We start from the raw sequence: 56,205 nt of genomic DNA, 5'->3' as shown, positions 1-56,205 counted from the left end.
GAGCGCGCTGGTGGCGGCGGAGGCGACGGCGGACCGGCCGCTGGTGCTGAAGCCGCTGTTCGGCTCGCAGGGCAAGGCGCTCCGGCTCGTGACCGGGGCCGACGACCTGCCTCCGCCGGAGGCAGTCTCCGGCGTCTACTATCTGCAGCGCTTCATCGGGCCGGCGTCCGGCACGGCAGGCTTCCACGACCACCGCGTCCTCGTCGCCGGCGGCCGCTCGCTCGCCGGCATGATCCGCCGCGGCACCGGCTGGATCACCAACATCAAGCAGGGTGCCAGGGCCGAAGGGTGGGCGCCCGACGCCGAGGCGGAGCGCCTGGCGGTCGCCGCCGCCGCCGCGGTCGGCGCCGACTATGCCGGCGTCGATCTCATCGCCGACGGCGCGGGCGGCTATCTGGTGCTCGAGGTGAATTCCATGCCGGCCTGGTCGGGCCTGCAGACCGTCACCGGCTTCGACCTCACCGGGGCGATGGTGGATGCGTTCCTCGCCGACGTCGCCGCCCGCACCGGCCTCGGTCGCGCACCGCTGCGCGCCGTCGGCCCGTGAGCCCACGCCGATGCGCCGTCCCGCCCTCGCCCCGGAGATCATCGCCGCCGCCTTCGTCGCGGCCTGCGAGGACGAACTCGCGGCGCTGAAGCCCGGCAACGTCCACCGCTTCGCAGACGGCCACCGCATGACCGTGGCCGACTTCGAGGCCTCGGCCCAGGCGGCAGCACCGGTACTCGCAACTGCGGGCACCTCGGTCGGGACCCGCATCCTCGCCGCCGTCGAGGCGACCCGGGCGGCCGTCGGCACCAACACCAACCTCGGCATCGTGCTGCTGTGCGCGCCGCTCGCCGCCGCGGCGGAAGGCCCCGGCCTGCTGCGCGAGCGGCTGAAGGCGGTGCTCGCCGCCCTGACGGTCGACGATGCCGACGCGGCCTTCCGGGCGATCCGGCTCGCCGCCCCGGCCGGCCTCGGCGAGGTGCCCGGCTACGACGTTGCAGATGCCGCGACCATCGACCTGCGCGCCGCAATGGCGGTGGCGGCGCCGCGCGACCGCATCGCCCACCAGTACGTCACCGGCTTCGCCGACGTGTTCTCCACCGCCCTGCCGTTGTTCCGCACCGCCGTCACCGTCCTGCGCGACCGGGCGGCGGCGACGACGCTCCTGCATCTCGGCCTGCTCGCGGCGATCCCCGACACCCACGTCGCCCGCAAGCACGGTACGGCGGCGGCGGAGGCGCTGAGGGCGGAGGCGGCAGACATACTGCGGGTGATCGGGCGCGATCCGCGGCCGCACGAGGTCGGCCTGCTCGCCTTCGACACCGACCTGAAGCGACGCGGCCTCAATCCCGGCACGACGGCTGATCTGGTGGTGGCGACGCTGTTCGCCGAGCGGCTCGGCGGCTGAAGCGGCGGCGCCGCCCGGCCGCTCAGGCCGCGGCGAGCGCCGCCTCGGCAGCAGCGAGGTCCTCGATCGCCGCACCGACGGACTTGAACAGCGTCACCTCTTCGGCGTGACGCCGGCCCGGGTGGCCACCGCCGCAGAGCTCCGCGAGCTCGGCGGCGATGTCTTCGTGCCGGAACACGCCCCGCTCGATCGGCTGCAACAGGTCGCCCGCCTCGGCGAGCGCCCCGGCGCGGGTGTCGACGAACACCGTCGCCCGCGCCACGGCGGCGTCGTCGGCCTCGCGCATGTCGGGGCGGAAACCGCCGACGAGGTCGAGGTGGACGCCCGGCTTCAGCCAGTCGCCCCGCACCAGCGGTGCGGTGGAGAGGGTGGCGCAGGAGACGAGGTCGGCCTCGCGCACCGCCGCCTCGAGATCGGTGACGGCCTGCACGGTGAGACCGGGCCGGTGGAAGCGCCCCACCAGCGCCTCAGCCGCCGCCGGCGAGCGGTTCCAGATTGCAACCTCGGCGATCGGGCGGACGCTGGCGTGGGCGGCGATCAGGAAAGGCGCGAGCGCGCCGGCGCCGACCATCACCATGCGATAGGCGTCGGCGCGGGCGAGATGGCTCGCGGCGAGCGCCGAGGCGGCGGCGGTGCGCCGCACGGTCAGGGCGAGGCCATCGAACTGCGCGATCGGCTCGCCGGTGGCACCCGACATCAGCATGTAGGTCCCGGCGACGGCGGGTCGGCCGCGGCTCGCATTGTCGGGGACGACGGTGACCACCTTGACGCCGATGACGCCGTCCTCGGCGCTGTCACCGTAGCGCCAGGCCGGCATCAGCAGCAGCGTCGCGGTGGCGGCGCCGGGACGCTCGACGGCGTGATGATGACGCTCGGGTGAAACGGCGCCGGAGCGGAACGCATCGGCGAGCGCCTCCACCAGAACGGTGGGCGGGATCAGGCGGTCTAGATCCGCGGCGGTGAAGAAGCGCACGCGCGGGCCGGTCAGGCGGCGCGGCGGCCGAGGGCGGGCGGCCCGGCAGGAGCCGGCAGCGCCGGCCCGGCGGGTGTGGATGCCGGCGCCGCGGCGGCGCGCGCCTCGGCACGCTCGGCCTGGCGCTGCCAGCGCACGGCATCATTGTGCTCGCGGCGGGCGGAGCGGCGATAGCGGCCCTGGTTCAGCCACACCGCGACGCCGCCGAGGATGACACCGATCGCGAGCGCACCGAAGGCGACGAAGAACAGCGGCAGGTCGACCGAGAGCGCGTCGGAGCCGGGGTTGAACGGGTCGATGGACAGGCGCACCGGCGCCCGGTTCGCCACGGCGAGAACGACCAGCAGGATCGCCAGCGGTCCGAAGATGAGGACGGCGAGGAAGCGTTTCATGCCGATCGTCTCTCCCTGCGTTCCGCCGTCGGCGGCACGCGCGGCCGCCGGCACGGGGTCAATCGTCGCGGCCGCCGTTGAGGCGCTCGCGCATTTCCTTGCCGGTCTTGAAGAACGGCACGTACTTCTCCGCCACCGAAACTTGCGTACCGGTGCGGGGGTTCCGCCCGGTGCGCGCCGGCCGGTTCTTCACCGAGAACGCTCCGAAGCCGCGCAGCTCCACCCGGTCGCCGCGCGCCATCGCATTCACCACCTCGTCGAGGATGGCGTTGACGATGTTCTCGACGTCGCGCTGGTAGAGGTGGGGGTTGCGTTCGGCGATCTTCTGGACGAGCTCGGACTTGATCATCGTGTCGCCCCCTCGAAGCGATCGCCTCGCTCCAGGGCCGGAGCCTGCCAAAGCGACCTCAGACCGTCAAGGCGGCCCTCCCCCTCGACGATCGGAAATCCCGCCGATTCCAGCAACGTCCGCGCGAGCGAGCGGCCGAAGCCCTCGCCGAGGGCCGAGAGGAACGGCACGCCCGAGCCTTCCGACGGCAGGCGCCAGTCGCGCACTGGCAGGTCGGCGTTGACGCCACGTTCGCGCTCCATCCAGTCGACCGCCGCGTCCTCGCCACCGAGAGCGTCGACGAGGCCGGCTTCGACCGCCTGGTGGCCGGTGAAGATGCGGCCGTCGGAGAACAGGGTGACATCGGCCGCGTCGAGGCCGCGCCGCTCGACGACGAGGTCCCGGAACCAGACGAAGCTGTCCTCGACGACGCCCTGCAGCACTGCCTTCGCCTCCTCGCTCGCCGGCGCCCACGGGGCGGGCTCGGCCTTCAGGCTGCCGCTCTTGGCGGCGTCGAGGCGGATGCCGAGGGTGTCGAGCAGGCCGGCGGCGTCGCCGTACTGGAAGAGGACGCCGATCGATCCGGTGATGGCATTGCGGCGAGCGACGATGTGGTCGGCGGCGATCGCGGTGAGGTAGCCGGCGGAGGCGCCGAGGGTGGCGATGTGGGCGACGACCGGCTTCTTCTCAGCCAGTTTGCGCAGCGCCTCGTAGAGCACCTCGCCGCCGACCGTGGTGCCGCCGGGACTGTTGATCGAGACGATGACGCCGGCAACCGAGGGGCTCTCGGCCATCCGCTCGATGAGCCGGACCTGGCGGCGATCGTCGGTGATGACGCCGGAAATGGTGAGGCGGGCGATGTGCGGCTCGTGCCGCGCCAGCCAGTCGCTGCCGCCGAAGGCGAAGGCGGCGACGCCGATCGCGGCGGCGACGAGCAGGATGGCGAGGGTCCGCCAGAGGGTCAGCGAGCGCCGCAGGCGCCGCCGGTCGACGATCGCATCGGCGTCGAGGGCCATCGGGCGCTAGCTCCGCAATAACTCAGGGGAAAGCAGCGGCGGCCGGGGTGCCCGGCCGCCGCCTTGTCGTCGGATCTTACTTCTCGCCTTCCTGGCGGGCCTTCAGGGCAGCACCCAGGATGTCGCCGAGCGAGGCGCCCGAGTCGGACGAACCGAACTGCGCGACGGCCTCCTTCTCCTCGGCGATCTCCAGCGCCTTGATCGACACCTGCACCTTGCGGGCGCGGCGGTCGAACTGGATGACGCGGGCGTCGACCTTCTCGCCGGCGGCGAACCGCTCCGGCCGCTGGTCGCCACGATCACGGGCGAGATCGGAGCGACGGATGAAGGTGGAGAGATCGGTCCCGATCAGCTTCACCTCGATGCCGCCTTCCTTCACGTCGGTGATCTCGCAGGTGACGATCTGGCCCTTCTTGATCTCGCCGGCGTCGGCGAAGGGGTCCCCGGCGAGCTGCTTGATGCCCAGCGAGATGCGCTCCTTCTCGACGTCGACGTCGAGGACCTGCGCCTTGACCATCTCGCCCTTGCGGAACTCCTCGATGACCTGCTCGCCCGGACGGTTCCAGTCGAGGTCGGAGAGGTGCACCATGCCGTCGACGTCGCCGTCGAGGCCCAGGAACAGGCCGAACTCGGTCTTGTTCTTGACCTCGCCCTCGACCACCGTGCCCGGCGGGTACTTCTCGATGAAGACCTCCCACGGGTTGTGCAGGGTCTGCTTCAGGCCGAGCGAGATGCGGCGCTTCACCGGATCCACCTCGAGGATCATCACCTCGACCTCCTGGGAGGTGGAGACGATCTTGCCGGGGTGGACGTTCTTCTTCGTCCAGCTCATCTCGGAGACGTGGATGAGGCCCTCGATCCCCGGCTCCAGCTCGACGAACGCGCCGTAGTCGGTGATGTTGGTGACGCGGCCCTTGAAGCGCGCATCCACCGGATACTTCGCCTCGATGCCGTCCCACGGATCGGCCATCAGCTGCTTCATGCCGAGCGAGATGCGGTGCGTCTCGTGGTTGACGCGGATGATCTGCACCCGGACCGTCTGGCCGATCGTCAGGATCTCGGACGGATGGTTGACGCGGCGCCAGGCCATGTCGGTGACATGCAGCAGGCCGTCGATGCCGCCGAGGTCGACGAACGCACCGTAGTCGGTGATGTTCTTGACGACGCCCTCGATGATCTGGCCTTCCTCGAGGCTCTGGACGAGCTCCGAGCGCTGCTCGGCGCGGGTCTCTTCCAGCACGACGCGGCGGGAGACGACGATGTTGCCGCGCCGCTTGTCCATCTTGAGGATCTGGAAGGGCTGCGGCGTGTTCATCAGCGGGCCGACGTCGCGCACCGGGCGGATGTCGACCTGGGAGCGCGGCAGGAACGCCACGGCGCCGTCGAGGTCGACGGTGAAGCCGCCCTTGACCTGGTTGAAGATCTGGCCGGTGACCTTCTCGCCCTTGTTGAAGAACTCCTCGAGGCGGACCCAGCTCTCCTCGCGCCGCGCCTTCTCGCGCGACAGCACGGCCTCGCCGAGCGCATTCTCGACGCGCTCCAGGTAGACCTCGACCTCGTCGCCGACGTTGAGCAGGCCGTCGCGGGCCTTCGTTCCGAATTCCTTGAGGGCGACGCGGCCCTCGACCTTCAGGCCGACGTCGATGACGGCGAGGTCCTTCTCGATCGCGACGACGATGCCCTTGACCACCGAGCCTTCGTGCATCTCGTTGCGGGTGAAGGACTCGTCGAGCAGGGCCGCGAAATCGTCGCGGGAGGGGTTCATGGTGGAAAGAGCGGGCATTCGGTCTCCGTAGGCCACTGTCGGCCAGGCGCCGGCTGGGTTCGCGTTGATGGGGCCGTCCGTCGAACCGGCCCGGCGCCCGCCGTCCCTTGACGGGACGCGGCGGCCGCGGGGCAGCCGCCGGTTCTCCCGGCGGCCCGGCGCGTGCGATCTGACGAGGCGGCGCTCAGTCTCGTCGCGACCGGCGGCAACGGACGGCCCGGCCGTCCCACCACCCGCGCGGCACCGCGGCCCGCTCCGCCTTGGCGAAGACCACCGCAACGCCGCATCCGCCGCCGATGGCTCGGCAGCGGGTCGCGACGCGGCTCTCTTAACTTCTTCCCCGGCCGGGGGCAAGCGAAAGGCCGGAACCGGCGCGGCCCGGCGGCGTTAACGGGGCTCTGACGGCGCACCTCGCGCCGACCCGGTGCATGGAGATCATCATGGGGATCGAAGTCGGAGGCCTGCTCGGCCTCATCATTCTGGCGTTCGACATCTACGCCATCATCAAGATCATCAACTCCGGCGCGTCGACGATGGCCAAGGTCATCTGGGTGCTCGTCATTCTGGTGCTGCCGGTTCTCGGCCTGCTGCTCTGGCTGCTGTTCGGGCCGAAGTAGTCCGGGCGCAGGCAAACGGGGTCGAGGGACCCCATATGGGCGGAGAGCATCGGCCTCCGCCCGCCGCAACGAAAGTCTCTTCCCATGGCCAAGCGCCTCACCGTCCGCCACCGGACCACCTACTCCTACGCGGTGCCCGTCGAGTTCGGCGAGCACCGCATGATGCTGCGCCCGCGCGACAGCCACGACCTGCGCCTCGTCGACGCGCGCATGACGCTGTCGCCGGGCGCCCACGTGCGCTGGGCGCACGACGTCTTCGGCAACTCGGTCGCCTTCATGACCTTCGACGAGCCGGCGACGGAGCTGCTCGTCGAGAGCGTCCTCGTCCTCGACCGCTACGCGCTGGAGGGGCCCCGCCCGCCGATCGACCCGGCGGCCGAGCGCTACCCGTTCATCTACAGCGCCGACGACCGCGCCGATCTCGGCCGGTTGCTCGAGCTGCAGCACTCCGATCCCAAGGGCGAAGTGGCGACGTGGGCGAAGGGGTTCGTGGCGAGCGACGTCACTGACACGCTCGCCCTGCTCGCCGACATCAACTCGGGCATCCACAAGGGCTTCACCTACCAGGCCCGCGCCGACGAGGGCACGCAGGCGCCGCTCGAGACGCTGCACCTCGGCAGTGGCACCTGCCGCGACTTCGCGCTCCTGATGATGGAGGCGCTGCGCTCGCTCGGCTTCGCGACGCGCTTCGTCTCTGGCTATCTCTACGACCCGGCCCTCGATTCCGCCGCCAACAGCGGCATCCAGGGCTCGGGCGCGACGCACGCCTGGCTCGAGGTCTACCTGCCGGGCGCCGGCTGGGTCGAATACGACCCGACGAACGGCCTGATCGGCTCGAACAGCCTGATCCGCGTCGCCGTCACCCGCGACCCGTCGCAGGCGATCCCGATTGCAGGCAGCTACAGCGGCCCGGCCGGCGCCTTCACCGGCATGGAAGTGGTGGTCGAGGTGATGGCAGGCGACTCCGACGACGAGTCGAGCCCGGTGTCGGAAGCGGCCTGAGCGGCGGCGCAAGGCCGCTTGACCGGCCCGACCCGCCTCTCCTCCCGCACGCCCAACCCCGGCGACGACTGCTCTCGCGTCCGCCCTTCCCCTCCTCCCTCTCCGTAGTCATTCCCGGGCTTGTCCCGGGAACCCATCCCTGTCCGCGCGCGCGGCGCTCAACACGAGCGATTGCGCTCGAGAGGGTTGAACGGGGCGAAGACGGCCCGAGCTAAAGCGTCCCCGCCCTCACTCCGCCGGGGCGGGGTGCGGCTCCGCGGGCGCCGCCGGTGTCACGGCATGCTTGCGCCTCCGGCCGACGATCGCCAGCACCGCCGGCACGACGAACAGCGTCAGCAGCGTCCCGAAGGTCATGCCGCCGACGATCACCCAGCCGATCTGCTGGCGGCTCTCGGCACCGGCGCCGGTGGCGAGCGCCAGTGGCACCGCGCCGAGCACCATCGCGCCCGTCGTCATCAGGATCGGGCGCAGGCGCAGCGTCGCCGCCTCGATGATCGCCTCGCGACGCTCCCGGCCCTGCTCCTGCAGCTGGTTGGTGAACTCGACGATCAGGATGCCGTGCTTGGTGATCAGCCCAACGAGTGTGATCAGTCCTATCTGCGAGTAAACGTTCAGCGTCCCGCCCGTGTAGTAGAGCGCCGCGAGCGCCCCCGTCATCGAGAGGGGCACGGTCAACAGGATGATGAACGGGTCGACGAAGCTCTCGAACTGCGCGGCGAGCACGAGATAGATGAACACCAGCGCCAGCACGAAGACGAAGGCGAGGCTCTGGCCGGTGGAGACGAACTCGCGGCTCTGGCCGGAATAGTCGAGCTGGACGGTCTGCGGCAGCTCCTCGCGGGCGACCGTCGTCAGGAACTCCAGTGCCTCGCCCATCGTGTAGCCGGGGGCGAGGTTCGCCTGCACCTCCGCCGAGCGCAGCTGGTTGAAGCGCTTCAGCTCGCGCGGCGACACCGTCTCCTCGATGGTGACGACGTTCGAGAGCTGCACCATCTCGCCGGTCGGCGCCCGCACGTAGATCGTCTCGAGCGCCTGCGGCGTCGTGCGGGCGTCGGCATCGAGCTGCACCATCACGTCGTACTGCTCGCCATCGCGCTCGAAGCGCGTCACCTGGCGGCCGCCGAGCAGCGTCTCGAGCGTCCGCCCGATCACCGAGACGTCGAGGCCGAGGTCGGCGACCTTCTGGCGGTCGATGCCGATGGTGATCTCAGGCGTGTTCAGCTTGAGGTCGGTGTCGAGACCCGTCAGGCCGGGGTTCTCGGCGGCGCGGGCGAACACCCGGTCGACGTACTGGTCGAGCTCCTCGTAGGTGCCCGAGGTCTGGATGACGAGCTGCACGGGCTTGCCGAAGCCGCGCTGGCCGAGCGAGGGCGGGTTCGAGACGAACACCTGCATGCCGGGAATGCGCGACACCTTCGGGAACAGCTCGGCGACGATGTCCTGCTGCTTGCGGTCGCGGTCCTCCCAGTCCTCGAGGTTGGCGTAGGCGATCATGTTGGTCGACTGCGGGAAGCCGATCACCGTCAGATAGCCACGCACCTCCGGCACCTCGGCGAGGATCGCCTCGAGGTCGCGCGCATAGCGCTCGGTGTACTGGATGGTCGAGCCTTCCGGCGCCGTGCCGAAGCCGGAGATGGTGCCACGGTCCTCGATCGGCGCGAGTTCAGAGCGCAGGCTCGTGTAGTAGAACGCCGCCGCACCGGCGACGCCGATGGCGAGCAGCACCACCAGGAAGCGGCCGGCGATGGCGAACTTCACCGCGCCGCGATAGCCGCGCTCGAGGCCGCGGAAGGCGCTCTCCAGCACACGGAAGAACAGGCTCGGCTTCGGATTGTGCTTCAGGAGCTTGGAGCACATCATCGGCGTCAGCGTCAGCGCGACGAAGCCGGAGACGAGCACCGCGCCGGCGAGCGTCAGCGCGAACTCGAGGAACAGGCGCCCCGTTCGCCCCGGCGCGAACGCCACCGGCGCATAGACGGCCGCGAGCGTCAGGGTCATCGCCACGACGGCGAAGCCGATCTCCTTGGCACCGACCATGGCCGCCTTCTTCGGCGGCATGCCCTCCTCGACGTGGCGGTAGATGTTCTCGAGCACGACGATGGCGTCGTCGACGACGAGGCCGATGGCGAGCACCATCGCGAGCAGCGTCAGCGTGTTGATCGAGAAGCCGAGCGCGAACATCAGCGTGAAGGTGGCGATCAGCGACACCGGGATTGTCACGATCGGGATGACCGAGGCGCGCACCGTCCGCAGGAAGAAGAAGATCACCAGCACGACGAGCACGGTCGCCTCGGCGATGGTGATGAACACCGCCTGGATCGAGCGGTCGATGAAGACGGCTTGGTCGTTGCCGATCGTCACGCTGACGCCTTCGGGCAGCAGTTCCTCGATCGCCGGCAGCTCGGCGCGCACCGCCTTCGAGACGTCGAGCGGATTGGCGGTCGCCTGCTTGATGATGCCGACGGCCACCGCCGGCTTGCCCGAGAAGCGGCTGGCGCGGCGCTCGTCATAGGCGCCGAGCGCCACCCGCGCGACATCCTGCAGGCGGACCTGATGACCGCCGTCGGCGAGCTTGACGACGATCGCGCCGAACTCCTCCGGCGTCGTCAGCCCGGTCTTCGACAACACCGAGAATTCGCGGTCGACGCTCTCGATGCGCCCGGACGGCAGTTCGACGTTCTGCGCCCGGATGGCGTTCTCGACCTCCTGGACGGTCATGTTGTAGGCGGCGAGCCGCTCGCGATCGACCCAGATGCGCATGGCGTAGCGCCGCTCGCCGAAGATCTGCACGTCGGCGACGCCGAGCAGCGTCTTCAGGCGATCGAGCACGAAGCGGTCGACGAAGTCGGTGAGCTCGAGCTGGTTCAGCGTCTCGCTGTTGAAGGCGAGGAACATCACCGGCTGGGCGTCGGCCTCGACCTTTGAGATGACCGGCTCGTCGATCTCGTCGGGCAGGCGGCCGCGCACGCGGCTGACGCGGTCGCGCACGTCCGAGGCGGCGACGTCGGGGTCGACGCCGAGCTTGAAGCGCACCGTGATGCGGCTCGTCTCCGAGCGGCTGGTCGACTCGAGGACGTCGATGCCTTCGATGCCGGCGATCGAGCCTTCCAGCACCTGCGTCACCTGGGTCTCGATGATGCGGGCGGAGGCGCCGGGATAGCGCGACACCACCGACACCGTCGGCTCCTCGATCGCCGGGTACTCGCGCACGTTCAGGCGGTCGTAGGAGACGATGCCGACGAGCACGAGGATGAGGCTCATCACCGTCGCGAAGACGGGGCGCTCGATGCAGATCTCGGAGATGCGCATGGCGGGCTCCCTCTCGGCTCAGCCGCCGCTCGCCGCGTCCGTCTGGCGGACGACGATCTCCACCGGGGCGCCGTTCCTCAGGCGGGCGTGGCCGGCGACGACGACGGTGTCGCCGGCGGCAATTCCGGTCGTCAGCTCCACCAGACCCGCGCGACGGCGGCCGAGCTCGACCTTCGCCTCCTCGACCTTGCCGTCGCTGACCTTGTAGACGAAGCTCTCGCCGCCGCGCGGCACGATTGCCCCCTCCGGCACCAGCACCACCTCGCCGCGCGAGGCGCCCTGCACGACGACGCGGGCGAACAGGCCCGGCCGCAGCGACAGGTCCGGGTTCGGCAGCCGCGCGCGCACCTTGAGCGAGCGGCCGTTGACGTCGACCTGCGGGTCGATCGCGTAGATCTCGCCGCGGAAGACGCGGTCGGGATAGGCGTCGACGCGGACCTCGACGGCATAGCCGACGCGCACGTCAGTCAGATTGCGCTCCGGGATGGTGAACTCGACCTTGACGATGTCGATCTTGTCGAGCGTCGCGATGTTGCGGCCGGGCTCGACATAGGCGCCGACCGACACCGACCGCAGCCCCATGATCCCGGGGAACGGCGCCTTGATCGACGTCTTCTCCAGGCGCGACTCGATGAGCAGCAGGAGAGCGTTGGAGGTGAGGCGGTCGGCCAGCGCCTCGTCGAGCGTGCGCTGTGTGCCCGAACCCGTCCGCGACAGCGAGCTCGCGCGGTCGTAGTTCGCCTGTGCGAGTTCGGCGCGCGCCTGCACTTCCTGCGCCTCGGCGGCGAGCAGGGTGTCGTCGAGCTTGACGAGTTCCTCGCCCTCGGCGACGGCCTGGCCCTCTTCGAAGCGGATGGCGGCGACGCGGCCGGCCTGTTCGGGCGCGATCTGCACGGATTCGTCGGCGAGCAGGTTGCCGACTGAGCGGATCTCCTCGAGCGGCTCGGCGGATTCGGCCTGCGCGACCTCGACCGGTGTCGGCCCGCGGCCGCCGGGACGCCCGCCCGCGGCTGGCGCACCGCCCGCTGCCGCCGCCGGAGGCCCGCCAACTGGGGCCTGACCCGCAGGCGCTTGGCCCGTGGAAGCCTGGCCCGCCGGCGGTTGACCGCCGGGTGCACCCGTGCCCGCCGGCCGGGACGCGTCACCGCCACGCAACACCGCCACCTGGGCGAGTGCCGCGTCGATGCGGTCGCTCACCACCGGTGGCAGGTGGTCGTTCATATAGGCATAGGCACCGGCGCCGCACGCGACGAGGATGGCGATCGCGATGACCGACGGACGCATACGGTACTCCGGTTCGGTCGGCGGCCGACGGCGCCGAGGGTGCAGTGCCGGCAGAACGAGAGGCTGCGGGCCGCTGGGACAGGCGGTCCGTACACTCTATCGCACCGCACACACCTTCCCTACGCGAAAACCGCCAATCGGATCAGCCGCTGCGTCAGGCGGCGCAGTGGTCGATCAGCCGGTCGACGAAGGCGTCGCAGCGCGCGAGCTCTCCGACCTCGATGTACTCGTCCGGCTTGTGGGCCTGCTCGATCGAGCCCGGCCCCACCACCACCGTCGGCACGCCGGCGGCGAAGAACAGCCCGGCCTCCGTCCCGTAGGCCACCTTGCCGTGGTCGTTGCGGCCGGCGAGGCGCTTGGCGAGCCCGACCACCTCGGCCTCCGGCGTGGTGTCGAGGCCTGGAAAGCCCGACAGCCACTCGAGGCGGATGCCGGTCGCGGGATCGACCGCCCGCATCTCCGGCTCCAGCACGTCGCGGGCGTAGGCTGCCACCTCGGCCACGAGGGCGTCGACGTCGACATCCGGCAAGGTGCGGAACTCGAACAGGAATTCGCAGTGTTCTGGCACGATGTTGAGCGCCGTGCCACCGGCGATCACGCCGGTGTGGGCGGTCGACACCGGCACGTCGAACAGAGCGTCCGAAGGCCCGGCCGCGAGCCGTCGGCCGATCTCGTTGAGGTGGACAACGAGCCGTGCGGCATAGTCGACGGCATTGACGCCCTGCGGCGCCAGCGCCGAGTGCACCGACTTGCCGGTGACGACGGCGCGGTAGCTCACCTTCGTCTTGTGGGCGACCACCACCTGCATGCTGGTCGGCTCGCCGACGAAGCACGCCGCCGGCGCCAGACCCGCCTCGCCCATCCGCGCGATCAGCCGCGGCACGCCGAGGCAGCCGACCTCCTCGTCATAGGAGAAGGCGATGTGGATGGGGCGCGCCAGCGGCCGTTCCAGCATCCGCGGCACGCCGGCGAGGCAGCTCGCCAGGAAGCCCTTCATGTCGCAGGCGCCGCGTCCGTAGAGGCGATCGCCGCGCCGCGTCAGCCGGAACGGGTCGCTCGTCCACGCCTGGCCGTCCACCGGCACGACGTCGGTGTGGCCGGAGAGCACGAAACCGGGCGCCTCGGTCGGCCCGATGGTGGTGAGGAGGTTCGCCTTGACGCCGGCATCGTCGTAGGTGCGCACCGACGACAGGCCCTGCGCGGCGAGTTCGGCCTCCACCCAGTCGATCAGCTCGAGGTTCGAGTTGCGGCTGGTGGTGTCGAACGAGACGAGCTTCTCGAGGATCGCGATCGTCCGCTCCGTCATCGTCTGCCGCCCCGTTCATGGAATCGCCCCGACCTTCCTCCACCCGCCCGGCCGGCGCAAGCCGGGTGGCAAACGTGATCGCCCCGCGTCCGCCGCTTGACCCGCCGCCATCCGGCGCGCCACCGTCGCACCGCGTACCGGGCGGGGGATGAGGCGCGTGACACTGAGACGAAGGCTCTACGAGATCCTCGAGGGCGACGACACGCGCGACCCCGTCACGCTGGTGACGCGCTTCGTCATCATCGCCACCATCGTCATCAATGTCGGCTTCGCCATCATCGAGACGCTGCCGCAGTTCCAGACCGGCGAGCACGCCCTCATCTTCCGCGGCGTCGAGGCGGTGTCGTTCGTCATCTTCGCCATCGAGTACGCCGTGCGCATCTGGGTCAGCGTCGAGGATCCGCGCTACAGCGAGATGCCGGCGATGCGCGCGCGCTGGCGGTTCCTGCGCTCGCCGAGCGCCCTCATCGACCTCATCGCCATCCTGCCGTTCATCATCGCGCGGCTGTTCTCCGTCGACCTGCGCACACTGGCGCTGCTGCGGCTGCTGCGGATCTTCAAGCTGCTGCGCTACTCGACCGGCATCACGGCGCTGTTCGAGGCGATCTATGCCGAACGCCACACGCTGATCTCGTGCCTGTTCGTGCTGCTCGTCGCCGTGATCACGGCGGCGACGCTGCTCTACATCACCGAGGGCGACAACCAGCCGGCGGCGTTCGGCTCGATCCCGGCGGCGATGTGGTGGGCGATCGTGACGCTGACGACGGTCGGCTACGGCGACGTCGTCCCGCAGACGCCGCTCGGCCGGATGATCGGCGCCATGACGATGGTCGCCGGCCTGATCGTGCTGGCGCTGCCGATCGCCATCGTCGCGACCTCGTTCGCCGAGGTGATCCGCCGCCGCGGCTTCGTGGTGAACTGGGCGACGCTCGCCCGGCTGCCGCTGTTTGCCGGTCTCTCGCCGGCGATCATCGGCGAGGTGCTGGCGGTGGTCCGAGCGCAGTCCTTCGACGCCGGCAACCTGATCCTCCGGCGCGGCGAACCGGCGACCTCGCTCTATGTCACGGCCGCCGGCACGGTCGAGATCGAGAGCCCCGCCGGTCGCGACAATCGCCCGCCCGGCTCGGCTTTCGGCGCCTTCCTGACGCCGGAGGCCGAGCGCAGCGCCCTCCTGGTCAGGGCGACCACGCGCGTGCGGCTACTGATGATCCCGGAGGCCGATCTCAACGTCCTGACCGGCCGCTGGCCGGCGCTCGCCGCCCGTCTGGCGGAAGCCGCCCGGCGCCCCGAGGCGATGGCCGTCCCGGTCGGCGAAGACCCGACCGAGACGACGTAGCCGCCGCCGCTCAGGCCTGGGTGACGCGCCAGATGCAGTCGCCGACGTCGTCGACGACGAGGAGCCCGCCGCGGCGGTCGACGATGACGCCGACCGGCCGGCCGAGCGCCTTCCCGTCCACCCGGAAGTCGCCGAGGATCTCCTCGGGCGGCCCCGCCGGGACACCGTTCTCGAAGGGAATGAAGATCGCGCGGTAGCCCGACGGCGGATTGCGGTTCCACGAGCCGTGCTGGCCGATGAAAGCGCCGTTCCGGAAGCGCGCCCCGAAGCGGTCGTCGTCGACGAAGCAGAGGCCGAGCGAGGCGGTGTGGCAGCCGAGCGCATAGTCCGGCTTCAGGGCCTTTGCGACGAGGTCCGGACGCTGCGGCTTCACCCGCTCGTCGACCACCTGCCCCCAGTAGCTGTAGGGCCAGCCGTAGAAGGCGCCGTCCTTCACCGAGGTCATGTAGTCGGGCACGAGGTCGTCGCCGATCTCGTCGCGCTCGTTGACGCTGGTCCAGAGTTCGCCCGTCACCGGGTTCCAGTCCATGCCGACCGGATTGCGCAGGCCGCCGGCGAAGACGCGCACGGCACCCGAGGCGATGTCCACCTCGAGGATGTTGGCGCGCATCTCCTCCTCCTCCATGCCGAACTCGGCGACGTTGGAGTTGGAGCCGACGCCGACATAGAGCTTCGTGCCGGCCTTGTTGGCGACGAGGCTCTTCGTCCAGTGATGGTTGCGCCCGGCCGGCAGGTCGCAGACCTTCACCGGCGCAGCGGTGATGCGGGTGGTGCCCGCCTCGTAGGGGAAGCGCACGACGGCATCGGCGTTGGCGACGTAGAGCGTGTCGCCGACGAGCGCCATGCCGAACGGCGAGTGCAGGTGCTCGAGGAAGGGGAGCTTCACCTCGGCGACGCCGTCGCCGTCGGCGTCGCGCAGGAGCGTGATGCGGTCGGCGCTCTTCACGCCTGAGCCGGCACGCGTCATCACGAAGCCCTGCGCCCACCAGCGCAGGCTGAAGCCCGTGGCCTTCGAGGGCGGCGCCGCCGTCTCGGCGACGAGGATGTCGCCGTTCGGCAGCTCGTAGACCCAGCGCGGATGCTCGAGCTCGCCGGCGAAGGCCTCGACCGTGAAGCCCGGGGCCGGCTTCGGCTTGCGGCCGGGCGGCCAGCCGACGGCCGGGGCGATCTTCATGATCGGGATCAGCGTCGGCTTCGGCTTCGGCAGGTTCGGCGCCGCGCCGTAGCCCGCCTCCTCGGCGAGCGCCGGGCCCTTGCGCAGGTCGGTGAGGAAGTGCGCCACGCCGGTGATGCACGCGCCCACGAGGCCGCCGAAATTCGCGTAGTTCGCCATCATCGGCTCCGGGTCAGGGTGAAGTCGTCATCTCAGCCCGGAACCCCGCGCCGGCGCAACCCGCCATTGGGCGAAGCGCGCCGGCGGCCGGTGGCGTGCGCGGCTCAGCCGTCGATACGCACCGCGACGAAGCGCACTTCGCCGGAGGCGTTGGAGAGCAGGAACAACGCCGACTTGCGGCCGTCCTTCTTCAGCGCGTCCACCTTGGCGGCGACATCGGCCGGCGTCGTGATCGCCTCCTGGGCGACCTCGACGATGACGTCGCCGGCCTGGATGCGCTTCTCGGCGGCTGCGCTCGCCGGGTCGACCTCGGTGACCACGACGCCCTTGACGGTGTCGGCGAGCTTGAACTGCTCCTTCAGCGCCGGCGTCAGCTCCGACAGCTTCAGCCCGAGCACGGCAGTCGGTGCCGCGGGCTCTGCAGGCGTGGTGGAGGCGGGGCTGGCGGCTGCCGTCTCGCCGTCCTCGAGGCGGCCGAGCTCGACCTTGATCGTCTTGCGCTCGCCCTTGCGCAGCACCTCGACATCGACGGCCTTGCCGATCGCGGTGTCGGCGACCATCCGCGGCAGGTCGTCCATCTCCGGCACCTCGCGGCCGTCGAAGGTGACGATGACGTCGCCCGGCTCGAGCCCGGCGGCTGCGGCGGGTCCGCCCTCGGTGACGCCGGCCACCAGCGCGCCCGACGCCTTCGGCATCGACAGGCTCTCGGCGATGTCGTCGGTGACCTCCTGGATGCGAACGCCGAGCCAGCCGCGGCGGGTCTCGCCGAACTGCCGCAGCTGCGCGATCACGGAGGTCGCGATGTTGGCCGGAATGGCGAAGCCGATGCCGATCGAGCCGCCCGAGGGCGAGATGATCGCCGTGTTGATGCCGACGACACGGCCTTCCATGTCGAACAGCGGGCCTCCGGAATTGCCCCGGTTGATCGCCGCGTCCGTCTGGATGAAGTCGTCATACGGGCCGGCGTTGATGTTGCGGTTACGCGCCGAGACGATGCCGACCGTCACCGTGCCGCCAAGGCCGAACGGGTTGCCGATCGCCATCACCCAGTCGCCGACGCGGATCTCGTTCGAATTGCCGAACGGCACCGCCACGAGCGGCTTCTCGGGGCTGACCTTCAGCACCGCGAGGTCGGTCTTCTTGTCGGTGCCGATCAGCTCGGCCTTGAGCTTGCTGCCGTCCGAGAAGTTGGCGGTGATCTCGTCGGCGCCCTCGATGACGTGGTTGTTGGTGACGATGATGCCGCTCGGGTCAATGACGAAGCCCGAGCCGAGCGACTGCACCCGGCGCGGCTGGTTGTCCTGGCCCTGGTCCTGGCGGTTCAGGAACTCGTCGAAGAATTCCTCGAAGGGCGAGCCTTCCGGCACCTGCGGGATCGGAACCGACCGCCGCCCCTCGACGCGCTGCGAGGTCGAGATGTTGACGACCGCGTCGAGCAGCCCCTCGGCGAGGTCGGCGACCGACTCCGGCCCCTGTACCCCGCGCGGTGTCTGCGACAGCGCCGGCGTCTGCGGCAGTCCCTGGGCAGGCGCCTGATCCTGTGCCATCGCCAGCGGCGTGCCCGCCGTGGCGGACAGCACGAGGGCCAACGCCACCCCTGTCATCGCCCGGGGGCGAAAGAACTGCGTCATCGTCGGTCTCCATTCCTCGTGGCGCGGCGCAGCGCTGCCGCCACCTGCGGCGTCAGCCACGCACGAACCATACCACCAGCACCCCGACAGCCAGCGCCCCTACGCCCGCGACGCGCAGTTGCGCGTCGGGAAGATCGAGCACGGCGCGCATCATCGCCTTCAGCGATTGCGGCGCCAACGCGTAGAGCGTTCCCTCGATCGCCAGCACGAGGCCGATCGCGACCAGAAGGTCGCTCATTGCCCCGCGGCGGTCGCCGTCGGCTCGGCCGGCACCGCCGGCTCGGCAGCCGCAGGCACGGCCGCCGCCGGAGCAGCCGCCGCATCACCCGGCGTCGCCGCCGCGTCACCCGGCGTCGACGGCGCCGACGGAGTGACCGGCGCCGCCGGCTCCGCCATGATCGATCCCGACGGATCGTTCAGGAAGCGGAAGAACTCGGTGTCCGGCGAGATGACGAAGCGCGTGCCGTCGTCGGCGAGCGTCGCGCCATAGGCCTGCATCGAGCGGAAGAACGCGAAGAACTCCGGATCCCGACCATAGGCCTCGGCGAAGATGCGGCCGCGCTGGCTGTCGCCATCGCCTCGGATCGTCTCCGATTCCTGGTTCGCCTCGGCGGTGATGACGATCGCCTGGCGCTCTGCGGTGGCGCGGATGCGGCGGGCCGCCTCCTCGCCCTGGGCGCGGATCTCGGTCGCCTCGCGCTGGCGCTCCGTCTGCATGCGGCGGAAGATCGCCTGGCTGTTCGCCTCCGGCAGGTCGGCGCGGCGAAGCCGCACGTCCACCACCTTGATGCCGATGCCCTCGGCGCGGGCCTCGACGTCCCTGCGGATGCGCTCCATCAGCTGCGGACGGCTGTCGCGCACCACCGAGATGAAGGTGGTATCGGCCAGCACCGCGCGCACCGCCGACTGCACGAACGTCGCGAGCCTCCGGCTGCCTTCCTGGACATTGTTCACGGTCTGGAAGAACAGCACCGGATTGTCGATGCGGTAGCGGGCGAAGGCGTCGACGACGAGGCGCTTCTGGTCGGAGGCGATCGCCTCCAGCGAGTTCACGTCGAGGTCGAGGATGCGCTTGTCGAGATAGACGACGTTCTGGATGAACGGCGCCTTGAAATAGAGGCCGGGCTCGGTGATGGGGCGCTTGACCTCACCGAACTGCAGCACGAGGGCCTGCTGGGTTGGATAGACGATGAACAGCGAGCCGTAGGCGAGCACCGCCAGGACGGCGGCGACGACGATGCCGATGACGCCGAACCTCATGGCTGGCTCCCATTGCGCGGGGCGGCCGGCTGCGCCGTCGGCGCACCGCGGTCCAGCCGGTCGAGCGGCAGGTAGGGCACGACACCGGAGCCGCCCATGCTGCCGTCGATGATGATCTTGTCGGTCTTGCCCAGCACCTGCTCCATCGTCTCCAGATAGATGCGCTCGCGGGTGATCGCCGGCGACTCGGCGTACTGCTCGTAGATCTTGATGAAGCGGTCGGCCTGACCGCGCGCTTCGGCGATGGTCCGGTCACGGTAACCGGCAGCGCCTTCGAGGATGCGCGCCGCCTCGCCTCGCGCTTCCGGGATCACCCGGTTGGCGTAGGCCTGCGCCTCGTTCTGCACGCGCTCCTGGTCGGCGCGGGCCGCCTGCACGTCACGGAATGCGTCGATGACCTGCTGTGGCGGATCTACCGTCAGCATCTGCACCTGCGTGATCTCGATGCCGGCGCCGTAGCCGTCGAGGACGGTCTGCATCAGCGTCTGCACGTCGATCTGGATGCGCTCTCGCTGGTCGGTGAGGACGCGCTGGATGTTGTTGCGGCCGACCACCTCGCGCATCGCGCCCTCGGCCACCGCCTTCACGGTGCCCTCGGGGTTCTGGATGTTGAACAGGAAGTCGGGGGCGTTGTTGATCCGCCAGAACACCTTGAAGTCGACGTCGACGATGTTCTCGTCACCCGTCAGCATCAGGCTCTCTTCGGGAACGTCGCGGGCGGACTGGGTGCCGCGGGCCGCCTCGCTCTCGCGCAGGCCGACCGTGATTTCGCGCACGCGCAGCACGTCCGGCGTCTCGACCGAGCCGATCGGATAGGGCCAGTTGTAATCGAGACCCGGCTGCGTCTGGCCGACGAAGCGGCCGAACACGAGCTCGACGCCCACTTCACCCGGCTGTACGCGGTAGAAGCCGGTCGCCAGCCACAGCACAACGATGGCGACGAAGGCGATCGCCAGGCCCTTGACACCAAGCGAGCCGCCACCACCCGGCAGCGCGCGCTTCAGGCGATCCTGGCTGCGCCGCAGAAGCTCTTCCAGATCGGGGGCGCCGCCACCGGGGCCGGGACGCTGCGGGCCGCTGCCCCAAGGGCCGCCACCACCGCCGCCGCCGCCACCGCCACCGCCACTACCCCACGGGCCACCACCCGCTCCCCATGGGCCGCCGCCACCCTTGCGACCGCCACCGTTCTGATTGCTCCAGGGCATCCCCACTCCTCAACTGTCGGCCGTGCCGTGCCGCACCGCGGCGTCTCTCAGCCTCGACCGCGGCCCGGACAGGGTCCGGAGCAGAGCGCGGTTATAGGGGCTTCCCCCCGGCCTTTCAACGAACGGCGCCGATCTGTTCCCGGCCGCAAATGGGCACGAAGGCCCATCCCGTCAACGGCCGGCCGGCGATTCTCCGACGCGACCGATCGCCCACTCCGCCGCCGCGAGGCCAGACAGATGCGCGCCGTGGGCGGTGGAGTAGAACGGCCCGGCCGAGGCCTCGCCGGCGAGGTGCAGGCGGTCGCCGACGGGAAGCGTCAACAGCTGGCGCGCCGCCGCCTTGCCCGGCCGGGCGCTGGAGTAGGCGCCACCGATGTCCGGGTCCTCCGACCACGTGGTGACGGTGGCGGCAACGATCCGCCGGGCGATGCCGCTTCCGAAGATGTCGGCGAGGGCGGCACGCCCGAGATCGATCATCGCGGCTTCGCCCGCGCGCGAGAGTTCGGCGGAGAACCGGCCGCCGACGTGACCGACCGCGAGCGGACGCCCGAACGGATTGACGACGAAGTTGATCGGCGCGCGCCCGGGCTCGTCCGGCTCGTAGGCCTCGGCGTAGCTCGTCGGCGCGAAGCCCTCGACCGGCCGGTCGAAGCGGAAGACGATCTTCTCGGCGTGGCCGAGGGTACAGGCCTCGATGGCCTCGGCGAGGTCGTCGGGCAGGGCCGGCGTGAAGCGGATGCCGCCGCGCGCCAGTACCGTCGTCGACACCGTGACAATCGCCCGCCGCGCGCGGATATCCCCCGCGTCCGTTGCCACCACGACGCCGGCGCCCGACCAATCGATCGAGCGGACGCGAACCCCGAGCGAGACCGGGACGCCAGCACCGGCGGCGACCACCAGCGCGCCGAAGCCCTCGTCCACCGGCCAGTTCTCGGTGGTGTCGCGGTAGCGGGCGAAGTCGAGCGTCGAGATCTCCTCCGGCGGCAGCGAGGACATCAGCCCGGTCCAGTGGTCGACGAGGCGTTTCCACCGCGGAGGAACCTCGATCACCTCGGACATCGCCACGTCGCGGCCCGCCTCGCCGGCGGCGATCGTCACGTCGAAGGCGTTGGCGATCGCCGCTCCGGCGGCATCGCGCGTCGCATCGTCCGCCTCGTGGCCGGCCAGAAACAGACGGCGCTTCCTCGCCGGATGTCGCTGGTAGTGGAAGCCGAGCCGGTCGGCGATCGCAGCGAACGGATTGAGCGAGCCGGAGTGCAGCCAGTGGCAGCCGCGATCGAAAGGCACACCCAAGGTGGCGCTGTCGGTGAAGGCCCGCCCGCCGACCCGGTACTTGGCCTCGAGCAGCACGAACGGCACGCCGGCCGCCTGCAGCCGCCCGGCGGCGGCGAGCCCGGCGGCGCCGGCGCCGACGACGACGACATCCGTCTCGATCATCCTGTCCCCGCCCCACCCGTCGTCCGGCGCTCGTACGCGACGAAGCTCATCGCCGCACTGTCCCGCTCGCTTTGCACCGGGCCTTCGCGGCCGACCTCGCGCCACACCGCCGGATCGATCGCCGGGAAGCGCACGTCGCCGTCCGGCCGGGCGTGCACTTCGGTGACGGTGAGCCGCGACGCCTCGCCGATGAGCGCCCGGTAGATTTCGCCACCGCCGGCCACCACAATCTCGGCCGCACCGGTGCCGGCGGCGATGCGGCGCGCCGCCGCGACCGCCTCCGTCGGGCTCGCCGCGACGGTGACGCCGTCGACCGCGAAGTCAGGCTGCCGCGTCACCACGATGATCTCGCGGCCCGGCAGCGGCCGGCCGATCGAGGCGAAGGTGCGCCGGCCCATGATCACCGGCTTGCCGAGCGTCAGCGCCTTGAAGCGGCGGAGATCCGTCGACAGCCGCCACGGCATGTCGCCGTCACGCCCAATGACACCGTTCTCGCCCATCGCGACGAGGAAGACGATCGGAAGCGCGGCCGGCGCGTCACGGGGCTCGACGACGGGTGCCGTCTCCGGCCCCGAGGTCACGGTGCGGCGCTCGCGAGGCGGGCGAGATCCTCGCCGGTGGTCCGGCAGACCGTCCACTCGTCCATCATCCGCGCGCCCTGCGCCTTGTAGATCTCGATTGCCGGGGTGTTCCAGTCGAGCACCCACCACTCGAGCCGGCCGAGCCCCTCGTCGAGGCAGCGCTTCGCCAGCACCCCGAGCAGCGCCTTGCCGATGCCGCGGCCGCGCTGTTCCGGCACGACGTAGAGGTCCTCGAGCCACAGCCCGTGCCGGCCGAGGAAGGTCGAGAAATTGTAGAACCAGATTGCGAAGCCGACCGGCTCGCCGTCCCACTCGGCGATGTCGGCGAACACCCGCGGGCTCGGCCCGAACAGCGCCGCGTCGAGCGACGCCTCGGTCGCCTCGACCTCATGGGCGAGCTTCTCGTAGTCGGCGAGCGCCTTGATGAAGCCGAGCACGATCCCGGCGTCGCCGGGCACGGCGGGACGGATGGTGAGGGCCATGACTACACCGCCACCTTCGCCTTGATCGCCGGATGCGGGTCGTAGCCCTCGACCTGGATGTCCTCGAAGCGGAAGGCGAAGAGGTCCGTCACGTCCGGGTTGAGCACCACCTTCGGCAGCGGCCGGGGCTCGCGCGTCAGCTGCAGCCGCGCCTGCTCGAGGTGGTTCAGGTAGAGGTGGGTGTCGCCGAAGGAATGCACGAAGTCGCCCGGCTGGAGCCCCGTCACGTGCGCCACCATCTGCGTCAGCAGCGCGTAGGCGGCGATGTTGAAGGGCACGCCGAGGAAGACGTCGGCCGAGCGCTGGTACATCTGGCAGGAGAGCCGGCCATCGGCGACATAGAACTGGAACATGAGGTGGCACGGCGGCAGCGCCATCGCCGGCACGTCGGCCGGGTTCCACGCCGAGACGATCAGCCGGCGCGAGTCCGGGTTCTTGCGGATCGCCTCCACCACCTCGGCCATCTGGTCGATGACGCGCCCGTCGGGTGCCGCCCACGAGCGCCACTGCCGGCCGTAGACGGGGCCGAGTTCGCCGCGCGCGTCCGCCCACTCGTCCCAGATCGTCACGCCGTGGTCGTTGAGGTAGGCGATGTTGGTGTCGCCGGCGAGGAACCACAGGAGCTCGTGCACCACCGACTTCAGGTGGATGCGCTTCGTCGTGACGAGCGGGAAGCCCTCCGCGAGGTCGAAGCGCAGCTGGCGTCCGAACACCGACAGCGTGCCGGTGCCCGTGCGGTCGCGCTTCTCGGTACCGTTGTCGAGAATGTCGCGCACGAGATCGAGATAGGCCCGCATACCGTCGTCCTTGGTCCCGTCGCCACCAGTTGCCGCCGCGGCATCGCGAGCGACTCGCACCCGCGCCACCGACCCGGCACACTAGGAGCGTCACGGGGGTTCGGAAAGATCGCGATGAACTTGCACACAGCCGAGGCCGACCGATGATCCGCGGGCGCCCCCCCAGCCGCCGCACCGTCGCCGCCGGCCTCGCCGCCGCCACCGCGGGCGCCCTCGCCGGCGTCCGCCCTGCCCGCGCCGCCTTCGCCGACGACGTCGCCGCCCTCGCCCCGGCGCTGGCCGAGCTCGCCGACGAGCACAGCGTCCCTGGCCTCGCCGTCGCCCTCTTCGATCCGGTGGACGGCATCGCCACGGTGACGGCGGGCGTCCGCCGCGCCGGCGAGGCGGCGCCGGTGACGCCGGCGACCGTCTTCCAGGCGTGCTCGATCTCGAAGACGCTCGCCGCCGTCACCACGCTCGCGGTCGTGCAGACCGGCGCCGTCGACCTCGACGTCGACGTCCGCCAATACCTGCGCTCCTGGACCCTGCCGCCCGACCGCTTCGGCGGCCGCGCCGTGACGCTGCGCCGCCTGCTCGCCATGACCGCCGGCATCGGCGTGCCGGGCTTTCCCGGCTACGCCCCCGGCGCGCCGCTGCCGTCGCTGCGCGAGATCCTCGACGGCAGCCCGCCGGCGAACACGCCGGCGGTGACGATCGTGCAGGCCCCCGGCCGCGGCCACCTCTATTCCGGCGGCGGCTACGAGATCGTCGAGGCGGTGCTCGCCGACGCCGTCGGCATCCCCTATGGCCGCCTGGTCCCGGGTCTCGTCATCGGCCCGGCGCGGATGGGCGGGTCGACGCTCGACCAGCCGCTCGTCGTTGCCCGCGAGCCGGACCTCGCCTCAGGCCATCTCGTCGACGGCACGCCGCTCGCTCCGGGCGCGCAGGTGATGCCCGAGCTCGCCGCCGCCGGCCTGTGGTCGACGCCGGCCGACCTCGCCCGCCTCGCCGTGGCGCTGTGCGACGCCCTCAAGGGCGCGCCGCGACCGCTGCTCCGGCCGGATCTCGTCCGGCAGATGATGACGCCGGTCGACGGCGCCAGCTACGGCCTCGGCGGCGCGGTTTCGGGCAGCGGCGAGGCCCTCGTCTTCCACAAGGACGGCCACAATCTCGGCTTCCACTGCCACCTCGTCGTCGCCCCCGCCCTCGGGCGCGGCGGCGCGGTGATGACCAACTCGGAGAACGGCGAGGCGCTCATCGCCCGCCTCCTGCCGCTGCTCGCCGCCCGCTACGCCTGGCCGCCCCTGCCCGACCTCGCGGAGTGAACGAGGGTCAGACGGGCGGCCACCGCTGCGCCCCGTGCAGCACCCGCAGGATCTCGATCCGTCCGCTGGCTGCTTTGCGATAGACGACGATGTGGTTCGTCCGCGGCACGACGAGCTCGCGCGTTCCTGCCACCCGCCCCGGACGTCCACGCTCGGGGTTGTCCGCCAGCGCGTTCGCGGCCTCGACGATGCGATCACCCTGCTGGACAGCCGCACGCGGACTGTAGGTGGCGATGTAGGCTACGAGGCTGCGATGCTCCGCGACCGCCCGGCGCATCCAGACGACACTCACCGGTCAGGAGCGCGCGGGGGGCGCCTTGGCGAGCGCCGCGCGCTGCGAGCCCCAGCCGCGCTCGACCTCGTCCTGCGACACCCATTCGGTTTGCGGATCGTCCGCCTCGGCGAGGGCCATCTCCACTTCCGCCCGGAACCACACGTCGTGCTCGGCCGCAGCGTCCGCGTTCGGGATCCGCTCGGGTGTCGGGGACTTCGGGTTCGTGTTGCCGGCCATGACAATCTCCCGTGCCCGCAAGGCGGGCACGGCGAAGATCATCCGACGAATGTCCGGCGAAGTCGAGGCGGACGCCTCCTACTCCGCCGGTGCCGGATGTGCGGGCTGCGCCGGCGCCGCATGGCCGACCCCATCCACCGGACCACTCGGCCCCGCCGGCGCCGCCGGTGCGCCGCGCTTCGGCTTCGGGGCCTTGCGGGCGATCAGGCTGTAGAACATCGGGATGAAGAAGATCGCCAGGAACGTCGCCGCCAGCATGCCGCCGATGACGCCGGTGCCGATCGAGTGCCGGCTCGCCGAGCCGGCGCCGGTGGAGATCGCGAGCGGCACGCAGCCGAGGATGAAGGCGAGCGACGTCATGATGATCGGCCGGAAGCGCAGCTTCGCCGCCGCCAGCGCCGCGTCCGCCGCCGACAAGCCCTCGCGCCGTTTCATGATCGCGAACTCGACGATGAGGATGGCGTTCTTCGCCGCGAGCCCGATCAGCGTCACGAGGCCGATCTGGAAGTAGACGTCGTTGTCGAGCCCCCGCAGCCAGATCGCCGCCAGCGCGCCGACGAGGGCGAACGGCACCGCCAGGATCACCGCGAACGGCAGCGACCAGCGCTCGTACTGGGCGGCGAGGATCAGGAAAACCATGACGATGGCGAACAGGAAGGCCTGGCTGCCGGTGCCGGCCGCCTCCGTCTCCTGGTAGGCCGAGGTCACCCAGCCGAGCGAGTAGCCGGTGCCGAGCACCTCGCGCGCCACCTCCTCCATCGCCTCGATCGCCTGGCCGGACGAGTAGCCGGGCGCCGGCCCGCCGAGAATCTTGGCCGCCGGGAACAGGTTGAAGCGCGTCACGGTATCCGGGCCGATGGTGCGGTGGACCGTCACCAGCGTGTCGATCGGGATCATGCTGCCCGCGTCCGAGCGCACGAACACCTGCTTGAGGTCCTCGGGCCGTTCGCGGAAGGCGGCTTCCGCCTGCAGGTTCACCCGGTAGTTCCGGCCGAAAAGGGTGAAGTCGTTGACGTAGAGGCTGCCGAAGGTCGACTGCATCGCCTCGAAGATCGAGGCGATCGGCACGCCGAGCGCCTTCGCCTTCTCGCGGTCGACGTCGAGGCGGTATTGCGGGATCTCGGTCGAGAAGGTGGTGTTGAGGCCCGTCAGTTCCGGGCGCTTCGCCGCGGCCGCGATCAGTTCCTGCACCTTGCCGGCGAGCGCCTGCGAGCCGGAGCCGGAGCGGTCCTGGACGTAGCCCTCGAAGCCGCCGGTCGTCGACATGCCCGAGATCGGCGGCGGGTTGAAGGCGAGGATGAAGCCGTCGCGGATCGACGAGCCGATTCCCATCGCCTGGTAAGCGATCGACTGTGAATCCTGCCCCGGCCCCATGCGCTCGGACCAGTCGGTCAGCGGCACGAACGACACGCCGGCGTTCGACTTCTGGCCGAAGGTGAGGATGTCGAAGCCGGCGAAGGTGATGATGTCGGCCACCGTCGGCTGCTGCATCATCGCCTCGGAGAAGGCGGTCGTGGCCCTCTCCGTGCGCTCGAGCGAGGCCGCCGGCGGCAGGAAGGCGGCGGTGATGATGTAGCCCTGGTCCTCGTTCGGCACGAGCGAGGACGGGATCTTCGAGAACAGGCTCCAGCCGACATAGAGCATGCCGGCGAACAGCAGCAGGCCGACGATCGCCCGCTTCAGGAAGAAGCGCACGCCCGCCGCATAGCCGCGGGTCGCGAGATCGAAGCCGCGGTTGAAGATGCGGAAGGGCAGCGCCGGCCGGTCGTGGCCGGGCTTCAGGATGAGCGCGCACATCGCCGGCGTCAGCGTCAGGGCGACGATGCCGGAGATCGACACCGACACCGCGATGGTGACGGCGAACTGCTTGTACATCTCGCCGGCGAGGCCGCCCATGAAGGCGACGGGGATGAACACCGCGCAGAGCACCAGCACGATCGCGATGACCGGCCCCTGCACCTCCTCCATCGCTTTGATCGCCGCCTCGCGTGGCGGCAGGCCCTCGGTCGTCATGATGCGCTCGACGTTTTCGAGCACGACGATGGCGTCGTCGACGACGATGCCGATCGCCAGCACGAGGCCGAACAGCGTCAGGAGGTTGATCGAGAAGCCGAGCACGTACATCCCGGCGAACGTGCCGATGATCGACACCGGCACCGCCATCAGCGGGATCAGCGTCGCCCGCACCTTCTGCAGGAACACGAAGACGACGAGCACGACCAGGATCATCGCCTCGATGAAGGTCTTGATCACCTCCTCGATGGAGATCTGGACGAACTTCGTCGTGTCGTAGGGCATCGCCCAGGCGATGCCGGCCGGGAAGCGCTCGGCGAGCTCGCCCATGCGCACGCGCACGGCTTCCGCGGTGTCGAGGGCGTTGGCCCCGGGCTGCAGGAAGATGCCGATCGCGATCGTCGGCTTGCCGTTGTAGGTCGCCTCGAAGCCGTAATCGATCGAGCCGAGCTCGACGCGCGCGACGTCCTTGATCCGCAGCGTCGAGCCGTTCTGGTCGGAGCGCAGGATGATGTTCTCGAACGCCTTGGCGTCGGGCAGGCGGCCGGTGGTGGTGACGATGTAGGTGAAGGCGCGCCCGCCCGGCGACGGCTCGTCGTTGAAGCGGCCGGCGGCGAACTGTGAGTTCTGCTCGCGAATGGCGTTGGCGACATCGCTCGGTGTCAGCTCGTACTGGGCGAGCTTGTCCGGCCGGAGCCAGATCCGCATCGAGTAGTCCTTGGCGCCGAAGATCTGGGCGTCGCCGACACCCTCGACCCGCTTCAGCTCGTCCACGACGTTGAGGAGGGCGTAGTTCGAGACGAAGATCGGCCCGTAGTTGCCGTCCTGCGAGTACATCGTGATGACGCTGAGGATGGCGCTCGACTGCTTCGAGACCGTGACGCCGGTCTGCTGCACCTCGCTCGGCAGCACCGCCAGGGCGCGCTGGGCGCGGTTGTTGACGTTGATCGTCGCCTGATCCGGGTCGGTGCCGATCTCGAACGTCACCGTCGCCGTCATCTGGCCGTTCGCGAGGCTCGCGGACTCCAGATAGATCATGTCGTCGACGCCGTTGATCTGCTGCTCGAGCGGCGCCGCCACCGTATCGGCGACGGTCTGCGGGCTCGCGCCGGCATAGCTCGCCGTCACCTGCACCTGCGGCGGCACGATGTCGGGATATTGCGCGATCGGCAGCGCCCGCATCGACACGAGGCCGGCGATGACGATGACGATCGACAGGACTGCCGCGAAGACCGGGCGGTCGATGAAGAAGCGTGGTGTCACTGGACGGTCTCGCCCTTTGCGGCCTCGGCCTTCTTGACCGGAGCGGCACCAGCCGCATCGGAGACGGCGGCCGGCGCGTCGAGGGTGACGGGTGCACCCGGGCGCACCTTGATGACGCCCTCGGTGATGATGCGGTCGCCGCTCATGAGCCCGCTCTCGACGATCCAGCCGCCCTCGACCTCGCGGCCGAGCTCGATCGGCTTCATCGCCGCCTTGCTCTCGGCGTCGACGGCGTAGACGTAGGGCCCCTGCGGGCCCTGCATCACCGCCGCCTGCGGCACGACCAGCGCCTCCTTCAGCGTCACGCCCTTGACGACGACGCGGACGAACTGGCCGGGCAGGAGCTTGAGCTCGGGATTCGGCACCACGGCGCGGGCGCGGATCGTGCCGGTCTGCTGGTCGATCGTCGCGTCGGTGAAGGTGATCGTGCCTTCCTCGTCGTAGACCGAGCCGTCGCCGAACTCGATGCCCGCCTTCAGCGCACCGTCGGCGGGGCGGTCGGCGCGGCCGCTGTCCCAGAGCTCCCGCAATTCGCCGAGCTCGCGGTCGGTGAAAGAGAAGTTCACATAGGCCGGGTCGAGCTGGTGGATGCGGGTGAGCAGGCTGTTGTCGGCGGTGGTGCCGACGAGGCTGCCCTGGTCCATGGTGTCGAGGCTGGTGGTGCCGGAGATCGGCGCATTCACCGTGGTGTAGCCGAGGTCGAGCTCGGCGGTCTGGACCTGCGCCCGGGCGGCGGCGACCAGCGCCTTCGACAGGGCGACGTCGGCGGTGGCGTCGTCGAAGGCCTTCTCGGTGCCGGACTTGCGCCTGAGCAGCTCCTGGGCGCGCTCGAGGTCCTTCTCGCGGCGCTCCAGCGTCGCCTGTTCCTGCTGCAGCAGCGCCTGCGCCCGCGCCAGCGTGGCCTCATAGGGCGCCGGGTCGATGCGATAGAGGAGCTGGCCCTCCTTCACCGGCTCGCCCTCGGTGAAGTCGCGGCTGATGAGAATGCCCGAGACGCGCGCGCGCACCTCGACGTTCCGGTAGGCCGAGATCCGGCCGGAATACTCGAGGGAGAGCGGCACCGGGGTCGTCTCGAGGACGACGGTGGTCACCTGCGGGGGCGGCGGCGCGCCGCCCTGGGCAAGGGCGGCGGTGGCGCCGAGCGTGGCCGACAGCAACGCGGCAGCGCACCAAGTGCGACGGACAACAGAAGCCAGCATGGAGTTGATCCAGGATTCCCGCTGACCGTCGCGCCCAAAGCGGGGGGTGTGGCGCGATGCCGGTCGACGATCGTTCGGAGGCCGTTTATATACGTGTTGACACGTATGTAAAGCAGGTGACGCTCACGAAATGGTGCGACGCACAAAGGAAGACGCCGCGCGGACACGCACGGCCATCCTCGACGCCGCCGAGACGCTGTTCTTCGATCAGGGCGTCGGCCGGACGTCGCTCGACGAGATCGGCGCGCGCGCCGGCGTGACGCGCGGCGCCGTCTACTGGCACTTCAAGTCGAAGGGCGAGCTCATCGGTGCCCTGTTCGAGCGCATCCGCCTGCCCCAGGAGGACATGGTCGAACGCGCCGTCGCCGAGCGCCATCCCGATCCGCTCTCCGTCATCGAGGCCGCCACGCGCGGTGCGATCGAGCTGATCGGCACCGACCCGCAGCGCCGCCGCGTCTTCGCCATCCTGTTCCACCGCTGCGAGGCGGTGGACGACATCGGCGCCGCCCTCTGCCGCCAGGACACGGCCAAGCAGCGCATGCGCTGCGCGCTCGCCGACGGCTTCGAACTGGCGGGAGCCGCCGGCCGCCTCGCCCGCCCATGGACGGCGCCGGTCGCCGCGCGCACGCTGAACGCCACCGTCACCGGGCTCATTTCCGAATGGCTGAAGGACCCGGAGGGCCACGACCTCGTCGCCGAGGCGACGCCGGTGCTGGACCAGCTCTTCGGCGCCTTCCGCGGGACGGCCGGTATCGAGACCGACCGAACCGCGCCCGCGGTTCCCGCCAGCGTCCTGGAGTTTGCCGGCGCCTAAGGCGCCGCGCGGTCCCGTTTCGGCGGGCGGTCAGTCGCCCTCAGAGATGCAGATCGCCTTCGGCGACCAGCACGGCGTGGCCACCGATGCGCACGGCCCTCAGCGCGCCGCCCTCGACCTCGATCTCGAGCCGGATCAGCGACGGCCGTCCCATCTCGATGCCCTGCTCGATCGGCAGCACGTGACGGCCGTCGGTCGGCGCGTCGAAGCGCTGCACGACGCCGGCGAAGGCCGCCGCGGCGGACCCCGTCGCCGGGTCCTCGTCGATGCCGAACTCGGGCGAGAACATGCGGGCGTGAAAGGCGGCGTCGTGCTTCACCGTCTCACGGCAATAGACGAAGACCGGGCTCGGCCGGCCGTCAGTGATCGCGCTCTTCCAGAGTTCGCGGACCGGGCGTGCGCGAGCGATGACGTCCAGGCCGTGGACCGGCACGAAGGTGTAGGGGACGCCGGCGTCATAGGCGGTCGGCACATGGTTCTCGAAGCCGATCTCGCGCGGCAGCAGCCCGAGGGCGGCGGCGACCGCCTCCTTGTCGATGGCGGTGACCACCTCCTCCGGCTTGCGCGGCACGTCGAACTCGGCGTAGCCCGCCGCGCCGGGGTGCAGGACGACGCCGCAGCGCACCGGGCCGACGCCCTCTTCCAGCACGATCATCGCGTCGCACTGGCCGGCGACGTCGCCGAGCTTGCGGGTGGCGAGCAGCACGGCGGTGCCGACGGTCGGATGGCCGGCGAACGGCAGCTCCCGCGCCGGCGTGAAGATGCGCACTTTGGCCGTGTGGCCGACGCCCGTCGGCGGCAGCACGAACACCGTCTCCGACAGGTTGAAGCCGCGGGCGATCTGCTGCATCCGCTCGTCCGACAGGCCCTCAGAGTCCAGCACGACGGCGAGGCCGTTGCCGGAAAGCGCGGTGTCGGTGAAGACGTCGAGGACGGCGTAGCGGCGGGCCATGCGGTGTTCCGATCCGTCGGGGTTCAGGAAATGCGCGCCAGCGCGGCGCGGGTGTAGGCCGGCACGATCGCCGGATCAAGCGAGGCGCCGGGGCGGACCACCTCGACGCCCGCGAGTTCCGGGTCCGGATCGGCGGCGAGGAAGGCCCGCACCCGCTCGGCCAGATGCTCCGCCGGCTCGGGGAAGCGCAGCACGCCGACCACGGCGAAGTAGGGGTGGTCGTCGACGAGGATCAGCGTCTCGTCGAGCCGCGCGTCCGACGCGGAAAGCCCCGTCTCCTCCGCCATTTCGCGGACGATCGAGCCGACGATGTCGACGCCGCCCGCGGCCGTCACGTCCTCCTCGTCGGGCGTGCCGCCGGGGAACTTCACCTCGCCGGCCCCGGCGGTTTTCGGCCCCATCCGCCCGAGCACGACGCCGCCGTCGGAGCCGACGATCGCCGCCGCGCCGAACAGGTTGACGGCGTCGCGGCCGGTCTCCGGGTGGGCGATCAGGGTGGTGAGCGACGAGTAGCGGGTGCGGTAGGCGGTGGCCGCCAGTGACGGACCGTCGATGCACGGTCGCGAGAACAGCAGGATCGGCCCGTCGAAGAGCGCCGGATTGCCGGCTTTCGCCGCGGCGAAGGTGGCGGCGATCCGTGCCTCTTCGCGGAGGGAAAACTGAAGCGGATCAAGGCTCAGGCGGATGTCGAGGACGGTTGCCTCGGCGGTCGGCGGAAGACGGTGCACGGTGGCGGCTCCGTTCGACGTGTTTCACGGGTGTTTCACGGGCCCGCGGGGGTGTTTCACGGGGGTTTCACGGGCCGAGCAGGTGGCGGACCACCGCCCGCGTCGTCGCCGGCACGCTCCGCGGATCGAGGTCCGCGAGAGACCGCACGACCACGACGTCGGCCAGTTCCGGCTCCGGATCAGCGGAGAGGAAGCGGCGGATCCGGCCAGCGAGTTCGTCCGCGGTGATCGGAAAGCGGTGCACGGCGACGACGACGGCACGCGGGTGATCGCGGACGACGAGCGCCTCGACGATCGCAGCTGGGGCCGAAAGCCCTGTTTCTTCAGCGAGTTCGCGCGCGGCCGTGGCGACGAGGTCGACCGTGCCGTCCGGTGCGACGTCGGTGAGGTCCGGCGTGCCGCCGACGAGGTAGGTGCGGCCGGCGTTGGCGGTGTGGGCGCCCATCGTGCCGAGGATCACCGCGCCGTCAGCGGCCACGATCGCCGCGGCTGCGGACAGGTGGGTGAGGCCTTCGACCGGATAGCCCCATTCGCGCCACGCGAGGAAGGCGGAGAACGGGATCGGCCGGAGCGTCGCCGCGAGCCGGCCGCCGTCAACGGTCAGGTCCTCGGCGATCAGTACGGTGCCGTCGAAGAGGGCCGGCTTCGCCGCCACCGATCGTGACCAATGATCTGTGATCATGGTTTTCTGGGCCGCGACGAAGGCCGGTTGCTCGTCGTGGAAGACGAGGGCGCTCGCCGCGAGGGGCTCGACCGTCGGCGGTGGCGCTGTGGTCGCGGTCATGGCGGCGACATCCTGGGCGCGATCACGGCCGCACGATGACCTTGCCCTTGACCGCTCGGGCCGCGATCGCCTCCAGCGCCGCCGGCACCTCGTCGAGGCCGACGACGCGGTCGATGTGCGGCTTGATCCTGCCCTCAGCCACCCAGCCGTGGATGCGCTCCATCGACCGCGCGTGGCCGGCCGGATCGCGCTTCACCGCCTCGCCGAAGAAGACGCCGCGCAGGTCGCAGTTCTTCAGGAGCAGGAGGTTGAGGGGGATCTTCGGGATGTCGCCGGCGGCGAAGCCGATGACGAGGTGGCGGCCGAGCCAGGCGATCGCCCGGATCGCCGCTTCGGAATAGGCACCGCCGACCGGATCGTAGATGACGTCGACGCCGCGGCCGCCGGTGAGGTCCTTCAGCCGCGCCTTCAGGTCCTCGCGCTCGTAGTCGACGATCTCGTCGGCGCCGCAGTCGCGGGCGAAGGCGAGCTTGTCGGCGCCGCCGGCGCAGGCGATCACCCGCGCCCCCATCACCTTGCCGATCTCCACCGCCGCCTGGCCGACGCCGCCGGAGGCGCCGAGCACGGCTAGCGTCTCGCCGGGGCGCAGGCTCGCACGCTCGTCCAGCGCCAGAATTGTCGTGCCATAGGTGATGGTGAGGCCGGCGGCCACCTCGAGGGGTACGCCGTCCGGCACCCTCGCGAGGCTCGCGGCCTTCGCCACGACCTGCTCGCGGCAGCAGCCCCAGCCAAGGTGGCCGCTGACGCGATCACCGACGGCAAGCGTCGCGACCCCCTCCCCGAGCGCGACGACGGTGCCGGCCATCTCCGCGCCGGGCGAGAACGGCCGCTCCGGCTTGAACTGGTAGCGGTCGCGGATGATCAGGGTGTCGAGGAAGTTGAGCCCGACGGCGGCCACCGCCACGACGACCTCGCCCGGCCCCGCCACCGGCTCGGCGACATCGGCGACGGCGAGGCTCGCGGGGGGCCCCGGCTCGCGACTGAGAACGGCCCGCATCAGTCCCCTTCCCTGCTTCCCGACGGATCGCGGCGCCAGCGCCGCAGCCGGAGGCTAGCGGACATTGGCGATCCCGTCTCGCAACGAGGCGGGTGGGCGACAAGGTGCTGCATTGAAGGCCCGCGCGGCCCGGATCACCGTCGGCCATCAACCGGGGGGTGGATCTTGAAACTCGGAACTCTCGTCGTCGCTCTCGCCGCCGCAGCCACGCTCGCCGCAGTCTCCTCGCCGCGGGCGGAAGCGCCCGTTCCAGACGGCTGGACGTTGCAGGGCGTCGTCCTCTACGGCCGCCACAGTCTGCGCTCGCCGACCAAGCCGGTGCTCTGCCGAAGCGAAGACGACGCCGTCTGCATGAACAACATCAGCGCGCGCCCATGGCCGGACTTCGGCGTCGTTGCCGGCAACCTGCTGCCAGAGGCCTACCCGCGCGTCCGGGCGCTGGGGGCCTACTTCCGCAGCCACTATGCCGAGGAAAGGCTGGTCCCGGCCGACGGCTGCCCGGCGACGAAGCACGCGGCGACGCTCTATGCCGACGACGAACGCACCACGATGACGGCCGGCGCCTTCGCCGACAGCTTCGCCCCCGGCTGCGCGGCATCCATCCACACCGACGAGGCGACCTACTCCGGCGGCCCCGCCTGCGCGGTCGACCGGGAGACCGAGGCGGCGGCGGCGCTCGCCTTCGTCGGCGGCTCGTGGGCGAAGCGTGCGGAAGGCGACCTCGCCAGGCCGCTCGCGGTGATGAACGAGGTGCTCGGTCCGTTCGCGCCCGGAGGCTGCGCCCGCTTCGGTCTCGAGCCCGGCTGCTCGATCGGCACCGCCGATCCGGCGAAGGCGCCCGAGATGGCGAGCACGCCGGCGGAGCAGATCCTGTTCGAGTACGCCGCCGGCTATCCCGAGGCCGAGGTCGGCTGGGGCCGGCTCGCCGGCGCCGCCGGCCTACCGCTCGGCGCGGCGGTCAGCGAGGTGAACAAGATCCACGCCCTGTCGCTCGCCGCCACCAACATGCCACCGGCGATCGGCACAGCACCAGGCTCGAAGTCGCTTTCCCTCGTGCTGCACGCGCTGGAGCGCTTCGCGACGAAACCTGAGGCGCAGTCCGCGCCCGTCGTCGCCTACTTCAGCCACGACACCATCATCCTGCATCTCGCCGGCATGCTCGGCCTCGAGTGGGAGCTCGAGAGCTACAACCCGCACCAGATACCGCCCGGCGGCGTCATCGCGTTCGAGCTCTGGACGACGCCGGCGGGCGAGAAACTGGTGCGCAGCGTCTATCGCGCCCAGACGATCGAGCAACTGCGCGACGCGCGGCCGCTCGATCCCGACAACCCGCCGACCTCATCGGTCATGGCGATCGAGGGATGTGCCATGGAGGGCGGCGCCTGCCCGTGGACGCAATTCGAGGGAATCGCACGAGGGAAGATCGACCCCGCCTGTACGGGCGGGTGACGAGCGGCCCCGCCGCCCTCAGTCCACGTCGATCGCCGCGTCGGTTTCGAGCTGCTTGCGCAGGCGGCCGAAGGCGAGGCGGATGCGGGACTTGACGGTGCCGAGGGGCAATCCCTCGCGGGTGGCGATCTCGCTGTGGGAGAGACCGTCGAAGAAGGCGAGCCGCACCAGCGCAAGCTGGTCGGGCGGCAGCAGACGCATCGCGGCGCGGACCTTGTCCTCGCGGGTGCGGGCGTCGATGCCGTCATCAGGGGCCGGAACGCCCGACGGCTGCAGCGCCGGGTCCTCGGCGTCGAGGAGAGCGCTGCGGTCGCGGCGCAAAAGGTCGATGCGGCGGTTGCGGGCGATGCGGTAGAGCCAGGTGGCGACCGAGGACTTGGTGCGATCGAACAGGGCGGCCTTGCGCCACAGCACGACCATCACCTCCTGGGCGATCTCCTCGGCGACGGCGGCGTCGGCGCCCATGCGCCGGAGGTGCGCGTTGAGGCGCGGGGCGAAATGGTCGAACAGCTGTACGAAGGCGGCGCGGTCGCGATGCTCCGCCACCCGCTCCACCAAACTCGCGAAGCGATCCCCATCTGAGCCGCCGGCCGAGCCGGAAACGTACGCCACTGTTCTTCGCCGTCCGTTCCAAGCCAAACCGGCTCCACACGCGTGCCGGCGAATCCGAAGGCAATCCGAAAGCCGGCCAATGTGCAAGGCCGGACATGCGTCCGCCTCCCGCCGCCGGCTTCCGCGACAGCCCGCCTGACGGCCGCAGCCAGGTCGCTGTCACACTCTCGCCCAACTTTTCCCGCCAGCGTTCGCCCACTTCGGGGACGACGAACGGCCAGTTCCGGCCGGCTCGACGCGGCGATCGGACGGACGCGACACCTGCACGTCGGCCTCTCGTGCACGAACAGCACCCGGCCGGCACCTGCAGGTCGCTCGCGGAATCCGAACCGTCAACGGTTCCGTAACGCTACGCGGTGCTTTATCAAGCGGTGGCGCAGCGGGGACACGGCGTGGACCCGGCGGCGGGCAGGAACACTGAGCGGCAGGAGACGATGCACGTACGTACGTTGACCTTCACGGTGCTCGCGGGCCTCGCTGCGGTGGGCCCGGTTTTCGCCCAGGGCACGACCGGCCGCGAGCCCGCCCTCATCAAGCAGAACAACGACTGGTCGTCCTTTTCGCACGGCGAAGGCCCCGGCAAGGTCTGCTTCGCGATGACGACGCCGAAGGCGAAGACGCCGCCGAACCTCAACCACGGGGACGTGTTCTTCTTCGTCTCCAACCGCCCCGGCGAGGGCGTCCGCAACGAGCCGAGCATCCTGGTCGGCTATCCGTTCCAGGACGGGTCGCGGGTCTCCGTCGACATCGACGGGCAGAAATTCACGCTCTTCACCAAGGGCGACGGCGCCTGGGTGGAGAACGCCGCCCAGGAGGCGCCGCTCGTCGCCGCGATGAAGAAGGGCCGCTCGATGAGCGTCGCCGGCACCTCGGGCCGCGGCAATCCGACGAGCTACACCTTCTCGCTCTCCGGCATTTCCGCCTCGGTGGGGGAGATCGACAAGGCCTGCCCCTGATCTCGCCTGACGGCGCGGACCGCGGCGGTGGCAGGCGGCGCGCCGATCCACTAGATTAGGGCGAGGCGTTGCCCCGTTACAAAGACCAAGGAGCGCCCCGGCCTGTCCGGGGCGCTGCCGTTTCGGGCCGCGCGGCCCAGAGAGCCGGACCGGAATCATGACCGTCGTTCTCGACGCCACCCGCCAGACGACTGCCGACGCCCCCGTGGCGGGCCCGGCGCCCGCCCCTGTCGTGGCCAGTGCGGCCCGCGCCGCCGAGAAGCCGTCGCTGATCGGCCTGGAGCGGCCGGCGCTGGCGAGCGCCCTTGTCGCGGCCGGCGTGGCCGAGCGGCAGGCGCGGATGCGCGCCAACCAGATCTGGCAGTGGCTCTATCACTACGGCGTCACCGACTTCGCCGCGATGACCAACGTCGGCAAGGACCTCAGGGCCCTGCTCGCGGAGCGCTTCACCATCGCCCGGCCGGAGATCGTCACCGAGCAGATCTCCTCCGACGGCACCCGCAAGTGGTTGCTGCGCATGCCCGCGCGCGGCGCCGGGAGGCCGGTCGAGGTCGAGACGGTCTACATCCCCGAGGTCGGGCGCGGCACGCTGTGCGTCTCGAGCCAGGTCGGCTGCACGCTCACCTGCTCGTTCTGCCACACCGGCACGCAGACCCTTGTCCGCAACCTCACGGCCGAAGAGATCGTCGCGCAGGTCCTCGTCGCCCGCGACCGCCTCGGCGACCATCCCGGCGGCCGCACGCCGGACGGAGCGATGGTGCCGACGGAGGGCAGCCGGCTCGTCTCCAACATCGTCATGATGGGGATGGGCGAGCCCCTCTACAATTTCGACGAGGTGAAGACGGCGCTGCTGATCGCCTCCGACGGCGAGGGCATCGCGCTGTCGCGCCGGCGGATCACGCTGTCGACGTCCGGCGTCGTGCCGATGATCGCGCGGGCCGGCGAGGAGATCGGCGTGTCGCTCGCCGTGTCGCTGCACGCGGCGAACGACGCGACGCGCGACGTGCTGGTGCCGCTCAACAAGAAGTACCCGATCGCCGAGCTGCTCGACGCCTGCCGGCGCTATCCGGGGCTGTCGAACGCGCGGCGCATCACCTTCGAGTACGTCATGCTGAAGGGCGTCAATGACAGCCCGTCGGACGCGCGCGCGCTGGTGCGGCTCCTCAAGGGCATTCCGGCGAAGATCAACCTGATCCCGTTCAACCCGTGGCCGGGCTCGGGTTACGAGTGCTCGGACTGGGAGACGATCGAGGCCTTCGCCGACATCGTCAACGAGGCCGGCTACGCCTCGCCGATCCGCACGCCGCGCGGCCGCGACATCCTCGCCGCCTGCGGGCAGCTGAAGTCGGAGAGCCAGCGCATGCGCGCCCGCGAGCGCCTGGCGCTGGAAGCCATGGTGGCGGGCAGCGACGAGGACTGAGGCGGCGCCGCGTCGCCCCGGTCACGCCTTCGGCGGCGGCTCCGGCAGGGCGTGGCGCTGCATCAGCGGGATCTGGGCGAAGGCGAAGACGAGGGTCAGCGGCATCACGCCGAACACCTTGAACGTCACCCAGGTGTCGGTGGAGAACATCCGCCACATCACCTCGTTCAGCACCGCCAGCACGATGAAGAACAGCCCCCAGCGCAGCGTCAGCTTGCGCCAGCCCTCGGCGTCCAGCTTCACCACTTCGTCGAAGACGTAGCCGAGCAGCGGCTTGCCGAAGGCGAGGCCGCCGAGCAGGACGGCAGCGAACATCAGGTTGATGACGGTCGGCTTCAGCTTGATGAAGAGCTCGTCCTGGAGCGCGAGGGTGAGACCGCCGAACACCAGCACCAGCGCACCGGAGATCAGCGGCATCACCGGCACGCGGCGGACCAGGGCGTAGGACACCGACAGCGACACGATCGTCGCCACCATGAAGGCGGCGGTGGCGGTGAACAGGTCGAAGCGGGCGTTGGCGAAGAAGAAGATGCCGAGCGGACCGAGCTCGAGCGCGAGCTTCAGGATCGGGTTCAGGTGGCGACGGGGCGCCGGCGCGGCGGGGCCGGTGGCCGGCGGGAACTTCGTGGCCGGCGGGGCTTGGCCCGGATCGGTGGACAAGACGGCGCGATCCTCGGTCTGTAGTCATTCGAGACTGACGTGACATGCGCGTCGGGGACGCCGCGATCAAGCCCCAATCTGCCGCGAGCCTGCCGGGGCGGGCCCGGGTACCGTGCGACATTGGCCGATTGCGCCGGCCGGCGTGGCGTTGGAAAAGAGGGCGCGGGCGGACGGGCGGTCCCGAATCGCCGGCGGTGCCGCAGCAGCGAGGAACTCGGATGACCAGCGGAGCACGGGACGAGACCGGGGCATTGCGGCCCGGATGACGCTGCCGCTCGTCCTCACGGCGGTCGCGGTCCTGCTGGTCATCATCGCGCTGATCCAGCCGCTCGCCGGCCGGCTGAGCCTGCCGCCGTCGGTGCTGCTCGCCGCCGTCGGCATCCTCATCGGCGTCGGCGCCACCTACCTGTTGTTCACGCCGCTGACAGACACCTTCAACGAGGTGGCACGGGCGTTCGTCGACTTGCCGGTCGATTCGGAGACCTTCCTCTACATCTTTCTGCCGGCGCTCCTGTTCCAGACCTCGCTGACGCTCGACGTGCGGCGGATGGCGGAGGACGCAGCACCCGTGCTGCTGCTCGCCGTGGTGGCGGTGCTGCTCGCCACCGTCTTCATCGGCTATTCCGTCGCCTGGGCGTCCGGCCAGCCGCTGGTGGTCTGCCTGCTGCTCGGCGCGATCGTCGCCACCACCGACCCGGTCGCCGTCGTCGGCATCTTCCGCGAGCTCGGCGCACCGGCACGGCTGACGCGGCTCGTCGAGGGGGAGAGCCTGCTCAACGACGCCGCCGCCATCACGCTCTTCGTGCTCTTGCTCGATCTGTTGATCTCCGGCCGGGCGACGAGCTTCCCGGAGGCGCTGGTGGCGTTCTCGGTGAAGGGCATCGGCGGGGCGGTGGTCGGCTATGTCGCCGGCCGGGTCACGGCCTCGCTGTTCCGCATCGTGCGCGACATCCCGGCGGCGATCGTGACGATCAGCGTCGCCCTGCCCTATCTCGTCTTCATCGGGTGCGAGCAGTTGGAGCTGTCCGGCGTCGTCGCGGTGGTGGGCGCCGGCATCGCCATCAACCTCAACGGCCCGACGCGGGTGCCGCCCGACGCCTGGCGCTATTTGCGCGAGATCTGGGAGCAGCTCGAGTTCTGGGCGGCGTCGCTGATTTTCGTGCTCGCCTCGCTGCTGGTGCCGCGGCTCCTCGGCAACATCGAGCTGTGGGAGGTGCTGCCCCTCGTCGTGCTGATCGCCGCCGCCTTCGCCTCGCGCGCGCTGACGCTGTTCGGTCTGCTGCCGCTGCTGACGCTGGTGCGTCTGTCCGCGATGGTCGACAACAAGTTCAAGGTCGTCATCCTGTGGGGCGGCCTGCGCGGGGCGGTGACGCTGGCGCTGGCGCTGGCGGTGACCGAGAACCCGATGGTGCCGCCGGAGGTACAGCGCTTCATCGCCACCACGGCGACGGGCTTCACGCTGTTCACGCTGCTCGTCAGCGGCACGACGCTCAGGCCGCTGATCCGGGTGCTGAAGCTCGACCAGCTGTCGCCCTTCGACCGGGCGCAGCGCGACAGCGGCCTCGCCCTGGCGCTGCGCAACGTCCGGGATTCCGTGAAGCGGACGGCGGAATCGACCGAAATGCCGGCGCCGCTCGCCGACGACGTCATCAGCCGCTACGACACCCGCATCGCCGAGGTGCTCGAGCGCGTCGGCGCCGACGACGACGTCCTCGACCGCGACCGCATCACCTTCGCCCTCGTCTCGCTCGCCGACCGCGAGCGGGCGCTGCTGCAGCAGCACTTCCGGCGGCGCACGGTGTCGGTGCGCATCATCGAGCGGCTGCTCGCCGAGACCGGGCAATTGCGCGAGCGGGCGCGCGCGGGCGGCCGCGTCGAGTACAATCGCGCCGCCCGCCGGATGATCGGCTACTCCGCCGGCTTCCGCATCGCACTGCGGCTCCACCGCTACCTGCGCATCGACAGCTTCCTCGTGGAGGCGCTCGCCGACCGCTTCGAGCGGCTGCTGGTGCAGCGTATCGTGCTCGGCGAACTGGTGCCGTTCGTCGGCGACCGCATCGCCCCGGTCTTCGGCCACCGCGTCGCCGAGATCGTCGAGGACATCCTGACCCAGCGTCGCGAGGCGACGCGGCGGGCGCTCGATGCGCTGGAGCTGCAATATCCGGACTATTCGCTGGAGCTCGAGCGGCGCTTCCTGGCGCGCACGGGCCTCAGGCGCGAGGAGCTCGAATACGAGACGCTGTTCGCCGACCGGCTGATCAACGCCGAGGTTCTGCACGATTTGCAGCGCGACATCGCCGGCGCGCGGGCGGCGACGGAGACGCGGCCACGGCTCGACCTCCGGCTGAACACCCAGGAACTCGTCAGCCACTTCCCGCTGTTCCAGAACCTCAACCCCAAGCAGATCGCCCAGGTGACGAGGCTGCTCAGGCCGCGCTTCGCGGTGCCGGGCGAGCGGCTGATCCGACGCGGCGAGCGGGGCGATGCCGTCTACTTCGTCTCCTCGGGCGCCGTCGAGGTGTCGACCGCCACCGGCCCGATCCGCCTCGGCCGCGGCGACTTCATCGGCGAGCTCGCCATCCTCACCGGGGCGCGCCGCAATGCGGATGTCACGGCGATCGCCTATTGCCAGCTGCTCGTGCTGGAGGCTGACGAATTCAAGGCGCTGATCGCCCGCAACCCGGACATCGCCGCCGAGGTCGACCGCGTCGCGGCGATCCGGCTTGGCCGCATCATGGCGCGGCCGGGTGACGACATCGACAACGCCGAGGCAGAGGTGTCGGACGGCAAGGCGAGCGACGCCGCGGCCGCCGCCGACGCGCATCTCGAGATGGAGCCGACGGTGGTGCAGGCGCGACCGTCCGACCCCGAAGCAGCCACGATGGAGATCGCCGTCCCGGCCGACGTCGGGACCGGCGCGGCCGAGGTGCCGGCGGACGCTCCGGCCGCGCCGCACGAGCCGGACACGGTGAGCGAGACCAGGAACGCACCGGGCGCGTTGAACGAAAAGAAGCCCGAAGACGGAGAGCCGAGATGACCATCGACGTCGTGACGCTGCAGCCCCTCCTCGCCATCGTGATCGGCGTGCTGATCCTGATCGTGCCGCGCATCCTCAACTATGCCGTGGCGGCCTACCTCATCATCATCGGCGTGCTGGGGCTGTGGCCCAACATTTTGAACGGGCTGAACTAGCCGAACCGCCAGCCCCGCAGCGGCGGCCCGCGTGATCCTGCTCTGGCATCTGCTGCGGATCGGCTTCGGCTACGTCGCCGCGACGGCCACGGCAGCAGTCGTGTTCGCCGCCAGCGCCGGGCCGTGGAACGACATCGGCGGCCACCAGCTCGTGCGCATCACCGGCGACGCGCAGCTGTGGCTGGGCGAGACCGGCGGCCGCCTCGCCGTCGGTCTCGTGCAGCTGCTGCTGTCGGGATTTCCGACGATGGGGTTCGTCGTCGTCTGGGCGGTGGCGGTGATCGCCGCCGAGACATGGTCGCTGCGGCCGCTCGTCGCCTGGCTCGCCGTCGGCGGGCTGGCGGGGGCGGCACTGGTGGTGCCGGACGGTCTCGCGGTGACCGCGGCGGCGCCGCCGGAAGACGCCATGCTCGCCGCGCTCGCGGCCGGGTTCGTCGCGGGCTTCGTCTACTGGCTGGTCGCCGGCCGGCGCTCCGGCGACTGGCGCCGTGCGCTGTCACCGCCGGCGTAAGCCGTCGCCTTGGCGGCAAGTGGCATCAGGCCCGCGCCAGCAGCAGCCGCGCGGCGAAGCCGCCCATGACGCCGGCGAACAGCCAGTCGATGGCGCGGGCGAGCCGACGCGAGCCGCGCAGCGTCGCCGACACCCGGCCAGCGGCGAGGATCATCGCCACCGTGATCGGCGTCGACACCACGATCATCGTCAGCCCGAGGAACAGGAACTTGCCGCTCGCCGCCGGGTCGCCGGCGGTGACGAATTGCGGCAGAAAGGTCGCGAAGAAGACGATGACCTTCGGGTTGAGGAGGTTCACCGTCAGCGCCTTCATGTAGATGCGCGTCAGCCGCTCCGGCGCGGCGCCGGCGACGGGCCGCGACAGGGCGTTGCCCTTCCAGACCGATTCGAAGGCGAGCCACAGGAGATAGGCGGCGCCGACGATCTTCAGCACCAGGAAGGCTGTGGCGGAAGTGGCGAGCAGCGCCGCGAGGCCCGCCGCCACCAGCACGGTGTGGACGACGAGGCCGGTCGTGCAGCCCGCGAAGGCGGCGAATCCGGCCGCCGCGGACTGGGTCACCGACTTGCCGAGGAAAAAGGCCATGTCCGGCCCCGGCGTCAGCGTGATGGCGACGCAGGCGAGCACGAAGGCGGCGAGGACAGGCAGGTCGGGGACGAAGGCGAGGGCGGACATCGGCGGCTCCCGGCGCGGCGGATGTCCTCCTGTCTGCGCCCGACCGGCGCCGGAATCAATCCGGCCGGCGGGAGACGAACACCGCGGAGCGGAAGGTCATCACCACCTCGCCGTGCTGGTTGGTGACGGTGTTGTCGAAGTGCGCCACCGCCCAGCCGGGGCGCGAGGCGAGCGGTCGGCCGTCGCGCGGCGTCACGCTGAAATGCAGCGTGTCGCCGGGGCGCACCGGCCGCGGCAGGCGCATGTCCTCGAAGCCCGGCGACGGACCGAGGCGGCCGGGCTCGCCGCCAGCCGCGCGGATCTCGTCCGCGAGCCGGTCGACGCGCTCGACGAGGGCGCGCATGAACAAGGCGGAGGTGTGCCAGGCCGACGCCACGAGGCCGCCGAAGTGGCTGGCAGCGGCCGCCTCTTCGTCGACATGGAAGGGCTGCGGGTCGAACTCGCGGGCGAAGGCGACGATCTCCTCGGCGGAGACGGTCACCGAGCCGACCTCGATGCGGTGGCCGAACGGGATGTCCTCGAAGACCCACATCAGGCGGCCCACTCGCGGGTCGCGCAGAGTGCGGTGGCCCGCATCTCCAGCACTCGGGTGCCATGCTGGTTGTCGAGGTGGATGACGATCGACAGCAGCCCCATCTCCGGCCGGCTCTTCGAGACGCGCTTGCCGACGGCGGTGAAGGTGCCGGTGAGCGTGTCGCCCGGACGGACGGGCGCGAACCAGTCGAGCTGCTCGATGCCAGGCGAACCCATCGAGGCCATGCCGGCGAGCAGGCCGTCGACATAGAGGCGCATCATCAGCGCCGCCGTATGCCAGCCGGAGGCGGCGAGGCCGCCAAGCGGCGTCGCGCGGGCCGCCTCCTCGTCGAGGTGGAAGGGCTGCGGGTCGTAGAGCCGGGCGAAGCCGATGATCTCCTCGGCCGTGACGGTGCGGCTGCCGAGGGTGATGGCGCGGCCGAGCTCGATGTCCTCGTAGTGGAGCAGTCCCGCGTCCATCATCGTCTCAGAGCCTGTTTGGGACTTGGAGGCGGCCGTGACGCGAGCAATTCGCCCGATCCGTCAGGAGGTGGCCGCAGCCGATGCCGGGGGCATCGGCAAGGGCGCCGACGCCGCGGGCGGTCGAATTCCTCGCGCCGGAGGTGGAGCTCCGGCGGCCGGCTGCAGCGTCGTAGCGGCTCCGCGATGCGCGGCATCGCCGTCGCCACTCCTCCTTGCATCCGACTCGCCGGAGCTCCATCACGACCGCCTCCAAGTCCCAAACAGGCTCTCAGGTGTTGAACTTGAAGAGCAGCACGTCGCCGTCGGCGACGACATATTCCTTGCCCTCGTCGCGCGCCTTGCCGGCCTCCTTGGCGGCGACCTCGCCGCCGAGGGTGACATAATCGTCGAAGGCGATGGTCTGGGCGCGGATGAAGCCGCGCTCGAAATCGGTGTGGATGACGCCGGCCGCCCCGGGCGCCTTGGTGCCGCGGGTGATCGTCCAGGCCCGCGCCTCCTTCGGCCCCACCGTGAAGTAGGTGACGAGGCCGAGAAGCTCGTATCCGGCGCGGATCAGCCGGTCGAGACCGGGCTGCTCGAGGCCGAGGGTCTCGAGGAAGTCCTTCTGCTCCTCGGTCGACAGCTGCGCGATCTCGGCCTCGATGGCTGCAGAGATGACGACGCAGCCGGCACCCTGGGCCTTCGCCATCTCGGCGACGCGCTCCGACAGGGCGTTGCCGGTCGCGGCCGACGCCTCGTCGACATTGCAGACATAGAGGACGGGCTTGGCGGTGAGGAGGTTGAGCATCTCGAAGGCGCGCCGTTCCTCCGGCGCGAGCTTGACGAGACGGGCGGGCTTGCCTTCGCGCAGCAGCGTCAGGGCGCGATCCATCAGCTCGACTTGCGCCTTCACCTCCTTGTCGGAGACGCGCTTTCGCAACGGCACGACGCGGCGCTCGAGGCTGTCGAGATCGGAGAGCATGAGCTCGGTCTCGACCGTCTCGGCATCGGCGACCGGGTCGATCTTGCCCTCGACGTGGGTGACGTCGCCGTCCTCGAAGCAGCGCAGCACGTGGGCGATGGCGTCGACCTCGCGGATGTTGGCGAGGAACTGGTTGCCGAGCCCCTCCCCCTTCGAGGCGCCGCGCACCAGGCCGGCGATGTCCACGAAGGTGAGCCGCGTCGGCACGATCTGCTGGGACTTGCCGATGCGCGCCAGCGTTTCGAGGCGCGGATCGGGAACGGCGACTTCACCGGTGTTCGGCTCGATGGTGCAGAACGGGTAGTTCGCGGCCTGCGCCGCCGCCGTCTTGGTCAGCGCGTTGAAGAGCGTCGACTTGCCGACGTTGGGCAGGCCGACGATGCCGCATTTGAAACCCATGGAAGAAAGTCCTTCGGGCGAACAGGGCGGGCGGAACGGAGCGCGCCTTCGTCAGTTTGAGTGCGGAGCCGGGGCGACGCCGGCCGATCTCTTGGCCGTCCTTCGCAGGGCGGTCAAGGGGCAGCCATTCGTGTGCCCCGGCCCGTGCGCCTTCGATCGCGACACGCAAAAACACACCACACCCATGGAACGAATAGGCGGAGAACACGTTTTCCGAGCAGCCCGATGCGGAAGGTTCGCGAGAGCATTCACCGGCATCGGGACATCAGATTTTGCCTCAGAAAAGGGAGCTTCGCCATGCGCAATGTTCTTCTTCGTTCGACTTCTATCGCTGTGCTCGGGTTCGGCCTCGCCGCCGCGCCGCTTGCTTTCGCGCAGGACACCCAGACGACGCCGCCCGCCGCCACTGAGACGGCGCCCGGGGTCGGCACCGCGCCCGATCCGAACACCACGGTGCCGGGCCAGATCGACAACCAGCCGATCCAGGGCGCCCAGGGTGAGCAGGGCTCGATGGGTCAGTCCAACGATCCGGCCATGATGGGCCAGGCCAACGATCCGGCCACGATGGGCACCACCGGCACGGCCGGCACGATGGGCACCACCGGAACGACCGGGACCATGGGTACCGCGGCGACCGGCACGGGCATGGATGACGACCGGGTGACGATCGTCGGCGGCACGCAGCCGATGGGCACCGTGCTCGCCACCGAGCTCCAGGGTGAGCCTGTCGAGAACTCCGCCGGCGAGGATCTCGCCACCCTCGACGACTTCGTCATCGACGAGCAGGGCCGCATCGTCGGCGCCGTGGTGAGCTTCGGTGGCTTCCTCGGCATGGGCCAGAAGTCCGTTCTGCTGCCGTGGGAGGACCTCACCATCGACGGCAACGACGGCTCGGTGATGCTGTCGATGAGCGCCGAGCAGATCGAGGCGCTGCCGGAGTTCGAGCCGGTGGAGCGCGAGGACGCGACCGCCGCGAACGATCCGGCCCGCACGACGGCGCCGGCCCCGGCTCCGGTGACCCCGGCGCCCGCCCAGTAATTCGGCGAAATCGGAAGACGCGGTCCGGAGATTTTTCGCGAGGTCCCGCGGACCGCAACATCCGGCGCCAGGCCGGGCCGAGCAATCGGCCCGGCCTTCGCGCGTCCGGGGTCCGGCGGCGAGCGGGTGTCAGCCCCCACTGCCCCGGACGAATTTTGCCAGCGCGGCGAAGGGTCCCTTGGCGGGCGAGACCTGCTCGGACGACGACGCCGGCGCGGGCGCATCAGCGGCATCATTGCCCGTCGCAACGCTCGCAGCCGCCTCCACCTTCGGCTTCGGCGGCCGGGGCGGCCGCGGCTCGCCGCCCTCCCCCTTCGGCGGCGACAGCGCCAGGTGCAGGCGATTGGCGAAGGTCTGATCCTTGCCCTCGGCGAGCAGCGGCGCGTCGGCGGCGATGGCGTCGAGCAGCGGGTCGACCCACGCGGCATCCGATTTGGCGAAGTCGTGCAGGACGTAGGTGTGCACCATCGCCTTGTCGCCGGGGTGGCCGATGCCGATGCGCAGGCGACGGTAGGCGTCGCCGATGTGGGCGGTGAGCGAGCGCAGGCCGTTGTGGCCGCCGTGGCCACCGCCGACCTTCATCCGAACCTTGCCGGGCGGCAGGTCGAGCTCGTCGTGGATCACCACCACGTCGCCGGGCGCGAGCTTGTGGAAGCGGACGATCTCGCCGACCGAGCGGCCGGATTCGTTCATGTAGGTGAGCGGCTTGACGAGGATGGTGCGCTCGCCGCCGAGCGTGCCCTCGGCGATCTCGGCGGAGAACTTCTGCCGCCAGGGGCCGAAGCCGTGGCGCCGGTGCACCGCATCGACGGCGAGGAAGCCGACATTGTGGCGGTTCAGCGCATAGCGCGGGCCGGGATTGCCGAGGCCGACGAGCAGGAACACGCGCAGTCTCCTCGCGAGGCGTCCCCGTGGCACCGCCGGACGATGCCGCGACGGGCGCCGGCCGGGTCAGCAGCCGGCGACGCCATGGGGCGCCGCCGGCCGACGTTCGTTGAGCGCGTCGCCAGGCCTCAGGCGGTGGGCGCGGAAGCGGCGTCTTCAGCTGCTTCCTCTGCCGTCAGGACGGCCGGCGCAGCGATCGTGGCGATCGTGAAGTCACGGTCGCTGATCGTCGGCGTGACGCCCTCGGGCAGCTTCACCGCAGAGATGTGCACGGAATCTCCGATATCGAGGCCGGTGAGATCGACCTCGATGTTGGCCGGGATCGCGTCCGCCGGGCACTCGAGCTCGACTTCGTGGCGGACGATGTTGAGCACGCCGCCCCGCTTCAGGCCGGGCGAGGCCGCCTCGTTGAGGAAGTGCACGGGCACTTCGACAGCGATGGTGTCGCCGGCAGTGATGCGCAGGAAGTCGATGTGGATGAGCTGATCGCGCACCGGATCGACCTGATAGTCGCGCGGCAGCACGCGGATCTTGTCGCCACCGACGTCGATCGTCGCCACCGTGGTCAGGAAGCCGCCGGCGAGCAGCTTCAGCGACACTTCCTTCTGCGGCAGGGCGATCGGCAGGGCGGTCTTGCCGTCGCCATAGATGACGGCGGGAATCTTCTGTTCGCGACGCAGTGCACGAGCGGCCCCCTTACCAACCCGATCGCGCACCGTGGCCACGAGCTCATAGGTCTGAGCCATTGGGTCACTCCGGTTGCTTGAGTTGTCGGTCGGGGGCACCTCGCCCTCCGACGCGAACGGGCCGCCCACGGCGGCCCGCCTTCGAGCCGGACGGCAAGCCGCCCGGTGGCCCGCCTCCAGGGGTGCGGGACCGGGCCGGCTTATAGTCCACGCCGGCCGGGGCGACAAGGCACCGGTGGCCGCAGGGCGCCGAGATCCGTCGTCAGTCGGGGGTCTTCACCAGCATCGAGTTCTTCGAGACCATCAGCGACGAGGTGTCGACCGCCTCGAAGGCGGAGGCCGGGATCTGCTTCAGCTCGTCCATCAGGCCATTCTTCCAGCGGGTGTCGGACGTGCCCTGGAAGTACCAGGGCGAGCCGTTGTCGGCGAGCACGAGGCCGTATTTCTTCATGGCGCGCAGCACCGCCTGGGTGTCCTTGCGCAGGCTCTTGGAGATCTTGAACGAGGCCTTGAGACGGAAGCGGGCGCCCATCGGCGGGAAATCGGGATCGTTCACCGAGCCGGCCTGGTGGCGTGCCGGCCAGAGGTAGCTCTTGTCGGTGACGTCGGTGGTGAAGCGGATGGCGTGGTCGACCTTGCCGGCCGCCACCTCCTCGTAGCGCAGCAGCAGCGGCAGGATCGGCAGGCCGGCGGCGTCGGCCGAGGTCCAGCCGTCCTTGCGCAGCTTGTCGCTGTCGAGGTCCCAGACGGCGCCGGAGCCCGCCGACCACTTGCCCTTCTTCTTCGAGGTCGCCCAGGTCTCGTAGAGCGTGCAGCTGTCGCGGTCGACGATCACCGTGTGGCGGTCGCCGGACTTGTACTGGCCGCCCTCCACCTTGGTGTCGCCGCCGAGCGGATAGCGCACGCGGTCGCTCTGCGAGGCGTAGAAGAACTTCACCTCGACGCGCTTGTGGTCGCCGTCGACGATGGTGATCGGAATGCCGTAGGGCACCGGGATCTCGCCGAAGGAGGGGCCGAAGTCCGGGTGCAGGTTGCGGTCGGACGACATGTTCTCCATCCACGCCGCGCTGCGCTTGTGCACCGGAAGCTTGCTGACGTCGGCCTGGAACCAGTTGCCCGGCGGGAAGAACAGGCAGTCGGTGCCGGGCACTTTCGAGGCGGCCTGCGCCGGGGCGACGCCGAGGGTGGCGACGACCACGGCAGCGGCGAGCGCCGCGGTCGCAGCGGCGCAGGCGTACGGGCGCGGAACACGCTGCCGGCGGGCGGCGGGCGATGAGGTTTCGGGCGACATCGGTGGCTCCCCCGACCGGTGGCGGGACCCGTGTCCCTCGCAATGCGCCGGTCGCTCACGCGGGCCGCCCTGCAATCATCGGCAGCCACGCCACTGAGACTAGCCGAGCGGCGGAGCGGCGGCGCTCACTCTTGCGCGACCGGACGTGATGCGGCGCGAGCGGAGACCCTCGTCGGCGCGCGCCTCAGGCGTCCAGGAGTTCGGTGAGGCTCGCGATGGTGCGGTCCGCCACGATGTCCGGCGATGCGGGGTTGGGCACGCCGGTCGTCACCAGCACCGTGCCGAGGCCGGCGCGGCGGCCGGCGAGGATGTCGGTGGCGAGCTGGTCGCCGATCATCACGGTCTGGCCTGCCGGCGTGCCGATGCGGGCGAGCGCGTCGAGCAGCATGTGCGGCTCGGGCTTGCCGACGATGAGGCTCTCGGCGTCCGGCGCGGCGGTGCGGTAGGCGGCCAGCAGCGCGCCGACGCACGGGTCGAAGCCGTGTTCGGACGGCGTCACCGGATCGGGATTGGTGCCGACGAGGAAGGCGCCGCCGAGCATCGCGCGCACGCCGGTCGTCAGCTTGGCGAAGTCGAACGTATCGTCGTGGCCGACCACGACGGCTTCGACGTCGGTGGAAGTGCGCTCCAGGCCTGCGGCGTCCAGCGCCTCGAACAGCGCGGCGTTGCCGACAGCGTAGACGCGGCCGCCCCGGCCGAGGCGGTGGGCGAGGAGGTCGGCGGTGGCGGTCACCACCGGCACCACCCACGCCTCCTCCACCGGAATGCCGAGACCGGCGATCTTGGCGGCGAAGGCGGCGGCGGACTTCGTCGAGTTGTTGGTGACAAAGGCATAGGGAATGCCGCGCGCGTGCCAGGCGCGGAAGGCCTCGACCGCGCCCGGGACGGCGGCGGCGCCGCGATAGACGACGCCGTCGAGGTCGGAGACGACGCCGAGGATCGGCGGCAGCGGGGCGGGTGCGGTCACGGTGCGTCCTTGCACTCGAGGGGCCGCGGCCGCGGCGATGAAGGAAGCATAGAGAGGGCGGCGCGGCGGCCGGAATGGCCGACCCTCCTGAAACTCGTTGCCGAGGGGCCACGGGGCGCGTCGGCGCCGGCCACGCTGAGCAACGGAATCGTGGACGGGCAGGAATTCTGGCCGGGAGGGGTTCCGATAGAATTCGTCGAAGGCAGGCCGATCGGGGAGGAAAACCGGCGGCCGCCGATCCGACGCGCGGGCGGAACGGCCCGCGCAAAGGTCGCGAGCCGGCCCGGCGGGGCGGACGGCGATGCGGGCCGATGACGGCCCGGAGTCGTGCCGATGCGCGAGCGTTCTTCTTGCAAGGGGAAGTGGCAGATGATTTCCAGGCGGACTTTGATGCAGGGGACGCTCGCCGGCGCCGGCGCGTTCGGCATCGGGCGGCTCAATCCCGACTTTCTGTTCTCCTCGGCCTTCGCGCAGGATGCCAAGACCCTGCGCTTCCTCGCCGCCGAGGCGCTGACCGGAAACTGGGACCCGACCACCCACACGAACCTCGGCCAGTTGATCGCCGAGGGCTTCATGTTCGGCTATCTGACGCGCGCGCCGATGCGCCCGGAGAACCCGACCGAGCTGATCTTCGAGCTCGCGACGTCGCTCGAATCGATCGACGACTTCACCCTCGAGGCGAAGCTGCGGCCCGGCGTGAAGTTCCACGACGGCACCCCGTTCACCGCCGCCGACGTCAAGGCGACCTACGAGTACGGCTGCCAGCCGGACCGTCCGGCGCAGTGGTATCCGGGCCAGGTGAAGGTCGAGGTGATCGACGACCTGACCTGCCACATCAAGACCGGCGAATTCGGCTACCCGGCGACGCTCTTCTACTACCTGTCATCGTTCCTGCCGATCATGTCGGCGAAGGACGTGGCCAACAAGGCGCAGCTGTCGGCGAAGCCGAACGGCACCGGCCCCTTCCGCTTCGTCCAGCAGAAGGGCGATTCGACCTTCATGGAGGCGAACCCGGACTTCTATCTCGGCAAGCCGGGCATCCCCGCCGTCGAATACCGCTATGTCGGTGACACCACGACCCGCACGCTTGCGCTGCTCAACGGCGAGGCCGACATCATCGAGCGCCTCGAGCAGGAGCAGGTCGACACGATCGAGAAGGACGACCGCTTCGAGATCAACCGGGCGGTGTCGGTGGAGAACAAGTACCTGTTCTTCCGCTGCTCGAAGCCGCCCTTCGACGACGTCCGCATCCGTCAGGCCGCCTGCCACGCCATCGACCGCAGCGTGCTGCTCGACGTGCTCGGCGTCTCCGGCACCTATTCGAAGGCGCACATCTCGCCGGTGAAGTTCGGCTACACCGAGGTCGACAACTATCCGGAGTTCGATCCGGAGAAGTGCCAGGCGCTGCTCGCCGAAGCGGGCTTCCCGAACGGCCAGGGCCTGCCCGAGCTCACCTACTACACCTCCGTCGGCTTCTATCCGAAGACGAAGGAATATGGCGAGGTGATCGCCGCGATGCTGCAGGAACAGGGCTTCCCGGTGAACCTGCAGGTGCTCGAGCTCGCGGCGTGGGGCAACCTGCTCTACGACAAGCCCGGCGGCGGCGAAGGCAACATGATCGACTGCGGATGGTGCACCGGTTCGCCGGAGCCCGACCTCGTGCTGCGCACGCACTTCCACTCCTCGTCGAAGCGCATCTGCGGCATCGAGGACCCCGAGATCGACGCGGTGCTCGACAAGGAGCGCAACGCCGGCACGGTGAACGAGCGCCAGGACATCCTGCAGAAGGAGACCCTGCCGATGATCGCCATGAAGGCGCCGGCGCTGTCGCTGTTCACCTCGGTGTTCATCCATGCCTACCGCAAGGAGCTCGAGGGCCTCTACATCTACCCGAACGGCATGATGGACGCGAACAAGGCGACCCTCGGCTGATCGCTTCGACCGAGCCGATCGGCGGGCGGAGCCGGAGGACTGCCGCATGGTGGGGGCTGAGCCCCCACCCCCGCCCCGCGAAATCGGGCCACCTACGGGTGGCCCGCCTTCCGCGAGACTTCCCGGGCCGCCCGCGCGCGACCGGGCTTGCGCAAATTCCGGAGCCGCAACACGGCCCGATGCGACCGATGGCGTAGGGGCCGCAGCGGCATGTACATTCTCGAGTTCCTCCTGAAGCGCATCGCTCAGGGCTTCGTCATCATCTTCCTGACGTCGCTCCTGATCTTCACGCTCCTGCGCGTCGTGCCGGGCGACCCGGTGCGCCTCATCGTCGGCGGCATGGCGCCCGACAACGTCGTCGAGGAAGTGGCGACGAAGATGGGTCTGCGCGACCCGATCATCGTGCAATACGGCCGCTACATGTGGGGCCTGCTGCAGGGCGACCTCGGCCAGTCCTACCTGCGCCCGAAAAGCGGCATGATCTCCCAGGGCGGCGAGTACGTCGACCCGACGCGCGCCGACATGGCGGCCGTCACCGACCTCATCCTCGAGCGGGTGCCGCTCACCCTCCAGCTCGCCGGCGTGTCGCTCGTCTTCGCCTGCCTGATCGCCTTCCCGATCGGCATCGCCGGCGGCCTCAGACCGAACGGCTGGCCGGGGATGCTCGCCTTCGCCACCCAATCGCTGTTCGTCTCGATCCCGAACTTCTGGCTGGCGATCATCCTGATCCTGCTGTTGTCCGTGCAGCTCGGCTGGCTGCCGGCGCTCGGCTACCGCGGCTTTGCCTACGTCATCCTGCCGGCGATCGTGCTCGCCGTGGAGATCGCGCCCTTCCTGATCCGCACGCTGACGGTGTCGCTCGGCGAGATCATGCAGAGCCACTTCATCGACGAGGCGCGCGTGCGCGGCCTGCCGAAACGGCGCATCGTCTATGGCCACGCGCTCCGCAACGCCGCCGTGCCGCTGGCGAACCTCCTCGGCATCCAGCTCTCCGCCCTGATCGGCGGCGTGCTCGTGGTCGAATACATCTTCGACTATCCGGGCCTCGGCCACCTCACCGTCAACTCGGTCGTCAACCGCGACTTCCCGACCATCCAGGGGATCGCCATCACGACGAGCGCGGTGTTCGTGTTCGTCAACATCATCGTCGACCTGATCTCCTATTCGATCGACCCGCGCGTGGAGCTCTGAGCGATGGTTGACACCATGGCCGCCATTGGCCCCGACGAGCTCGGCCCCAAGCGCGTCGAGGGCTCGATCGCCCGGCAGATCCTCGGCACCGCCTGGCGCTCGACTGGCTTCCGCATCGGCTTCACGGTGTTCGTGCTGCTCCTGCTCGCCTCGGCGATCGTGCCGGAGATCTCGCCCTACGAGGCGACCAAGATGAACATGAAGGCGCGCTTCCTGCCGCCTCTGTTCCTCGGCGAGAACTGGTCGTGGGCGCATCCGCTCGGCACCGACCAGCTCGGCCGCGACATGCTGCTGCGCTGCCTCGTGGGCCTGCGCTACTCGCTGTTCATCGGCGTCACCACCGTCGCCCTGATGTTCATCGTCGGCTGCGGCCTCGGCCTGCTCTCCGGCTTCAAGGGCGGCTGGTGGGACACGGCGATCATGCGCCTGACCGACGCGCAGCTGTCGATTCCGATGATCATCCTGGCGATCACCATCCTCGGCGTCTCGAAGCCGACGGTGCCGACGATCATCCTGGTGCTCGGGCTGTCGGGCTGGCCGCTCTATGCCCGCGTGGCGCGATCGGCAGCGGTGGCCGAGCGCGGCAAGGAGTACGTCCGCGGCCTCAGGGTGGTGGGCGCCGGCGACTGGCGCATCCTGCTCCTCTTCGCCGCCCCCAACATCCTGCCGCCGATCGCCTTCGTGGCGGTGCTCGACATCGCCCGCATCATGATCTTCGAGGCGATCCTCGGCTTTCTCGGCCTCGGCATCCAGCCGCCGACACCGAGCTTCGGCACGATCATCTCCGACGCCCGCAAGTACCTCATCAACGCCTGGTGGATCGCCACCAGCCCCGGCGTCTTCCTCGCCGTGGCGCTGACCTCGATCAACCTGATGGGTGCGGCACTCGAGAAGGCGCGCAACAAGATCTACGGAGGCGCGTGATGGAACGGTCGCGGATCATCGAGGTCTCCGACCTCTCGGTCGCCGCCGTCGGCGGCGGCGCTCCGATCCTCTCCGGCATCTCGTTCTCCGTCGATTCGATGGAGTCCTACGGCGTCTACGGCGAGAGCGGCTCCGGCAAGACGGTGCTGAGCCGGGCGCTGGCGAACTGGCTGCCCGGCAACCTCGCCTACACCGGCGGACGAATCCGCTTCGCCGGCCGCGACATCCTCGATCCGCGCGAGGCGGGCGACTTCCGCGTCGGCCGCGACATCGCCTACATCGGCTCCAAGCCGCAGAGCGCGCTCGACCCGACGGTGCCGGTGGGTCCGCAGATCCTCGAGAAGCTGCTGTCGGTGCGACCGAACCTGTCGCGCAAGGAGGCGACGGAGAAGATCATCCAGCTCCTCGCCGAGGTGCGCATCCCCTCTCCGCGCGAGCGCTTCCACGACTACCCCAACCGCTATTCCGGCGGCATGATGCAGCGCGCCATGATCGTCGACGCGCTCTGCGCCGATCCGGCCGTGCTGATCGCCGACAACGTCGTGCAGCCGCTCGACGTGACGATCGCTGCGCAGACCGTGCTCTTGCTGCGCGACCTCTGCGAGCGCCACAAGATGGCGCTGATCTTCCTCGCCTCCTCGCTCGCCTCGCTCGCGCAGATCGCCGAGCGGGTCGGCGTGCTGCACGAGGGGCGCATCGTCGAGGAGCAGCCGATCGCGGCCCTGCTGAAGTCACCGAAGACCGCCTACACGAAGCGCGTCATCGCCGAGGTGCCGCGGATCTGGACCGAGGGCGAGGCGGAGCGCCGGCCGACGCGCCCGAACGCCGAACCGCTGATGCGGGTCATCGATGCCGAGCGCACCTACCTCGTCCGCCGGCGCGGCCACTTCAATGCCTACAACCGCGTGATGGCGGTGCGGGGCGTCACCTTCGACATCCGCCCCGGCGACAATTTCGGCATCGTCGGCGAGTCCGGCTGCGGAAAGTCCACGCTGACGCGGCTGCTCGCCTGGCTCGAGAAGCCCGACGCCGGCGAGATCCGCCTCGACGGCGTCTCGCTCGCCACCCTCTCCTCGCGCGAGCTGCTGGCGAAGCGGCGCGAGTTCCAGCTGCTGCTGCAGGACCCCTACAACAGCCTGCCGCCGCGCTCGCCGGTCGGCCGGATGATCGCCGAGGGGCTGCTCTTGCGCGGCGAGCTTTCGAAAAAGGAGATCGAGGCGCGGGTGCGCAAGGCGATGGGAGAGGTCGGCCTCGCCGAAAGCCTCTATCACGAGCTGCCGACGGCGCTGTCGACCGGCCAGCGCCAGCGCATCTCGATCGCCCGTGCGCTGGTGCTCGAGCCGAAGCTGCTCATCCTCGACGAGACGCTGTCCTCGCTCGACCAGGGCGAGCAGTCGAAGCTGCTGGAGCTGTTCGGCGAGCTGCAGGCGAAGAACGACCTCACCTACG

At 70.4% G+C, this 56,205-nt stretch carries 53 protein-coding genes (2 of these 53 only partly in view); 18 read left to right on the top strand and 35 right to left on the bottom strand.

The window, feature by feature from the left end; all coding sequences use genetic code 11:
* Window positions 1-547, top strand: the 3' portion of a protein-coding gene (locus RUR49_RS23420; RefSeq protein WP_409148867.1) for a RimK family alpha-L-glutamate ligase. 395 nt of this gene lie to the left of the window's left edge; only the last 547 of its 942 coding nucleotides appear in the window; the start codon falls outside the window, past its left edge; it ends in the stop codon at window positions 545-547.
* Window positions 548-557: 10 nt separating this feature from the next.
* Window positions 558-1,394: a triphosphoribosyl-dephospho-CoA synthase gene (locus RUR49_RS23415; RefSeq protein WP_409148866.1), complete on the top strand. Its 837-nt coding sequence runs from the start codon at window positions 558-560 to the stop codon at window positions 1,392-1,394.
* Window positions 1,395-1,416: 22 nt separating this feature from the next.
* Here RUR49_RS23415 and RUR49_RS23410 read toward each other — a convergent pair whose 3' ends face one another.
* The 5 genes from RUR49_RS23410 to rpsA form a co-directional block, all read right to left on the bottom strand.
* The gene (locus tag RUR49_RS23410; RefSeq protein WP_409148865.1) at window positions 1,417-2,367 is read right to left on the bottom strand and encodes an ornithine cyclodeaminase family protein; all 951 of its coding nucleotides are present in this window, start codon (window positions 2,365-2,367) and stop codon (window positions 1,417-1,419) included.
* Window positions 2,368-2,378: 11 nt separating this feature from the next.
* On the bottom strand, window positions 2,379-2,759 hold the full coding sequence (locus tag RUR49_RS23405) for a LapA family protein (protein WP_409148864.1): 381 nt from the start codon (window positions 2,757-2,759) through the stop codon (window positions 2,379-2,381).
* Between the two features lie 58 nt (window positions 2,760-2,817).
* Window positions 2,818-3,108 (bottom strand): integration host factor subunit beta, encoded by a 291-nt coding sequence (ihfB, locus tag RUR49_RS23400; RefSeq protein WP_409148863.1) that lies wholly within the window; start codon window positions 3,106-3,108, stop codon window positions 2,818-2,820.
* The gene (sppA, locus tag RUR49_RS23395) at window positions 3,105-4,103 is read right to left on the bottom strand and encodes a signal peptide peptidase SppA (RefSeq protein WP_409148862.1); all 999 of its coding nucleotides are present in this window, start codon (window positions 4,101-4,103) and stop codon (window positions 3,105-3,107) included. Before sppA ends, ihfB begins: the two co-directional genes overlap by 4 nt.
* A 76-nt stretch (window positions 4,104-4,179) precedes the next feature.
* Entirely contained in the window at window positions 4,180-5,886 is a 1,707-nt protein-coding gene (gene rpsA, locus RUR49_RS23390) for a 30S ribosomal protein S1 (protein ID WP_409148861.1), read from the bottom strand.
* A gap of 422 nt (window positions 5,887-6,308) precedes the next feature.
* On the opposite strand from rpsA, the gene RUR49_RS23385 reads away from it, so the two are divergent.
* Window positions 6,309-6,485: a PLDc N-terminal domain-containing protein gene (locus RUR49_RS23385; protein WP_409148860.1), complete on the top strand. Its 177-nt coding sequence runs from the start codon at window positions 6,309-6,311 to the stop codon at window positions 6,483-6,485.
* A gap of 84 nt (window positions 6,486-6,569) precedes the next feature.
* Window positions 6,570-7,487: a transglutaminase N-terminal domain-containing protein gene (locus tag RUR49_RS23380; RefSeq protein WP_409148859.1), complete on the top strand. Its 918-nt coding sequence runs from the start codon at window positions 6,570-6,572 to the stop codon at window positions 7,485-7,487.
* A 228-nt stretch (window positions 7,488-7,715) separates the two neighbouring features.
* Here RUR49_RS23380 and RUR49_RS23375 read toward each other — a convergent pair whose 3' ends face one another.
* The 3 genes from RUR49_RS23375 to argE all read right to left on the bottom strand — a co-directional run bounded on the left by RUR49_RS23375 (window position 7,716) and on the right by argE (window position 13,386).
* Window positions 7,716-10,796: an efflux RND transporter permease subunit gene (locus RUR49_RS23375; protein WP_409148858.1), complete on the bottom strand. Its 3,081-nt coding sequence runs from the start codon at window positions 10,794-10,796 to the stop codon at window positions 7,716-7,718.
* Window positions 10,797-10,814: 18 nt separating this feature from the next.
* The gene (locus tag RUR49_RS23370) at window positions 10,815-12,080 is read right to left on the bottom strand and encodes an efflux RND transporter periplasmic adaptor subunit (RefSeq protein WP_409148857.1); all 1,266 of its coding nucleotides are present in this window, start codon (window positions 12,078-12,080) and stop codon (window positions 10,815-10,817) included.
* 154 nt (window positions 12,081-12,234) lie between these two features.
* On the bottom strand, window positions 12,235-13,386 hold the full coding sequence (gene argE, locus RUR49_RS23365) for an acetylornithine deacetylase (RefSeq protein WP_409148856.1): 1,152 nt from the start codon (window positions 13,384-13,386) through the stop codon (window positions 12,235-12,237).
* A gap of 157 nt (window positions 13,387-13,543) precedes the next feature.
* Here argE and RUR49_RS23360 point away from each other — a divergent pair, with 157 nt between their 5' ends.
* Window positions 13,544-14,722 (top strand): cyclic nucleotide-gated ion channel, encoded by a 1,179-nt coding sequence (locus RUR49_RS23360; protein ID WP_409148855.1) that lies wholly within the window; start codon window positions 13,544-13,546, stop codon window positions 14,720-14,722.
* A gap of 10 nt (window positions 14,723-14,732) precedes the next feature.
* On the opposite strand, the gene RUR49_RS23355 is transcribed toward RUR49_RS23360, so the two are convergent.
* The 9 genes from RUR49_RS23355 to RUR49_RS23315 form a co-directional block, all read right to left on the bottom strand.
* Window positions 14,733-16,055, bottom strand: a complete 1,323-nt coding sequence (locus tag RUR49_RS23355) for a PQQ-dependent sugar dehydrogenase (RefSeq protein ID WP_409148854.1) — start codon at window positions 16,053-16,055, stop codon at window positions 14,733-14,735.
* A 104-nt stretch (window positions 16,056-16,159) separates the two neighbouring features.
* A complete protein-coding gene (locus tag RUR49_RS23350; RefSeq protein WP_409148853.1) occupies window positions 16,160-17,686 on the bottom strand; it encodes a DegQ family serine endoprotease in 1,527 nt (508 codons plus the stop codon).
* A 52-nt stretch (window positions 17,687-17,738) separates the two neighbouring features.
* Window positions 17,739-17,924, bottom strand: coding sequence for a DUF2065 domain-containing protein (locus RUR49_RS23345; protein WP_409148852.1), 186 nt, complete (start codon window positions 17,922-17,924; stop codon window positions 17,739-17,741).
* Window positions 17,921-18,946 (bottom strand): protease modulator HflC, encoded by a 1,026-nt coding sequence (gene hflC, locus RUR49_RS23340; protein ID WP_409148851.1) that lies wholly within the window; start codon window positions 18,944-18,946, stop codon window positions 17,921-17,923. The genes RUR49_RS23345 and hflC overlap by 4 nt, the downstream gene beginning before the upstream one ends.
* Window positions 18,943-20,151 (bottom strand): FtsH protease activity modulator HflK, encoded by a 1,209-nt coding sequence (hflK, locus tag RUR49_RS23335; RefSeq protein ID WP_409148850.1) that lies wholly within the window; start codon window positions 20,149-20,151, stop codon window positions 18,943-18,945. Before hflK ends, hflC begins: the two co-directional genes overlap by 4 nt.
* A 171-nt stretch (window positions 20,152-20,322) precedes the next feature.
* Entirely contained in the window at window positions 20,323-21,588 is a 1,266-nt protein-coding gene (locus RUR49_RS23330) for a flavin monoamine oxidase family protein (protein ID WP_409148849.1), read from the bottom strand.
* Window positions 21,585-22,088 carry a dihydrofolate reductase gene (locus tag RUR49_RS23325; protein ID WP_409148991.1) on the bottom strand — a complete coding sequence of 168 codons (504 nt, stop codon included), beginning with the start codon at window positions 22,086-22,088 and terminating at the stop codon, window positions 21,585-21,587. Before RUR49_RS23325 ends, RUR49_RS23330 begins: the two co-directional genes overlap by 4 nt.
* A gap of 77 nt (window positions 22,089-22,165) precedes the next feature.
* Window positions 22,166-22,651 carry a GNAT family N-acetyltransferase gene (locus RUR49_RS23320; protein ID WP_409148848.1) on the bottom strand — a complete coding sequence of 162 codons (486 nt, stop codon included), beginning with the start codon at window positions 22,649-22,651 and terminating at the stop codon, window positions 22,166-22,168.
* 2 nt (window positions 22,652-22,653) lie between these two features.
* Window positions 22,654-23,448 (bottom strand): thymidylate synthase, encoded by a 795-nt coding sequence (locus RUR49_RS23315; RefSeq protein ID WP_409148847.1) that lies wholly within the window; start codon window positions 23,446-23,448, stop codon window positions 22,654-22,656.
* A gap of 143 nt (window positions 23,449-23,591) precedes the next feature.
* Here RUR49_RS23315 and RUR49_RS23310 point away from each other — a divergent pair, with 143 nt between their 5' ends.
* Window positions 23,592-24,752, top strand: a complete 1,161-nt coding sequence (locus RUR49_RS23310) for a serine hydrolase domain-containing protein (RefSeq protein ID WP_409148846.1) — start codon at window positions 23,592-23,594, stop codon at window positions 24,750-24,752.
* Window positions 24,753-24,759: 7 nt separating this feature from the next.
* Here RUR49_RS23310 and RUR49_RS23305 read toward each other — a convergent pair whose 3' ends face one another.
* Genes RUR49_RS23305 through RUR49_RS23290 form a run of 4 tightly spaced genes read right to left on the bottom strand, consistent with a single transcriptional unit; the run spans window position 24,760 to window position 29,738 of the window.
* Window positions 24,760-25,044, bottom strand: a complete 285-nt coding sequence (locus RUR49_RS23305) for a type II toxin-antitoxin system RelE/ParE family toxin (RefSeq protein WP_409148845.1) — start codon at window positions 25,042-25,044, stop codon at window positions 24,760-24,762.
* A 3-nt stretch (window positions 25,045-25,047) separates the two neighbouring features.
* On the bottom strand, window positions 25,048-25,305 hold the full coding sequence (locus tag RUR49_RS23300) for a hypothetical protein (protein ID WP_409148844.1): 258 nt from the start codon (window positions 25,303-25,305) through the stop codon (window positions 25,048-25,050).
* A gap of 36 nt (window positions 25,306-25,341) precedes the next feature.
* Entirely contained in the window at window positions 25,342-28,539 is a 3,198-nt protein-coding gene (locus tag RUR49_RS23295) for an efflux RND transporter permease subunit (RefSeq protein ID WP_409148843.1), read from the bottom strand.
* Window positions 28,536-29,738 (bottom strand): efflux RND transporter periplasmic adaptor subunit, encoded by a 1,203-nt coding sequence (locus RUR49_RS23290; protein WP_409148842.1) that lies wholly within the window; start codon window positions 29,736-29,738, stop codon window positions 28,536-28,538. Before RUR49_RS23290 ends, RUR49_RS23295 begins: the two co-directional genes overlap by 4 nt.
* 130 nt (window positions 29,739-29,868) lie before the next feature.
* Here RUR49_RS23290 and RUR49_RS23285 point away from each other — a divergent pair, with 130 nt between their 5' ends.
* Window positions 29,869-30,552 carry a TetR family transcriptional regulator gene (locus RUR49_RS23285; protein ID WP_409148841.1) on the top strand — a complete coding sequence of 228 codons (684 nt, stop codon included), beginning with the start codon at window positions 29,869-29,871 and terminating at the stop codon, window positions 30,550-30,552.
* A 40-nt stretch (window positions 30,553-30,592) separates the two neighbouring features.
* On the opposite strand, the gene RUR49_RS23280 is transcribed toward RUR49_RS23285, so the two are convergent.
* The 4 genes from RUR49_RS23280 to RUR49_RS23265 form a co-directional block, all read right to left on the bottom strand.
* The gene (locus RUR49_RS23280; protein ID WP_409148840.1) at window positions 30,593-31,504 is read right to left on the bottom strand and encodes a PhzF family phenazine biosynthesis protein; all 912 of its coding nucleotides are present in this window, start codon (window positions 31,502-31,504) and stop codon (window positions 30,593-30,595) included.
* Between the two features lie 23 nt (window positions 31,505-31,527).
* The gene (locus RUR49_RS23275) at window positions 31,528-32,232 is read right to left on the bottom strand and encodes an NUDIX domain-containing protein (protein WP_409148839.1); all 705 of its coding nucleotides are present in this window, start codon (window positions 32,230-32,232) and stop codon (window positions 31,528-31,530) included.
* Window positions 32,233-32,299: 67 nt separating this feature from the next.
* On the bottom strand, window positions 32,300-33,016 hold the full coding sequence (locus RUR49_RS23270) for an NUDIX hydrolase (protein ID WP_409148838.1): 717 nt from the start codon (window positions 33,014-33,016) through the stop codon (window positions 32,300-32,302).
* Window positions 33,017-33,038: 22 nt separating this feature from the next.
* On the bottom strand, window positions 33,039-34,013 hold the full coding sequence (locus tag RUR49_RS23265; RefSeq protein ID WP_409148837.1) for an NADPH:quinone oxidoreductase family protein: 975 nt from the start codon (window positions 34,011-34,013) through the stop codon (window positions 33,039-33,041).
* 165 nt (window positions 34,014-34,178) lie between these two features.
* On the opposite strand from RUR49_RS23265, the gene RUR49_RS23260 reads away from it, so the two are divergent.
* On the top strand, window positions 34,179-35,462 hold the full coding sequence (locus RUR49_RS23260; RefSeq protein ID WP_409148836.1) for a histidine-type phosphatase: 1,284 nt from the start codon (window positions 34,179-34,181) through the stop codon (window positions 35,460-35,462).
* A gap of 18 nt (window positions 35,463-35,480) precedes the next feature.
* Here RUR49_RS23260 and RUR49_RS23255 read toward each other — a convergent pair whose 3' ends face one another.
* Complete coding sequence (locus RUR49_RS23255; protein ID WP_409148835.1) at window positions 35,481-36,074, bottom strand: sigma-70 family RNA polymerase sigma factor; 594 nt, start codon at window positions 36,072-36,074, stop codon at window positions 35,481-35,483.
* A 434-nt stretch (window positions 36,075-36,508) separates the two neighbouring features.
* Here RUR49_RS23255 and RUR49_RS23250 point away from each other — a divergent pair, with 434 nt between their 5' ends.
* Together RUR49_RS23250 and rlmN are read left to right on the top strand one after the other, a co-directional pair.
* Window positions 36,509-37,030, top strand: coding sequence for an invasion associated locus B family protein (locus tag RUR49_RS23250; protein ID WP_409148834.1), 522 nt, complete (start codon window positions 36,509-36,511; stop codon window positions 37,028-37,030).
* 157 nt (window positions 37,031-37,187) lie between these two features.
* The gene (gene rlmN, locus RUR49_RS23245; protein ID WP_409148833.1) at window positions 37,188-38,450 is read left to right on the top strand and encodes a 23S rRNA (adenine(2503)-C(2))-methyltransferase RlmN; all 1,263 of its coding nucleotides are present in this window, start codon (window positions 37,188-37,190) and stop codon (window positions 38,448-38,450) included.
* A gap of 21 nt (window positions 38,451-38,471) precedes the next feature.
* Here the strand turns inward: rlmN and RUR49_RS23240 are convergent, their stop codons facing one another.
* The gene (locus tag RUR49_RS23240; RefSeq protein ID WP_409148990.1) at window positions 38,472-39,026 is read right to left on the bottom strand and encodes a septation protein A; all 555 of its coding nucleotides are present in this window, start codon (window positions 39,024-39,026) and stop codon (window positions 38,472-38,474) included.
* A gap of 346 nt (window positions 39,027-39,372) precedes the next feature.
* Here RUR49_RS23240 and RUR49_RS23235 point away from each other — a divergent pair, with 346 nt between their 5' ends.
* The 3 genes from RUR49_RS23235 to RUR49_RS23225 are packed head-to-tail and all read left to right on the top strand — an operon-like array spanning window position 39,373 to window position 42,813.
* A complete protein-coding gene (locus RUR49_RS23235; protein WP_409148832.1) occupies window positions 39,373-42,147 on the top strand; it encodes a cation:proton antiporter in 2,775 nt (924 codons plus the stop codon).
* The gene (locus RUR49_RS23230; protein WP_409148831.1) at window positions 42,144-42,302 is read left to right on the top strand and encodes a DUF3096 domain-containing protein; all 159 of its coding nucleotides are present in this window, start codon (window positions 42,144-42,146) and stop codon (window positions 42,300-42,302) included. The genes RUR49_RS23235 and RUR49_RS23230 overlap by 4 nt, the downstream gene beginning before the upstream one ends.
* 31 nt (window positions 42,303-42,333) lie before the next feature.
* Window positions 42,334-42,813, top strand: coding sequence for a hypothetical protein (locus RUR49_RS23225; protein ID WP_409148830.1), 480 nt, complete (start codon window positions 42,334-42,336; stop codon window positions 42,811-42,813).
* A gap of 25 nt (window positions 42,814-42,838) precedes the next feature.
* Here RUR49_RS23225 and RUR49_RS23220 read toward each other — a convergent pair whose 3' ends face one another.
* The 4 genes from RUR49_RS23220 to ychF form a co-directional block, all read right to left on the bottom strand.
* Window positions 42,839-43,486, bottom strand: coding sequence for a LysE family translocator (locus RUR49_RS23220; RefSeq protein ID WP_409148829.1), 648 nt, complete (start codon window positions 43,484-43,486; stop codon window positions 42,839-42,841).
* Window positions 43,487-43,541: 55 nt separating this feature from the next.
* Window positions 43,542-44,018, bottom strand: a complete 477-nt coding sequence (locus RUR49_RS23215) for a MaoC family dehydratase (RefSeq protein ID WP_409148828.1) — start codon at window positions 44,016-44,018, stop codon at window positions 43,542-43,544.
* The gene (locus RUR49_RS23210; RefSeq protein WP_409148827.1) at window positions 44,018-44,479 is read right to left on the bottom strand and encodes a MaoC family dehydratase; all 462 of its coding nucleotides are present in this window, start codon (window positions 44,477-44,479) and stop codon (window positions 44,018-44,020) included. The genes RUR49_RS23215 and RUR49_RS23210 overlap by 1 nt, the downstream gene beginning before the upstream one ends.
* 271 nt (window positions 44,480-44,750) lie before the next feature.
* On the bottom strand, window positions 44,751-45,842 hold the full coding sequence (gene ychF / locus RUR49_RS23205) for a redox-regulated ATPase YchF (protein WP_409148826.1): 1,092 nt from the start codon (window positions 45,840-45,842) through the stop codon (window positions 44,751-44,753).
* A gap of 333 nt (window positions 45,843-46,175) precedes the next feature.
* Between ychF and RUR49_RS23200 the strand changes: the two genes are divergently transcribed.
* The gene (locus RUR49_RS23200) at window positions 46,176-46,880 is read left to right on the top strand and encodes a PRC-barrel domain-containing protein (protein ID WP_409148825.1); all 705 of its coding nucleotides are present in this window, start codon (window positions 46,176-46,178) and stop codon (window positions 46,878-46,880) included.
* Between the two features lie 129 nt (window positions 46,881-47,009).
* On the opposite strand, the gene pth is transcribed toward RUR49_RS23200, so the two are convergent.
* The 4 genes from pth to RUR49_RS23180 all read right to left on the bottom strand — a co-directional run bounded on the left by pth (window position 47,010) and on the right by RUR49_RS23180 (window position 50,709).
* Complete coding sequence (gene pth, locus RUR49_RS23195; RefSeq protein WP_409148824.1) at window positions 47,010-47,765, bottom strand: aminoacyl-tRNA hydrolase; 756 nt, start codon at window positions 47,763-47,765, stop codon at window positions 47,010-47,012.
* A gap of 128 nt (window positions 47,766-47,893) precedes the next feature.
* Window positions 47,894-48,511, bottom strand: a complete 618-nt coding sequence (locus tag RUR49_RS23190; protein ID WP_409148823.1) for a 50S ribosomal protein L25/general stress protein Ctc — start codon at window positions 48,509-48,511, stop codon at window positions 47,894-47,896.
* Between the two features lie 202 nt (window positions 48,512-48,713).
* Window positions 48,714-49,742 (bottom strand): hypothetical protein, encoded by a 1,029-nt coding sequence (locus tag RUR49_RS23185; RefSeq protein WP_409148822.1) that lies wholly within the window; start codon window positions 49,740-49,742, stop codon window positions 48,714-48,716.
* Window positions 49,743-49,926: 184 nt separating this feature from the next.
* Window positions 49,927-50,709, bottom strand: coding sequence for an HAD-IIA family hydrolase (locus tag RUR49_RS23180; RefSeq protein ID WP_409148821.1), 783 nt, complete (start codon window positions 50,707-50,709; stop codon window positions 49,927-49,929).
* Window positions 50,710-51,078: 369 nt separating this feature from the next.
* Here RUR49_RS23180 and RUR49_RS23175 point away from each other — a divergent pair, with 369 nt between their 5' ends.
* From RUR49_RS23175 to RUR49_RS23160, 4 genes are all read left to right on the top strand, one after another.
* A complete protein-coding gene (locus RUR49_RS23175; RefSeq protein ID WP_409148820.1) occupies window positions 51,079-52,641 on the top strand; it encodes an ABC transporter substrate-binding protein in 1,563 nt (520 codons plus the stop codon).
* 210 nt (window positions 52,642-52,851) lie between these two features.
* A complete protein-coding gene (locus RUR49_RS23170; RefSeq protein ID WP_409148819.1) occupies window positions 52,852-53,832 on the top strand; it encodes an ABC transporter permease in 981 nt (326 codons plus the stop codon).
* Window positions 53,833-53,835: 3 nt separating this feature from the next.
* Window positions 53,836-54,756 (top strand): ABC transporter permease, encoded by a 921-nt coding sequence (locus RUR49_RS23165; RefSeq protein WP_409148818.1) that lies wholly within the window; start codon window positions 53,836-53,838, stop codon window positions 54,754-54,756.
* Window positions 54,756-56,205, top strand: partial view of an ABC transporter ATP-binding protein gene (locus RUR49_RS23160; protein ID WP_409148817.1) — the 5' portion only. The gene runs 368 nt beyond the window's last position; 1,450 of the gene's 1,818 nt are visible here — the first part of the coding sequence; its start codon is at window positions 54,756-54,758; its stop codon lies off the right edge, out of view. Before RUR49_RS23165 ends, RUR49_RS23160 begins: the two co-directional genes overlap by 1 nt.

Source organism: Pseudoxanthobacter sp. M-2 (assembly GCF_046156265.1).
In the GTDB taxonomy this organism is placed as follows: Bacteria; Pseudomonadota; Alphaproteobacteria; order Rhizobiales; family Segnochrobactraceae; genus CAMDHY01.
This window is presented reverse-complemented; position numbering and strand designations above follow the sequence as displayed.

Coding starts and splice junctions, on each gene's coding strand:
- RUR49_RS23405 (WP_409148864.1), bottom strand. CDS start 2,759: ATGAAACGCTTCCTCGCCGTCCTCATCTTCGGACCGCTGGCGATCCTG.
- RUR49_RS23290 (WP_409148842.1), bottom strand. CDS start 29,738: ATGCTGGCTTCTGTTGTCCGTCGCACTTGGTGCGCTGCCGCGTTGCTG.
- argE (WP_409148856.1), bottom strand. CDS start 13,386: ATGACGGAGCGGACGATCGCGATCCTCGAGAAGCTCGTCTCGTTCGAC.
- rpsA (WP_409148861.1), bottom strand. CDS start 5,886: ATGCCCGCTCTTTCCACCATGAACCCCTCCCGCGACGATTTCGCGGCC.
- RUR49_RS23315 (WP_409148847.1), bottom strand. CDS start 23,448: ATGCGGGCCTATCTCGATCTCGTGCGCGACATTCTCGACAACGGTACC.
- RUR49_RS23310 (WP_409148846.1), top strand. CDS start 23,592: ATGATCCGCGGGCGCCCCCCCAGCCGCCGCACCGTCGCCGCCGGCCTC.
- RUR49_RS23175 (WP_409148820.1), top strand. CDS start 51,079: ATGATTTCCAGGCGGACTTTGATGCAGGGGACGCTCGCCGGCGCCGGC.
- RUR49_RS23280 (WP_409148840.1), bottom strand. CDS start 31,504: ATGGCCCGCCGCTACGCCGTCCTCGACGTCTTCACCGACACCGCGCTT.
- RUR49_RS23190 (WP_409148823.1), bottom strand. CDS start 48,511: ATGGCTCAGACCTATGAGCTCGTGGCCACGGTGCGCGATCGGGTTGGT.
- RUR49_RS23215 (WP_409148828.1), bottom strand. CDS start 44,018: ATGTGGGTCTTCGAGGACATCCCGTTCGGCCACCGCATCGAGGTCGGC.
- RUR49_RS23230 (WP_409148831.1), top strand. CDS start 42,144: ATGACCATCGACGTCGTGACGCTGCAGCCCCTCCTCGCCATCGTGATC.
- RUR49_RS23380 (WP_409148859.1), top strand. CDS start 6,570: ATGGCCAAGCGCCTCACCGTCCGCCACCGGACCACCTACTCCTACGCG.
- RUR49_RS23320 (WP_409148848.1), bottom strand. CDS start 22,651: ATGGCCCTCACCATCCGTCCCGCCGTGCCCGGCGACGCCGGGATCGTG.
- RUR49_RS23415 (WP_409148866.1), top strand. CDS start 558: ATGCGCCGTCCCGCCCTCGCCCCGGAGATCATCGCCGCCGCCTTCGTC.
- RUR49_RS23270 (WP_409148838.1), bottom strand. CDS start 33,016: ATGACCGCGACCACAGCGCCACCGCCGACGGTCGAGCCCCTCGCGGCG.
- RUR49_RS23370 (WP_409148857.1), bottom strand. CDS start 12,080: ATGCGTCCGTCGGTCATCGCGATCGCCATCCTCGTCGCGTGCGGCGCC.
- hflK (WP_409148850.1), bottom strand. CDS start 20,151: ATGCCCTGGAGCAATCAGAACGGTGGCGGTCGCAAGGGTGGCGGCGGC.
- RUR49_RS23375 (WP_409148858.1), bottom strand. CDS start 10,796: ATGCGCATCTCCGAGATCTGCATCGAGCGCCCCGTCTTCGCGACGGTG.
- RUR49_RS23210 (WP_409148827.1), bottom strand. CDS start 44,479: ATGGACGCGGGACTGCTCCACTACGAGGACATCGAGCTCGGCCGCGCC.
- RUR49_RS23325 (WP_409148991.1), bottom strand. CDS start 22,088: ATGGGCGAGAACGGTGTCATTGGGCGTGACGGCGACATGCCGTGGCGG.
- sppA (WP_409148862.1), bottom strand. CDS start 4,103: ATGGCCCTCGACGCCGATGCGATCGTCGACCGGCGGCGCCTGCGGCGC.
- hflC (WP_409148851.1), bottom strand. CDS start 18,946: ATGAGGTTCGGCGTCATCGGCATCGTCGTCGCCGCCGTCCTGGCGGTG.
- RUR49_RS23345 (WP_409148852.1), bottom strand. CDS start 17,924: ATGAGCGACCTTCTGGTCGCGATCGGCCTCGTGCTGGCGATCGAGGGA.
- RUR49_RS23385 (WP_409148860.1), top strand. CDS start 6,309: ATGGGGATCGAAGTCGGAGGCCTGCTCGGCCTCATCATTCTGGCGTTC.
- RUR49_RS23165 (WP_409148818.1), top strand. CDS start 53,836: ATGGTTGACACCATGGCCGCCATTGGCCCCGACGAGCTCGGCCCCAAG.
- RUR49_RS23185 (WP_409148822.1), bottom strand. CDS start 49,742: ATGTCGCCCGAAACCTCATCGCCCGCCGCCCGCCGGCAGCGTGTTCCG.
- RUR49_RS23235 (WP_409148832.1), top strand. CDS start 39,373: ATGACGCTGCCGCTCGTCCTCACGGCGGTCGCGGTCCTGCTGGTCATC.
- RUR49_RS23250 (WP_409148834.1), top strand. CDS start 36,509: ATGCACGTACGTACGTTGACCTTCACGGTGCTCGCGGGCCTCGCTGCG.
- RUR49_RS23355 (WP_409148854.1), bottom strand. CDS start 16,055: ATGGCGAACTACGCGAATTTCGGCGGCCTCGTGGGCGCGTGCATCACC.
- RUR49_RS23170 (WP_409148819.1), top strand. CDS start 52,852: ATGTACATTCTCGAGTTCCTCCTGAAGCGCATCGCTCAGGGCTTCGTC.
- RUR49_RS23265 (WP_409148837.1), bottom strand. CDS start 34,013: ATGCGGGCCGTTCTCAGTCGCGAGCCGGGGCCCCCCGCGAGCCTCGCC.
- ihfB (WP_409148863.1), bottom strand. CDS start 3,108: ATGATCAAGTCCGAGCTCGTCCAGAAGATCGCCGAACGCAACCCCCAC.
- RUR49_RS23330 (WP_409148849.1), bottom strand. CDS start 21,588: ATGATCGAGACGGATGTCGTCGTCGTCGGCGCCGGCGCCGCCGGGCTC.
- RUR49_RS23285 (WP_409148841.1), top strand. CDS start 29,869: ATGGTGCGACGCACAAAGGAAGACGCCGCGCGGACACGCACGGCCATC.
- rlmN (WP_409148833.1), top strand. CDS start 37,188: ATGACCGTCGTTCTCGACGCCACCCGCCAGACGACTGCCGACGCCCCC.
- ychF (WP_409148826.1), bottom strand. CDS start 45,842: ATGGGTTTCAAATGCGGCATCGTCGGCCTGCCCAACGTCGGCAAGTCG.
- RUR49_RS23220 (WP_409148829.1), bottom strand. CDS start 43,486: ATGTCCGCCCTCGCCTTCGTCCCCGACCTGCCTGTCCTCGCCGCCTTC.
- RUR49_RS23350 (WP_409148853.1), bottom strand. CDS start 17,686: ATGACGCAGTTCTTTCGCCCCCGGGCGATGACAGGGGTGGCGTTGGCC.
- RUR49_RS23300 (WP_409148844.1), bottom strand. CDS start 25,305: ATGATCTTCGCCGTGCCCGCCTTGCGGGCACGGGAGATTGTCATGGCC.